The following is a 57,463-nucleotide window of genomic DNA, read 5'->3' on the forward strand; positions in this document are numbered from 1 at the left end:
AGTCAGCGAGGCCGACCGGGAGTATCTGGCCCGCTGCGTCGAATTGGCGGGCGAGGCTTTGGACCGCGGCGACGATCCGTTCGGCTCGATGCTGGTCGGCGCCGACGGCACCGTGCTCTTCGAGGACCGCAACCGGGCCGGCGAGGGCGATCCCACCCGCCATCCCGAGTTGGCCATCGCTCAGTGGGCGGTGGCCCACCTGCCGCCGGACCGACGTATCGGGTCCACCGTCTACACCTCCGGCGAGCACTGCGCCATGTGCGCGGCGGCCCACGCCAGGGTGGGATTGGGCCGGATCGTCTACGCGTCGTCGGCAGCCCAATTGACCGAGTGGCTGACCGAGCTGCACGCGCCGGCGGCGCCGGTGGCTCCGCTGCCGATCACCGCCGTCGCACCCACAGCGGTGGTCGACGGACCGGCACCGGAATTCGAAGAAGACTTGAAGGCGCTGTTTCGCGCCCGCTACCCGCGCCGCGGCGGCTCCGAGTCGGATCCGTCAAGTCGGTCCACGGTCACCGGATCCTCCGCTGCACCGAAATAGCGGTCCAGCACCGCGCGGAAGTCGCTGCACTGCTCACCGGGGCAGGCCCGGGCGAACAACGTCATGCACGAGCGCAGTTTGAGGTCATCGGGCCGCCCCAGAATCTCCTGGATCGACCGGCCGCGCACCGCATTGACCAGCCGCGTGCATTCGCGCAGCCGCGGGCCGAGCAGCTCGTGATCGAGGTAGGCGCGGGCTTCCGCGAGCGACGCGATGCCGTAGCGCTGTGCCATCGCGCTGCTGCCCAGACCGGCCAGCTGCGGAAAGATGAACCACATCCAGTGGCTGCGCTTGCGTCCGTCCCGCAGCTCGGCGACCACGGTGTCGTAGACGCTGTCCTGGGCGTCGACGAAACGCTGCAGCCTGAACGGATCGGGATGTCTCGCCATGGGTTCAACCGTGGCACAGTTCGAGGATGCAACGACGGTTTCCCCGAGTTCACGACCTCGCGCCGCTGATCCGGTTCCGCCGGCCCCGGCTGAACCGCACCGCGCAGCGGCTGGCTGCCGCGCTGACCGTCGAAGATCTGCGCCGCATCGCCGAACGACGCACCCCCAAGGCCGCGTTCGACTACACCGACGGTGCCGCCGAGGACGAGATCTCGCTGGATCGGGCGCGTCAAGCCTTCCGCGACATCGAGTTTCATCCGGCGATCCTGCGCGATGTCTCAGCCGTCGACACCGGCCGCGAGGTGCTCGGGGCGCCGGTGGCATTGCCGTTCGCGATCGCGCCCACCGGCTTTACCCGGCTGATGCACACCGCAGGCGAGCTGGCCGGCGCCCGGGCCGCCGAAGCCGCCGGCATCCCGTTCTCGCTGTCGACTTTGGGCACCGCCTCCATCGAAGAGGTCGCGGCGGCCGCCCCCGGTGTGCGCCGCTGGTTTCAGCTCTACATGTGGCGCGACCGTGACCGGTCGATGGCCCTGCTGGGCCGTGCCGCCGACGCCGGCTACGACACCCTGCTGGCGACAGTGGACTGCCCGGTCGCCGGGGCGCGGCACCGCGACACCCGCAACGGCATGACCATCCCCCCGGCGCTGACGCTGCGCACGGTGGCCGATGCGGCCGTCCACCCGGGCTGGTGGTTCGACCTGCTGACCACCGAGCCGCTGGCCTTCGCGTCGCTGGACCGGTGGTCGGGCACCGTCGCCCAATACATGGACACCATGTTCGACCCGAGCATGACCTTCGACGACCTGGCCTGGGTGCGGTCGCAGTGGCCCGGCCGCTTCGTCGTCAAGGGCATTCAGACCCTCGCCGACGCCCGCGCCGTTGTCGACCTCGGCGCCGACGGCATCGTGTTGTCCAACCACGGTGGCCGCCAGCTCGACCGGGCGCCGGTCCCCTTCCAGCTGTTGCCCGAGGTGGCGCGCGAAGTCGGGGCGGACACCGAGATCTTGCTGGACACCGGGATCATGTCCGGCGCCGACATCGTCGCCGCCGTCGCGCTGGGCGCCCGGTGCACCCTGATCGGGCGGGCCTACCTGTACGGACTGATGGCCGGCGGGCAAGCCGGGGTGCACCGCGTCATCGACATCCTCGCCGAACAGATCCGCCGCACCATGCGGCTGCTTGGTGTCCGCGAGCTGGCGGAGCTCGCACCGCAGCATGTCACCCAGCTGCAACGGTTGGTTCCGCGCGGCCGCTAGCGCCACGCTCAGAACGACGGTGCCCGCGTCACCAAGGCGGCGATCATGTCGGTGAGCACGCCCGCCTGGTCGGTGATGTGCTCGCCGCAGGCCTTGACATCGATCACCGTGTCGTCCACCGCATTGAGCACCCGCTGGCAGGTGTAGCCGTCGGGGTCCAGGGTGTAGGTCTGGGAGATCCGGGGCGCATCGCCCACCTCGTCGCCGACGGTCCAGCTGTAGGTGTTGTGGTCGGGGTAGCTCACGGTGACCCTCTGGCCCACGCAGCCCCGCCATTTCGCTACCGACTGCTCGACGAAGGCCGCAGCGCCACCGGAATTCGGGGCGAAGACCACCATGTCCTGGTCCACGAAGGGCCGGCCGTTGACCCCGGCGCGCTGCAGACCGCCCGGCTCCTCCAGCACCTTCCACGCCGCCCGCTGAGCCTGGCTGCCCTGATACACCTGATCCACACCCGGATAGAGCACACCCAGGCACTCCGGCCGCGACACGTCGATGGAACTGCCCGGCTTGAACGCCTCGAGGTCTTGCTGCACGGTCACCATGCCGGGGGTGGCCATCGCGGCCTCGACGTCGCTGTCGTCGGCCAAGACCGGTGCGGCCGGCTCCGACGGCGTCCGGGTGATCTGGGCCGCCATCGCGCCCACGGCCGCGACCCCCACCACAGCACCGGCGACCACGACCTTCGTCTTCGTCCACCGCCCGAGCCGCCAGCGGCGGGCAGCGCTAGCTTGCGCATCTGCACCAGCCGATGCCCCCGGCGACAGCCGGGTGGTCGCCGGACGGGCACCGGTTACCGCGGCGACCGGCAGCCCGACGGTGGCCGCGGTGAAGCTCGGATCGTTGGCGGCCAGGACGGCGTCGACGTCAGCACGGGTGCGCACCGTGACGTCCGGCCGGTCGCGCAGCCGGCACAGCAACTGGATGATGTCGTTGCGCACGGTCGGATCGTGGCAGTCCTCGTCTAGCCGGGAACGAAGCTCGAGCACCAACTCGGCCTGCTTGCGGTAGCTCAGTTCCGGGCCCGACAGGTCGGAGGAGAGCCGCATCAGATAGGCGAAGGGCACCATCGGCTCTTCCGGTAGCTGCGCGGGCAGCGGCACGGCACGACGCGACAGGCTGTGCAGGGCGGCGACCAGCCGGGCATCGGCACTGGCATTGCGGTGCCGGTAGTCGATGATCTGGGTCGCAGCCAGCGGTGTGACCCGCACACTGTCGACCGGGCCGATCTGCACCGGCAGCACCGGCCGGAGTAGCGCCCGCGCGTAAGCCAGCTCCGCCTGACAGGGCTTGGATCTCAGCGAGTTGTTCGACAGCGCAACGACGAACACCGTGCAGCTCCGAATGCGCTCCAGGATCGTCTGCCACCACGCTTCGCCGCCGCCCAGTTCCTCGTCCAGCCACACCTGCTGCTCACCGCGGCGCAGGACCGCAACCAGGGGATCGACCATTGCCCGATCCTGGCTGGCGTAACTGACAAACAACATGATTCCCTCTCCGGGCCCCCGTGCACTCCGAAAGCGAACCGAAAAATCTCCGTATAGCAAGACCGATGGTCGGCAACGATCCGCGGGTGTCCGGGTTAGTGTACGAGAGGATAGGTGTCTGCGCGACGGGCGTCCGGCCCGTCGGCAGGCACGGAAGGAGCAACGTCGATGAGCGGTTCCGCGGCCGAGTCGGGAGCCCCACCTGGGCTGGGCCGCGAAACACCGCCGCCTGCGACTTTTCAGCACAAGCTACTGACCGGCCTCACCGATCCGCACTGGTACTGGCTGCTGATACCGGCCGGAATCGCGGCCTTCGCACTGGGAATGTGGGGCTACGGTTCGTATGCCGGCGGCGACCATTCGATCTCTGATGCGGTCTACGGCTCAGTCAAGCTGTTCTTCCTGCACGCTGCTCCCCAACCGGAGAACCACGTCGGCCTCGCACTGGACATCGCCCGCTTCCTGGCGCCGGTCGTGGCCGGGTGGGCAGCGCTCATCGCGCTGGTCTCGGTGTTCCGTGACCGGGTACAGCAGTTGCTGATCCCGTTCAAGCAGGGGCATGTGGTGGTCTGCGGACTGGGCTATGCCGGATTCGAGTTCGTCCGCAACTTGCGCGCCGCCGGCTACCGGGTGGTCGTGATCGAATCCGACGAGGCCAATCCACGGATCAGGACCTGCCGCAACTGGGGGTTTCCGGTCGTCATCGGAGACGCGCAGCTGAGCGCGACCCTGGAATCGGCCGGCGTCCGGCGAGCCGCCCGGTTACTCGCGGTGACATCCGACAGTGTCGCCAACACCGAAATCCTTGCGCTGGCACGCCGATTGGCGGACCGGCCCGCGCGTTCCGGACGGATTTTGGGCCGCGCGGGCGGGCACGTCCTGCGCTGTCTGGCCCGTATCGACGACCCCGGTCTGTGCGTGCTGCTGCGGATCGCGGAGTTCAATCGTGGTGACGACCAGTCGGTCATCGACTTCTTCAACATCGACGCCGTGGGTGCCCGGCTATTGCTGGACAAGCACCCGGTGCAGGGCACGCGGCGCCCGCACATCGCGGTCGCCCACCTCGACGGAATCGGATCGGGTGTGGTCTTCCAGGCGGCCCGACACTGGCATGACGAACGCCCCGATGACCAGCCGCTGTTGGTGACGGTGATCGATGACCATGCCGTTGACCAGGTGGCCGCCCTGATCGCCCAACACCCGGCCCTGCAGGAGATCTGCGAATTCAACTGCTGCTCGCCCTCGATGCGCGACATCGACCAGTTGGCGCAGGAAACCGACCGGCCGATCACCCATGCCTACGTGACCGGCTACCGCGACGAGCGCAACGTGGAGGCGGCGCTGAACCTGCGCCGGGCGCTGCCCGACGCGGTTCCGGTCGTCACGACGATCTCGCGAGCCTACGGTGTGGCCGAACTGCTTGAGGAGAAGGCGGTGCTCGGCGGGGGCAGTGTCACGGTGTTCCGGACCCTGCAGGAGACCTGCACCGTGGAACTAGTCGAAGGCGGATCCCTGGAAGCCGTCGCCCACGAAATTCACCGGCGCTACTGCCTGATGCAGCCCCAGGGCACTGCCACGCCGCCACCGTGGTCGGAACTGGCGGACGCGCTGAAGGACTCTTGTCGGGCCCAGGCGCGCCACATCGGGGTGAAGCTCCGCAGCATCGGCTGTGTGATCGCGCCGCTACGCAACTGGCAGGCCAAGGACTTCCGGTTCACCGACGCCGAGGTGGACAAGTTGGGCACCATGGAGCACGACCGGTGGATGCAAGAAAAGCTCGCCGCGGGATGGACTCTGGGCGAAGAGGACCGAGCGCTCAAGAAGGACCCGCATCTGGTGCCGATGGAAGACCTGCCCTTCGAGGTCGCGGAGGTGGATCGCATTTTCGTACGGGCGATCCCCGAGATGCTGGCCGCCGTTGGTCTGGAGATCGTCGACGTCGCCCAGACGGCGCCGAGGTATCCGGCTTGCGACCTGGCCCGCTGACCGGCGGGCGCGCCGTGCGGGTTTGCCGTGCGACCGAGGCGGGTATTCCCGCGCGGTGCATAGCCACCAGGAACTGGTGCGCCGGCTGCTCCGGGGGGCGGGAAAGACTTACGCGCAGGAGGCCGGCATCCGGTTGCGCAATCAGCCGATGCCGCTGTTTCAACTGCTGACCCTGTGCATGCTCGCCAGCAAGCCCATCGATGCCGCTATCGCGGCCCGGGCCGCGCGTGAGCTGTTCAAGAGCGGTCTGCGCACCCCGCACAAGGTCCTTGAGGCCGATCGCCGCACCATGATCGAGGCGATGGGCCGCGCCCATTACCGCCGCTACGACGAGAGTTCGGCCACGCGGCTGGTCGAGATCGCCGAAGCGGTGCAGCGCGATTACCGCGGTGATCTGCGGCTGCTGGCCGAGCGAAGCGGGCGCAACGTGGAGGTAGCCGTCAAGCTGCTCAAGGGCTTCAAAGGGATCGGCGATACCGGCGCCAGCATCTTCCTCCGGGAGGTCCAAGACGTCTGGCCCTGGGCCCGGTCCACCTTCGACGACCTGGCGCTGGCTGCCGCACGCGACCTCGGGTTGCCTGGTGACGCAAAGGAACTCGGTGCGCTGTCGCGTGGCCGCAATGCTGAGCTCGCCGCCGCGCTGGTGCGCTACTCCATCGACGCCGACGTCCGCGAGCGGCTCACCGATTGACCCGACACCTGCCGGTATCGCCGGTAGGGTGGCTGATGACGTCGCGTAGAGCGGAGGATCTCGTGTCGGCATCAACCCCATTCGTGATCGTCGGCGCCGGCCTGGCCGGCGCCAAGGCCGCCGAAGCATTGCGCGACAAGGACTTCGACGGACCCATCGTGCTGCTCGGTGAGGAGCAGCAGCTTCCCTACGAGCGCCCGCCGCTGTCCAAGGAGTTCCTGGCCGGCAAGAAGACGCTCGGGGACTTCACCGTGCACCCTCAGGACTGGTACCGCGGCGACCGTGTCGATCTGCGGCTCGGTGCCCGGGTGGTGAGTTTGGATCCGGCCGGTCACACCATCGGCCTGGCCGACGGCACCAGCCTGGGCTACCAGAAGCTGCTGCTGGCGACGGGTTCGCGCTCACGACGGGTGCCGATTCCAGGCGCCGACGCCCACGGCGTGCACTATCTGCGCACGGTCGATGACGCCTCGGCACTGGATTCCGCACTGGCCGCGGGCAGCTCACTGGCGGTGGTGGGCGCCGGCTGGATCGGCATGGAGGTGGCCGCCAGTGCCCGGCAGCGCGGCGTCGACGTGACGGTGGTGGAGACCGCCGCGCTGCCGCTGCTGGCCAGCCTGGGCGCCGAGAACGGTGCCGTCTTCGCCGGCCTGCACCGCGAGCACGGCGTCGACCTGCGCCTGGGATCGGCCGTCGCGGAGATCACCACCGAAGGCGGTGCGGCCACCGGCCTGCGGCTGACCGACGGCTCGCAGATCAGCGCGGGCGCGGTGCTGGTGGCCGTCGGCGCCCAGCCGAACATCGAACTGGCCCAACAAGCCGGCCTTGCCACCGGTGACGGCGGAGTGCTGGTGGACGCGAGCCTGCGCAGCAGCGATCCCGACATCTACGCGGTCGGTGACATCGCCGCCGCACAGCATCCGTTGCTGGATACTCGGATCCGCACCGAACACTGGGCCAACGCCCTCAAGCAACCCGCGGTCGCGGTGGCGGACATGCTCGGCGAAGCGGCCGAATATGCCGAACTGCCTTACTTTTTCACCGACCAGTACGACCTCGGAATGGAATACGTCGGCCACGCGCCCGACTACGCCCGGGTGGTGTTCCGCGGCGACACCGACGCCCGTGCGTACACCAGCTTCTGGCTCGGCGGGGATAATCGGGTGCTGGCCGGGATGAACGTCAATATCTGGGAGGGCCTCGACGACATCAAGGCCCTGATCCGGACGCAGGCGCCCGTCGATCCCGACCGGCTGGCCGATCCCGAGGTGCCGCTGGGCGACCTGTCCAGCTGAGCAACAACGCCCGCGTTACCGCAGCGCCGCGGTGCCGTCCTCGCGCACGTCGACCGCGGCCCCGGCGATGTCCTCATGCACGGCTGCTGCGGCGACGTCCGGCTCGCGGATCACCGCCAGGGTCCGGCTGCCCTCGGGGGTCTGGACCGCCAGGAACACCTGCTGCGGGCGCCCGTCGCGGTCGAACGGTGCCGTCCACGATTCGACCGCACCGGTCCCCCGCCACTGCGCGGCCGCCGGTCGCGTGCGGTGAGCGTCCACCTCGGGTTGCACGTCCTCCCAGCGGAATCCGGACTCCGGCGGTTCGGTGCCGTACACCCCGAAGCTGTGCTTGGTCAGGTAGCCGCCGTTGGCGGTGATCAGGCCGCGCCGACCGGGGTTGGCGATCAGCAGTTCGGCCAGGGTGGCGATCGAATGCATCACGTAGTTGTTCCACGGCCCGCCGGCGAAGGTCAGTCCGCCGGTCACGGTCAGCGGCCGGCCGGGGTCGTCGGTGGGCAATCCGAGCTCGTTGGCGGCCACCTGCACCGCCGACGGGAAGCACGAGTACAGGTCCACATAGTCGATGTCGGCGATCGCGTCCGCGCCGGCCAGCTTGCACGCCCGCGCCCCGCCGATCCGGATCGCCGGTGAGCGGTGCAGTTCGGCCCGTTCGGCGACCGCGTAGGTGTCGTGGGCGTCGGTGCCGGCCTGCGGAAAGACCCAGCGCTCCGAGGGAACCCCCAGCTCGGTGGCGACTCGAACGGAGGTCAACACCAGCGCGGCGGCCTGGTCGACCATATTGTTGGAGTTCATCAATTTGGTGTACGGCCAGCTGATCATCCGGTTCGTCGGTCCGGTCTGCCAGATGTCTTCGGCGCCAACGGGTTCGCGGATCCAGGCGTGCGGGTTGTCGACGGCGACCGCATTGAACCGCGACCACAGTTCACCGATGCGCCGGCGATGGGCATCCACCTTCTCGCCCGTGGCGATGCGCAGCGCCTGCTCGAACAGCGGGTAGACGTAGGCGGGCCGGTCCAAGCCGATGCGCTCCTCGGCCGGACCCGACAACGGCACGTCCTCGCCTTCGCATTCGGCGATCGCGACGGTCTCGTCCTGGCGTGTCCAGCCGAGCTTGCCGCCGGCGGCCCGCAGCCGGGTCCGGGTGCGCCACATCTCACCACCGGCCAGCAGCACCACCCCGGCGCGACCGGCCTGAATGTCCAGGCAGGCCCGATTCACCAGGGACTGCGGCACATTGCCGCCGACGGGGCTGTAGCGGGTGGTGGGGTTCGCGGCCCCGATCCGCTGGGCGAGCAGCAGACCCGGGTCCCGGTAGCGCGCCGAGAACAGGTTCACCACCCGGATCGAGTCGACGGCGCGCAACACCCGCTCGGTGGCGGCTCGGCGCGCCGCCGCCGCCATCAGGTCGACCGGTTCGACGGGATCGCTGCTGTCGGGATGATTGATCTGGCCGTAGCCGATCAGCACCGGTGTCCGGGGGTCGACGGGCATGGGCGTAAGACTAACCGGCGGGTTCCTGCGGCGGTCCCAGCTTCGCCTCTCCTTCGTCGAGCCTCGCTGAACCGCCGGGTTCCTGCGGCGGTCCCAGCTTCGCCTCTCCTTCGTCGAGCCTCGCTGAACCGCCGGGTTCCTGCGGCGGTCCCAGCTTCGCCTCTCCTTCGTCGAGCCTCGCTGAACCGCCGGCGAACAGCACGCCCTCGGCGATCAGCCGCTCCGTCTGGTCGTCGTCGAGTCCGAGCACGCGTCGGCAGATCGCGCGGGTGTCCTGACCGGGTAACGGAGCCGGCCGCTGCCGGGCCGCCGGGATGTTGCGGAACGGTGCCGGGCCGGTCTCAGCGGGCAGGGGGTGCTCGATCAGCGGATGGGTCATGTCGGCGAAGACCGTGCGATGGGCCAGTTGCGCATCTTCGGCGATGTCGGGCGGGCGGTTCATCGGAGCGGCCGCCACCCCGGCCGCCTGCAGCAGCTGCCCGACGTCGGCCGGGGTGCGCCGGCCGGTATACCGACTCAGCTGCTCCACCAGCTGCGTGCGGTGCGCGGTGCGGGCCGCACCGGTACCGAACCGCGGATCGGCTGCCAACCCCTCGTCGTCGAAAGCCGCTGTGAGGCGGTGCCAGTCGTCGTCGGTGCGGATCGAGACCACGCACCATTCGTCGTCGCCGGCGCACGGGCAGACCAAGTCCACCGCGGTATCCGGTGCTACTGACGCTCCCGCGGCCCGCGCGACGTAGCAGGTGTCGAGTTGGTTGACGGCGGCCTCGGCCTGCGAGACGTGCACGTGGACACCGGCACCGGTGCGCCGGGCGGAGATCAGCGCGGCCAGCGCCCCGATCGCGGTGACCCGCGCGACCACGTGGTCGGGGAAGACGGTGGTGGCGTCGTAGAACGGATGGCGTCCCGTATCGGGTGTGCCCGCGGTGCCCGCCGGCGCTTTCCACAGCGCGGTGACGCCGGTGGTAGCGCGCACCAGCGGCCCGTAGCCCATCCGGTCGCTCCACGGTCCGGTCTCCCCGAACGCGCTGCTCTCGGCGAGCACCACCCGAGAGTTGATACCCCGCAGGGCGTCATAGGAAAACCCTAGGGCGGCAAGTGTTCCCGGTTTGAAGTTGGCGAAGACCGCGTCTGCGCCGCCGACCAGGCGGCCGAAGATCTCCTTGCCCGCCGGGCTGCGCAGATCCAATCCGAAGCCCAGGTTGTTGCGGTGCGTCCAGGCGAATGATTCGCTCATCGCCGATCCGGCGCGGGTCTGCCGCAGGCCGTCGGGGTAGGCCGCGCTCTCCACTTTGATGACCTCGGCGCCCAGGTCGCCGAAGAGCCGGCTGGTTTCGCCGCCGGCCACGATGACGCCCAGGTCGACGATCCGGATGCCGTCGAACGGCGACGAACCGATCGCGGCGGCCGCATCGGGAACCGGAACCGGCGCCGATTCGGTCAGCCAGCCGGTGTCGTTGGCACCGATCACCGGGGCCGGGGTCCGAAACCCGGCCCGGTGATCGTCGACCACGTAATAGCCGGTCGGGATCAGCGCCGGCACTCCCGGGGCCAGCTCGGCTGTGACCGCGGCCCCGGCCGCCGCGAAGTGCTCGCCGGCCAGCACCTGGGCCGGTTCGCCCACGGCGGCAATCGGCACGCCGCGGGCCTGCCCGGCCGCCACCAGCTCAGCCATATCCTGGTCGGCGAAGAGTTCGCGGACCAGCATGCTGATCTGCGGCCAGACCGCGAAGCGCTCGCCGATCACCCCGAATCGGGGATCGGCGTACTCGGCCGGCTCCCCCAGCCAGGCCCACAGGGCGCGCCACTGGCGTGGCGACATCACGCATAGCCGCACGTAGCCGTCCCGGCACGGATAGATCGGGTAGGCGTCCTGGTTGCGGGGCCGACCGCGCCAGCGGCTCGGCCCGCGGCGGGCCGCGGCGACCTGGCCTTGGGCGCCGAATATCGGGTCGAGCACCGTGACCACCGCATCGAAGCGGGCGAAGTCGATGTAATCCCCCGTGCCGCAACGCATCCTGTTGTAATAGGCGACCAGCACGGCCCAGGCGGCCTGGACCGCCGCGGTTGCCGAGGCGATCCCGTCCGGCGGCAGCACCGGCGTTCCGCTGGTGGGCCCGGACCTCGACAGCGCACCCGAAAGGCCGTAGAGCACCGCATCGGTCGCCCGCCAGTGTGAACGCGGCCCGCTCATCCCGAAGTCGGTGACTGACATCGTCACCAGATGGCCGAACCGGTCAGCGAGTTCCGCACACGAGGTGCCGAAATGCGACGTCCCGAAGTCGGCTGGGCCGCTGTCCACCACGATGTCGGCCGTCGCCGCCAGCTCGTCGAACCGGCGGCGGTCCGCCTCATCGGCGGGATCCAGGGTGAGGCTTCGCTTGTTGGCGTTGTGCAGCGCGAACGCGATGCTCACGCCGCCCAACAGCGGCGGGGCGGTACGCGCCGGACTGCCGCCCGGGGGTTCCACTTTGAGCACGTCGGCTCCCAGGTCAGCGAGCAACCTGGTGACCGCGTCAGCGTCACCACCGGCCAGATCAAGGACGCGAACCGATTCCAGCAGCACTCTGCCAGGGTATTGAATGGTTGCCGCGGTTCGGCTTCGACGCGGACAATCGCAGAGATGAGTGCAGAGACCACGACGACGGCACCGCCCACGCTCTCCGACGACGAACTGGCACGCATCGACGCCTATTGGCGTGCCGCCAATTATCTGTCGGTCGGCCAGATCTATCTGCTGGACAACCCGCTGTTGACCGAGCCGCTGGCCGCCGAGCATGTCAAGCCGCGGCTACTGGGGCACTGGGGCACCACGCCCGGGCTGAATCTGCTTTACGCCCACCTGAACCGGATCATCCGCGACCGGGACGCGAACATCATCTTCGTCACCGGCCCCGGCCACGGCGGGCCGGCGCTGGTCGCCAACGCCTACCTGGAAGGCACCTACAGTCAGGTCTACACCGGTATCGGGGAGAACACCGACGGACTGCGAAAACTATTCCGGCAGTTCTCTTTTCCCGGCGGCATACCCAGCCACGTCGCCGCCGAGACGCCGGGCTCCATCCATGAGGGCGGTGAGCTGGGCTACGCGCTGGTGCACGCGTTCGGCGCGGCCTTCGACAACCCCGAGCTGGTGGTGGCCTGCGTCATCGGCGACGGCGAGGCCGAGACCGGGCCGCTGGCGGCCAGCTGGCATTCGAACAAGTTCCTCAACCCCGCCGTTGACGGCGCGGTTCTGCCCATCCTGCATCTCAACGGCTACAAGATCGCCAATCCGACCGTGCTGGCCCGAATCCCGCAGTCGGAGTTGGAGGCGCTGCTGCGCGGGTACGGCTACCGGCCTATCACCGTCGCCGGCGACGACCCGGCCATCGTGCACCGGTTGCTCGCGGCCGCGCTCGACGATGCCTTCGACGACATCGCGGCGATCCGGCGCACCGCGCGCGCCGACGGCTCGGCCCTGCGGCCGGTGTGGCCGATGATCGTGTTGCGCACACCCAAGGGCTGGACCGGGCCGGCCGAAGTGGACGGCAAGCAGGTGGAGGGCACCTGGCGGGCGCATCAGGTCCCGCTCGCCCAGACCCGCACCAACCCCGAGCACCGCCGGCAGCTGCAGGAATGGTTGCTCAGCTACCGCCCCGCGGAGCTGTTCGATGATTCCGGTCGGCTACGGCCCGAGCTGGCGGCGCTGGCCCCGCGCGGGAATCGCCGGATGAGCGCCAATCCGCACGCCAATGGCGGGCTGCTGCTGCGCGACCTGGACCTGCCCGACTTCCGTGACTACGCCGTGCCGGTGCCGCGGCCCGCGGCCGAGACCCACGAGGCCACCCGGGTGCTGGGGGCGTTCCTGCGCGACGTCATCGACCGCAACCGCGACCGGTTCCGGTTGATGGGTCCCGACGAAACGGCTTCGAACCGCCTCTCGGCGGTGTTCGAGTCGACCGACCGGGTCTGGCTGTCGGCGACCGAGCCCGGCGATGACCACGTCGGCCCCGACGGGCGGGTTCTGGAAGTGCTGTCCGAACACCTCTGCCAAGGCTGGCTGGAGGGCTATCTGCTGACCGGCCGGCACGGCCTGTTCAACTGCTACGAGGCGTTCGTGCACATCGTCGACTCGATGTTCAACCAGCACGCCAAGTGGCTGGCCGTGAGCCGCGAGCTGCCGTGGCGACGGCCGATCGCCTCGCTGAACTACCTACTGACCTCCCACGTCTGGCGCCAGGACCACAACGGGGCATCGCACCAGGACCCGGGGTTCATCGATCTGGTGGCCAACAAACGCCCGGAGGTGGTGCGGGTCTATCTACCGCCGGACGGCAACACCCTGCTGTCGGTGGCCGATCACTGCCTGCGCAGCCGCAACTACGTCAACGTGATCGTCGCCGGCAAGCAGCCGGCCCTGGCCTATCTGAATATGGCCGACGCGGTGGCGCACTGTACCCGCGGATTGGGCATCTGGGACTGGGCCGGCACTGCCACCGGTGAACCGGACGTGGTGCTGGCCTGCGCTGGCGACGTCCCGACGTTGGAGACGCTGGCTGCCGCCGACATCCTGCGCCGGCAGTTACCCGATCTTGCTGTGCGGGTGGTCAACGTGGTCGACATCATGCGGCTGCAGCCCGCGACCGAGCATCCACATGGCTTGCCCGACAACGAATTCGATGCCCTGTTCACCCGCGACAAGCCGGTGATCTTCGCCTATCACGGCTACGCCTGGCTGATCCACCGGCTCACCTATCGGCGGACGAACCACGACCAGATGCATGTGCGCGGCTACCGCGAGCGCGGCACCACCACGACACCGTTCGACATGGTGATGCTCAACGATCTGGATCGCTTCCACCTGGTGATGGATGTCATCGATCGGGTACCGGGCCTGGCCGAGCGCAGCGCGGTGCTGCGCCAGCAGATGGTCGACGCCCGGCTGGCGGCCCGGCTCTACACCCGCGAGCACGGCGAGGACGATCCCCGCATCGCCGACTGGAGGTGGCGAACGGGCGTATCCGACGCCGACGGCGAGATAAGGTGACGCCCATGACTGCTCACCCGTCCCCGGCCCGCAAGGCGATGTCGCTGCTGGGCGGCGCCCTGGTCGCATCGGCCGCGTTCACCGGCGTCCCGTCGGCCGGCGCCACACCCGACCACACCAAGGTGCCGGTCCGCTACGACCTGAGCGGCACCGGCGTCGCCGGGTACGTCACCTACCAGACTCAGAACGGTCAGGCGCACGCCACCAACGTCTCGCTGCCCTGGTCGATTCAGCTGACCGGGTCGATGACGAACATGGCCAGCCCCGCCTCCTACTCGCTGAGCGCCCAGAGCGCCGGGCCCGGGACGCTGAATTGCACGGTCCGCGTCAACGGGAAGGTGGTCAGCCAGAACACCGCGACCGGCGACCCGGCGCGGGTGCTGTGCGAGACCCACGGGCCCCGATAACAACCGGCCGTCACCGACGAGACGACGCCATCGCCAGGCCGCGGGTAGAATCCCGTCCAATGCCTGGCCACGACTTCGCGGCGCCCGGGGGGCGGCATCCGTTGGTGTCACAACTCTCGGCGCTGCACCAGTTTCGCGCGTTCGTCGACGTCGCCGTCGTCGTGGTGGTTTTGGCGCTGGCCAATCTGGTCGCGCATTTCACGACTCCATGGGCGGCTGTCGCCACCGTCCCCGCGACCGCTGTCGGCCTGGTCGCCCTGGTCCGCTGCAACGGCCTGAGCTGGGCCGAACTCGGCCTGAGCCGCGCGCATTGGAAGTCCGGGATCGGCTATGCGCTGGCCGCGGTGCTGGTGGTGGTGTCGGTGATCGCCGTCGGCGCCCTGCTGCCCTGGACCCGGCCAATGTTCCTGAACAACCACTACGCCACCGTCTCCGGCGCCGTGGTGGCGTCGATGCTGGTCATCCCGCTGCAGACGGTCATCCCCGAGGAGTTGGCGTTCCGCGGCGTGCTGCACGGCGCCCTGCACCGGGCCTGGGGTTTCCGCGGTGTCGCCGCGGCCGGCTCGCTGCTGTTCGGGTTGTGGCATGTCGCCACCTCGCTCGGGCTCACCAGCAGCAACGTCGGTTTCACCCGGCTGTTCGGGGGCGGTTTTCTCGGCATGCTGGCCGGCGTGACGCTGGCGGTGCTGGCCACCGGTGCGGCCGGCTTCGTGTTCAGCTGGCTGCGCCGGCGCAGCGGCAGTCTCATCGCCCCGATCGCGCTGCACTGGTCGCTCAACGGGGTGGGCGCACTGGCCGCCGCACTGGTGTGGCAGCTGTCTGCATAAACCCGGCGGGGCTAGCCACGGTTTACGCCAACAACACCGCGGCACCGGCGATCCGGCCGGCTTCGAGATCCGCCAGCGCCCGGTCCGCTTCACCCAGCGCATACTCGGGCGTGGTCACGTTGATGTGGTGGGTGGCGGCGAAGTCGAGGAATTCGCGGGCGTCGGCGCGGGTATTCGATGTCACCGACCGGATCTGGCGTTCGCGGAACAGGTCGCGCTGGTAGTTCAGCGGCGGGATGTCGCTGAGGTGGATACCGGCGATCACGCAGCTGCCGCCGGCATCCAGGGCCTGGCAGGCCGGCGGCACCAACTCGCCGACCGGAGCGAACAGGATCGCCGCGTCCAGCGGCACCGGCGGCGGGTCGGTCGCCCCTTGCGCCGAGGCCGCACCCAACTCCAGCGCCAGCTCCCGGGCTCGGTGACCGCGGGTCATCACATGCACCTCGGCGCCGCCGGCGAGTGCGACCTGCGCGGTGATGTGCGCGCTGCCGCCGAAACCGTAGAGGCCGAGCCGGCCGCCGGGCGGCAGGTCGGCGCGCAGCAACGCGCGGTAGCCGATGATGCCCGCGCACAGCAGCGGCGCCGATTCGCTGTCGCTGTAGCCACCGGGCAGGTGATGGGCGAATGCCGCGGGGACGGTGGCGAATTCGGCGTACCCGCCATCGTCGTCCCAGCCGGTGTAGCGGGACTGCGGGCAGAGGTTCTCATCGCCGCGGCGGCAGAACCGGCAGGACCCACAGGTATACCGCAGCCAGGCGATTCCGACCCGGTCGCCTACGGCGAAGTCGTCATCGGCTTCGACGCCGACCTCGACGACTTCACCGACCACCTCGTGACCGGGAGTCACGCCGGGCCGGTGGACCGGTAGGTCACCCTCGACGACGTGCAGATCCGTGCGGCACACCCCGCAGGCGCGTACCGCCACAAGCAGTTCCGAGGGTTGCGGTCGGGGTACTGCGGTGCTGACGCGGCGCAATGGCGCGTCGGCGATGGGCCCGGGCCGCTGCACCCGCCAGGCATGCATCGACGCACCGGTGAGCTGCGAAGCCATACCGCCCATGGTGCGCGCCCTAGGCGGCGATGGCTACGTCCGGCGGACCAGACCGACGATCCACAGCAAGACGATCGCCCCGCCCAGGGAGACGAAGAACGTGAACCATCGGCGGCCATGTTCGACATCGACACCGAACCAGCCGAGCAGCATGCCGCCGAGGAACCCGCCGATCACCCCGATCACGATGTTGAGCAGGATGCCCGAAGCGCCACGGTTCATGATGCGGCTCGCCAGCCACCCGGCGATCCCGCCGATCACGATATAGGCGAGCCAGCTCACCGAGGTCGGTGTGGACAGTGCCGCGAGATAGCTTCCGGCCATGGGCATCAGGTTAACGAGCCGGGGCCCGAATCAGCTGGGTTCAGGCCGCCGGAGCCGGCGGCGCCGGAGCGGGCTCAGGCGCCGGCGCCGGCGCGGGCGCGGGTACCGCGCCCGGGACACCGGGAGCCGGGGCAGGCGCCGGCTCACCCGGAGCAGCCGGAGCAGCCGCCAGCGGTCGGATCGACTCCGCCAGTACCTTGGCCGCGCCGCGGTCCACCGGGTTGTTGGCGGTCCCCAGCCACACCACGAACCACCGCTCGCTCTGCGCGCCGGTGCTGCCGTCTGCCGGCGGCACGCCGATCACGCCGCTCCAGATCTGGCCGACCGGTTTGGCGGGGTCGGTGAACTTGACTTCGTAGTAGGACGCGCTGCCGGTCAGACCGCCCCCGGCCAGCGGGGTGCTCTCCTGGTTGGCGCGGGTCCCCGGGTAGGGCATGAAGAACTCGCCCATGTCCGATCCCAGCCGGGTGGCGGCCTTGGCATTGTCGGTCTCGGCGCTGGCGTAGAGCCGCTGGTCGAGCTTGCCGAGCACGATCCGGGTGTCGTTGGCCACCGGCGCCGGCTGCCCCGGCAGGATCGGCTCGCCGGTCTTCTTGCTCAGCAGCGAGGACCCGTATTCGAGGTGGCTGGTATCGGATTGCAGCCAGCCGGCCGGCAGCACGTAGCTGAAGCCGCCCGCCACGTCGTCGACCCGGCCCACCTCGGGTGCACCCGGCTCGGCGGCCGGCGCTGGCGCGTTCGCGTCGACCGGCGGGTTGTGGGCGTCAACCGGTGGGGCGTCGACGGTGGCCGGCGGAGGAGGAGGCGGTGGCGGCACCGGGTCCGCATAGGCCGGCGACGCCATCGCGAACGCCAGCGCACCGGCGGTCGCGGCGGCCCACGTCGTCGCGGCCACCGCACGGATGCCCTTGTGGGCCACGGAGGTCAGGTCCACCTGCTTCATGGCAGAAAAACTACCGCGTCCGCACCGGTACGCAAGTTAATCCACGCCGGGGTGTGTCGCGCGCAGCGTCACCTCCTGCGCCTTGACACCGAACCAGACAACCTGCCCCGGTGCGAGCCGCAGCTCGGCAGCGGCATCGGCGGTGATGTCGGCGGCCAGCCCCGGAGTCCCGTCCGGCTGGTCGGGACCCCGGACCTGGACGGCACTGCCACGGGCCTGCAGTTCGGCCACCGTCAGCTCGATCAGATTGCGCGGACTGCCGTGCGACGGTGGCTCGCGATATACCGCAACCGCTTGCGGGCTGCTGACCGCGACGGCCGGGTGTCCGGCGGCCAGGCCGTCCTCCGCGGTTCCGTGCCACCGATCCCCCCACGCGGTGCCCAGCACGCCGTCGCTGTCGATCACCCCGGCCACCAGATTGACCCCGGCGATCCGCGCGCCGAATCGGCTGCGGGGCGCGGCAAGTACCTCGGCGGTGCCGCCGATCTCGGCGACCCGGCCCGCCTCGAGCACCACTACCCGATCGGCCAGCGCGAACACGTCGAGGAGGTCGTGGGTCACCAGCACCGTGGTGCGGTGGGCGGTGGTGATGACCTCGCGCAGCACGGTGCGCACCGCGGCCGCGGCGGCCACGTCGAGCCCGGCCAGCGGCTCATCGAGCAGCAGCACCTCGGGTTCAGCGGCCAAGGCACGGGCGATGGCCACCCGCTGTGCCTGCCCGCCGGAGAGCCGACGCGGTCGACGGTCGGCCAGCTCTGCGGCGTCGACGACCCCCAGCCACGGCGCCGCCGCCGCGCGGGCGGACTGCCGGCGGCCGAAGCGACGCCGGCTGTGCGGCCCGAATGCCACGTTGGCCGCCACACTGAAGTGCGGAAACAGCAGCGGATCCTGCAGCAGCAGCCCGACCCGGCGGTCGCAGGTGGCGATGTGCACGCCGGCCTCGGTGTCGGTCAGCACCCGGTCCCCGACGCGCACCACACCCGCGTCGGGCTGCAGTAACCCCGCGATCACGTGCAGCACAGTGGATTTGCCGGCACCGTTGGGGCCGAGGACGGCCAGCACCTCACCGGGGGCAACCGTGAGCCGCACATCAAGGCCCCGCTCGGCCACCACCGCATGCACCGTCAGCCCGTCCACCATGGCGGTCACCAGACGCCGCCCAGCCGGCGAGCGCCCAGCCCGAGCACCACCACCGCGGCCACCGCCACCAACAACAGCGACATCGCCGCCGCCGCGTCGGCGTCGGTCACCCGCTGCAGATAAATCGCCAACGGCAGCGTCCGGGTGACGCCCTCGAGAGAGCCGGCGAAGGTCAGGGTCGCCCCGAACTCGCCCAGCGACCGGGCGAACGCCAGCACTGCGCCCGAGATCAGGCCCGGCGTCAGCAGCGGCAGCGTCACCCGCCACCACACGGTGCTCGGCCGGGCCCCCAGGGTGGCGGCCACCACCTCGTAGTCGGCGCCGGCGGTGCGGGCCGCACCCTCCAGCGCGATCACCAGGAACGGCAGCGACACGAAGGTCTGCGCCAGCACCACCGCGGTGGTGGTGAACGCGATGTGGATCCCGGCCGCCTCCAGGTAGCGCCCCAGCAGGCCGAGTCGGCCGAACGCGTACAGCAGTGCGATGCCGCCCACCACCGGCGGCAGCACCAGCGGCAACAGCACCACCGGCCGCAACAGCCGGACCACCCGGGCCCGGCTGCGGGCCAAGACGAGCGCCATGGGCACGCCCAGCACCACGCAGAGCGCGGTACTGGCCGCGGCGGTCTTGAGGCTGAGCAGCAGCGCCGTCATCGCGGACGGGCTGGTGATCAGCGTCCAGAAATGCGGCCAGTCGACCCGGACCGCGATCGCCACCAGGGGCAGTACCACGAACGCGGCGCCGATCGCGGCGGGCACGTAGACCCAGCCCGGCAGGTCGTTCGGCCGGTGCACCGGCTCAGGGCTTGCCGAAGCCGGCCGCGTGCAGGATCTTCTGCCCCGCCGCGCCGGTTACCAGGTCGACGAACTGTTGGGCCGGGCCCGGTTGCGCGGCCGCTTTGAGCACCCCGATCGGGTAGGTGTTGACCGCCCCGGCCGCCTCCGGGAACTCGACGGTGGCCACTTTGTCGCCGGCGTTGAGCGCATCGGTGCGGTAGACCACACCGGCGTCGGCCTGGCCGGTGGTGACCTTGTTGAGCACGTCGGTGACGTCGGATTCCTCGCTGACCGGGTTCACCCGGACCCCGGCGGCGTCTTCGACCTTGTGGGTCGCCGCCCCGCACGGAACCGGCGGTTGGCACACCACCACGGCCAGGCCGGGTCCGGCCAGATCGGCGAAGGACCGCACCGCGCGCGGGTTACCGGGGGCGGTGACGATCACCAGGGTGTTGGACGCGAACGGCACCGCCGGCCCGTCCAGCAGGCCGGCCTGGGCGACCTTGTCCATCTGTGCGGTGTTGGCCGAGGCGAACACGTCGGCAACGGCGCCCTGGGTCAGCTGGGTGGCCAGGTCCGAGGAGCCGGCGAAGTTGAACTTCACCTCCACCCCGGGGTGGTCGGTCTTGAACTGCTCGGCGATCTCGGTGAACGCCGGCCGCAGTGACGCCGCGGCGAACACGGTGATCGACGGCGTGGCGGGGCCGGAGCTACAGCCGGTCAGGCCCGTCGACCCCGCCGCCAGCATGACCGCTACCGCACCGGAGACCGCCCGGGTTCGCCACATGGCTCGCACTTTAGCGGCGATCGCAAGCGCGGCGAAGCCGGGCGCGGCGGGGTCCGGGGTCCGGGCGAGTGGCCGTTATTCACAGACCGTGGCCGGATCGTGTCTGTGCCGAGTCCCGCCTCCGGCTCGAAAACCGGCTACCGTCCAGTAACATAGCTGCGAACACGAGGAGGTCCTACCGATGGATGTGCTGGTCACCGGTGGTGATACCGAGCTGGGTCGCGCCGTTGCCGAAGGTTTCACCGAAGCCGGCCACAAAGTGACGCTGGCGGGTATGCGCGGTCCCGAACTCGAAGTCGCCGCCAAGGAACTCGACGCCAACGCCGTCGTCTGCGACAACACCGATCCCGCCAGCCTGCTGCAAGCCCGCGGCCTGTTCCCCCACCACCTGGACACCATTGTCAACGTCCCGGCACCGCGCTGGCAGGGCGGCGACCCGCGCGCCTACTCGCTGGCCGACCAGGCGGCCGCCTGGCGCAACGCCCTGGACGCCACGGTGCTCTCGGCGGTTCTGACGGTCGCGACCATCGGCGATCACCTGCGCTCGGGCGGCTCGATCGTGTCGGTGGTGCCGGACAACCCCCGCGACGGCGGTGCCGACGCGGCGGTCAAGGCCGCGCTGTCGAACTGGACCGCCGGTCAGGCCACCGCGTTCGGGACCCGCGGGATCACCGTCAACGTGGTCGCCGCCGGTGCGGGCGCGCGCCCGGGCTACGACGGGCTCACCGGTGTCCCGCCCACCGCGGCCACCGAGATCGCTCGCCTGGCGGTGTTCTTGACCACGCCGGCTGCCCGCCACATCACCGGCCAGACCCTGCACGTCAGTCATGGAGCGCTGGCGCAGTTCGGCTGAGGCCGCGCCGAGTGGTTAATCCCACAACCAGCGAATGCGGTGACCGCCAACCGGGTCGACTAGCGTATTTGTGAACGCAGTCGCCGTCGAGGAGCAACCGGATTCCCATGAGTGCCCAGCCAGAAGTCACTGCGCCAGTCACGCAGCAGAGCCGACGCCACCAGGTCGTCATCATCGGCTCCGGATTCGGTGGCTTGACCGCGGCCAAGAAACTCAAGCGGGCCGACGTCGACGTCAAGTTGATCGCCCGCACCACCCACCACCTGTTCCAGCCGCTGCTGTACCAGGTTGCGACCGGGATCCTGTCCGAAGGTGAGATCGCGCCGTCGACTCGTGTCGTGCTGCGCAAGCAGCGCAACGCCCAGGTGCTGCTCGGCGATGTCACGCGCATCGACCTGGACGGCAAGTTCGTCACCTCGGAGGTGCTTGGCCACACCTACGACACCCCGTTCGACAGCTTGATCATCGCGGCGGGCGCCGGGCAGTCCTACTTCGGCAACGACCAGTTCGCCGAGTTCGCCCCGGGCATGAAGACCATCGACGACGCCCTGGAGTTGCGCGGCCGCATCCTGAGCGCCTTCGAGCAGGCCGAGCGGTCCCGCGACGCCGCCCGGCGGGAGAAGTTGCTGACGTTCACCGTGGTCGGCGCGGGACCCACCGGGGTCGAAATGGCCGGGCAGATCGCCGAATTGGCCAATTACACCCTCAAGGGCGCATTCCGCAACATCGACTCGACCAAGGCGCGGGTGATCCTGCTCGACGCCGCTCCGGCCGTGCTGCCGCCGATGGGTGAGAAGCTGGGTCGCAAGGCCGCCGAGCGGCTGCAGAAGATGGGTGTGGAGATCCAGCTTGGCGCCATGGTCACCGATGTCGACCGCAACGGGCTGACCGTCAAGGACTCCGACGGCACCATCCGGCGGATCGAATCGCAATGCAAAGTGTGGTCCGCCGGTGTGTCGGCCAGCCCGCTGGGCCGTGACCTCGCCGAGCAGTCCGGGGTCGAGCTCGACCGCGCCGGGCGGGTCAAGGTGCTGCCCGACCTGTCGGTGCCGGGCCACCCGAACGTCTTCGTCGTCGGTGACATGGCGGCCGTCGACGGCGTCCCCGGCATGGCGCAGGGCGCCATCCAGGGCGCCAAGCACGCCGCCAACACCATCAAAGCCGAGCTCGGCGGCGCTGACCCGGCCGATCGGGAACCGTTCCAGTACCTGGACAAGGGCTCGATGGCCACCGTGTCGCGGTTCTCGGCGGTCACCAAGATCGGGCCGCTGGAGTTCAGCGGTTTCCTCGCCTGGCTGGCCTGGCTGGGCCTGCACCTGATCTACCTGGTCGGGTTCAAGAACAAGATCAGCACGCTGCTGTCGTGGAACGTGACGTTCCTGAGCACCCGCCGCGGCCAGCTCACCATCACCGAGCAGCAGGCATTCGCCCGGACCCGCCTGGAACAGCTCGAAGTGCTGGCGGCCGAGGCGCAGCGCGGCGCCGAACGCGCCGTTAGTTAGCGGCGGCCGACGAGACTCAGGCGGGCAGGTTCTGCAGCCGGACCTGGCCGCGGGCGACGACCCGCTGGCCGGAATCGGTGATCGTCACCAGCCACAGTTGCTGGCGGCGCCCGCGATGGATCGGGGTGGCCGCGGCGAACACCGTTCCCGCCGAGACCGCCCGCAAAAAGTCGGTGTTGTTGTTGACCCCGACCACGGTGCCGCCGGCGTTGCCGCCGGAGTTCAGCCAGGTGTGTGCTGAGACGCTGGCCACACTTTCGACGATCGAGCAGTACACCCCGCCGTGCACGATCCCGGCGGGCTGGCAGAGCTTGGGCCGCAACTCCAGCGTGGCGCAGGCACCGTCGGGGCTGATCTCGGTGAAGACCAGGCCGATTTCGTTGTCGAAGGGCGCGGTGTAGGAGGGCGGGAATCCGCTGGCAGCCATGCCATGGTTCTACACGACGGTTCCCGGGCCGCCGGCACGCCCCAGCAGACCCACAGCTGCCCATACGACAGCCGGTAGTAATTAAGGGTAGGCTTGCTCCGTTGCCCAGGGAGTTGATTACCACATGGCGAAGCAGACCCACTTAGGGGATTTGGAACGAGCGGTGATGGACCACCTGTGGTCCGCGCCCGAGGCTCAGACCGTGCGCCAGGTCCACGAAGCGCTGTCCGCGCGGCGAGACCTGGCCTACACCACTGTGATGACCGTCCTGCAGCGGCTGGCCAAGAAGAATCTGGTGTCGCAGATCCGCGATGACCGCGCGCACCGCTACGCACCGGTCCGGGGCCGCGATGAGCTGGTCGCCGGGCTGATGGTCGAGGCTCTCGATCAGGCCGCCGATTCCGGTGACCGCCGGGCGGCGCTGGTGCACTTCGTCGAACGCGTCGGCGTGGACGAGGCCGCGGCGCTGCGCCGGGCGCTCGACGAGCTGGAAGCCAAGCACCGCGTGGGGCTGCCCGCTGGCGGCCGACCCCCCTCCTGAGGGAGACTGACAGCGTGTCCGCGCTGGCCTTCACCCTTCTCGCGTTAGTGCTCGTGGGGCCGGTGCCCGCCCTGCTGGCACGTGCCGAATGGCCGCTGCGCGCCCCACGGGCCGCGGTGGTGCTCTGGCAGGCCATCGCGATAGCCGCGGTGCTGTCGGCCTTCAGCGCCGGCGTCGCCACCGCGAGTCGCCTGCTGATGCCCGGCCCGGACGGCCGGCCCACGGCGACGATTCTGGGCTCTATCGAGCGGCTGGGCTGGCCGTTGTGGACGTTCTACACGGTGGTTTCCGCCTTGACGCTCCTGGTGGGCCTGCGCCTGACGGTGACCGTGCTGCGGGTCGCGATCGGTACCCGGCAGCGCCGGGCGCGCCATCGCATGCTCGTCGACCTGGTCGGTGTCTCCGACACCGCTCCGGCGGCGCGCACCAGCGGCCTGCGGATTCTGCAGGTGATGCAGCCGCTGGCCTACTGCCTGCCCGGAGTGCGCAGCCGGGTGGTGCTCAGCTCTGGCACGCTGCACGCCCTCACCGACACCGAACTGGCCGCCCTGCTCTGCCATGAGCGGGCCCACCTGCGCGCCCGGCACGACCTGGTGCTGGAGGCGTTCACCGCGGTGCACACCGCCTTTCCGCGGTTCGTGCGCAGCGCCAGCGCCCTGGATGCGGTGCGGTTGCTGGTGGAACTGCTGGCCGACGACGCCGCCGTCCGGGTTGCCGGCGCCCCTCCCCTGGCCCGCGCCCTGGTGACCTGTGCGTCGGCCGCCACCCCGGCCGGTGCGCTGGCCGCCGGCGGCCCCCACACGGTGCTGCGGGTGCAGCGGCTGTCGGGTCGGGGCAACAGCCGCACGCTGGCTGCTGCCGCCTACTCCGCCGCAGCCGGGGTGCTCGCGGTACCGACAATCGCGCTCGCGGTACCGTGGCTGACCGAACTGCATCGACTGATCGCGGGCTAACCCACGCCGCCGGCGTGCCGCGCAGGGCGTCACCTACGACCGAAAGGCGAATGTATGAGCGCGTCGGAGACTGTCGGCACCGCCCAGATCGGGGTGACCGGTCTGGCCGTCATGGGATCCAACATCGCGCGAAACTTCGCCCGGCACGGCTACACCGTGGCGCTGCACAACCGGTCGGTCGCCAAAACCGATGCCCTGTTGAGCGCATACGGCTCCGAGGGCACCTTCGTGCGCAGCGAGACCATTCCGGAATTCCTTGCCGCTCTTGAGAAGCCGCGCCGGGTGCTGATCATGGTCAAGGCCGGCGAGCCCACCGACGCGGTCATCAACGAACTCGCCGACGCCATGGAGCCCGGCGACATCATCATCGACGGCGGCAACGCGCTCTACACCGACACCATTCGCCGGGAGAAGGCAATGGCGGCGCGCGGTCTGCACTTCGTCGGCGCCGGCATCTCCGGCGGGGAGGAGGGCGCTCTCAACGGGCCCTCGATCATGCCGGGCGGCCCGAAGGAGTCCTACACCTCCCTGGGCCCGTTGCTCGAGGAGATCTCCGCCCACGTCGACGGGGTGCCGTGCTGCACCCACATCGGGCCGGACGGCGCGGGCCATTTCGTGAAGATGGTGCACAACGGCATCGAGTACTCCGACATGCAGCTGATCGGCGAGGCCTACCAGTTGCTGCGCGACAGCCTGGGTCTCTCGGCGCCGCAGATCGCCGAGGTGTTCACCGAGTGGAACGCCGGTGATCTGGACAGCTATCTGGTCGAGATCACCGCCGAAGTGCTGCGCCAGGTCGACGCCAAGACCGGCAAGCCGCTGGTCGACGTCATCGTCGACGAGGCCGAGCAGAAGGGCACCGGGCGCTGGACGGTGAAATCCGCTCTGGACCTTGGGGTTCCGGTAACCGGTATCGCCGAGGCGGTGTTCGCCCGGGCGCTGTCGGGATCGGTTCCCCAGCGCCGCGCCGCGGCGGGTCTGGCCGCCGGGGCACTCGGTGAACGCCCCGGTGATGCGGCCCGGTTCACCGAGGACGTCCGCCAGGCGCTGTACGCCTCGAAGATCGTCGCCTACGCGCAGGGCTTCAACCAGATCCAGGCGGGCAGCGCCGAATACGGCTGGAATGTCACGCCCGGCGATCTGGCGACGATCTGGCGTGGCGGCTGCATCATCCGCGCGAAATTCCTCAACCGGATCAAAGAGGCATTCGACACCGATCCCGATCTGGTCAGCCTGCTTGCGGCCCCGTATTTCCGCAGCGCCGTGGAGGCGGCCATCGACTCCTGGCGGCGGGTGGTGACCACCGCGGTCAGCCTGGGCATTCCGGTTCCCGGTTTCTCCTCGGCGCTGGCCTACTACGACGGTCTGCGCACCGAGCGGCTGCCGGCCGCCCTGACCCAGGCCCAGCGCGACTACTTCGGAGCGCACACCTACGGTCGGGTGGACGCCGAGGGCAAGTTCCATACGCTGTGGAGCGCCGACCGCAGCGAAGTGCCCGCCTAATCCAGTAGCTCCAGTACGGCGTCGGTGTAAGCCTGCGGATCCTCGATCTGTGGGTAGTGCCCGAGGCCGGGCAGCTCGACGACGTCGGCGGCGGGCCGCAGCTCACGTAAGCCCTCGAGCACATTGATGGTGGCCACCGGATCGCCGAGCCCCCACACCAAACCCAACGGCTTGGGCCAGTCGCGCACCGCCCCGTGCCAGCGCTGCGCGTAACGCACCCGTTCGTCGAGGTAGGCCGAGAGCAGGTGCGCGATCCGGTGGCCGCCGTTGTGGCACAACAGTTCCCACTGCGCGGCGGCTTCTTCGGGGGACAGCGGATGCTGCGCAGAGAACAGCCGGCCGAAGCCGCGGACGAAGCTGCGCCGGTTCGTCAGCCGGGCGGCGAGGCCACCGAACGGGCCGCGCAGCAGTTTCTGGATGGGACGCAGGCTGGCCCGCTCCAAGATCACGCTGCCGTTGGACAGCACCGCGCGGCGCAGATCGAAGGGCAGGGTGCCCTCGAGATCGCGGGCCAGCAGTTCGGTCGTCACCGAGGTGCCCATGTCGTGGGCGGCCAGCACCACCGGACCGGTGGTGGCCGACGCCACCACCTGCTGGACCAGATCGGCCTGCTCCAACAGGCTGTAGCGATGCCGGCGCGGCTTGTCCGACAACCCGAAGCCGAGGAAGTCCATCGTCAGCCAGGATCGGCCGGCCAGCCGGGCGACGACCGACCGGAAATCGTAGGAGCTGGACGGAAACCCGTGCAGCAGCAGCACAGTCGGCCCCTCCCCCGCTCTTGATCGTACGAAGACCCGCCCGGCTCCGGTCGATACCCACCGGCCACCGTCCCGCCACTCGCGCACGCTGCGCGACATCGTGGTCATCCCAGATTCGGCAGTTCGTCGACGATGTCGTTGAACACCGCTTGCGGGAACCCGAGGTAGGCCTCGGCGATGTCTTGCAGGCCGGACTGCAGCGCAGCGCCGATCGCGGTGGGATCACCGGCGAGCAGCGCCTCGTGCAGGTTCCACAGCGCCGTCTGCGGTGTGGTGATCAGGTCACGCACGTCCATGATCAGCTTCGTCAGCAACCCCGGGTCCTCCGGGACGGGAATCCCGTTCCAGCTGACCAGCGTCCAGCCGTCGGTGGGGTTGCCCTCGATCGAGATGATGCCGGTGTTGGGCAGCAGCGGTGATCCGTCGTCGCCTGTGAACATGGTTTGCAGGGTCAGCGGCAGCAGCAGCGAGATGTCGGGGTTCTTGACGTTCATCGCCACCCAGGCGGCGACATCGGCTTCGTTGTCGAACCCCACCGCGGTGATCGCGCCGTTGTCGCTTACCACCGGGTTGGCCAGGGCGGCGCTGTACATCGTGTTGACGGCGTCGGTGAAGTTCGCGTTCATCATCACGCCGTTGGGGTCTTCGACCGAGCCCGGTATCGGTACCAGGATCAGCCCGAGCAGCGACCACAGCAGCGGCGTCAGCTGGTAGAGGAATCCGGACAGGCTGGCGATGGGTTGCCCGGCGTAGATGCCGCTGTCGATCTCGTTGAGCCCGGACAGGATCTGCGGCGTCATGTGCTCGAGTGCGGCAAACGGCGCCGCGGTGTCCATGTCCCGGATGGCCTGCCCGGAGAAGATACCGGCGACCTGGTCACCGAGCTCCCTGTGGAGCTGGTCGGCCACATCCTGCGCCTGCTGCACACCGAGATCGCTGAGCGGCGGCCCCGGATGATCCGGCGACGGGGTGATGACGTCGTTGAACGGCGGCATCCGCTGCCCGTGTCGCACGATGTCGATCACGATGTCCTGGGCATCCTCGCCGGTGAGCGCTATGCCGGCGATGATGGTCCCGGCGACACCGGGCTGCGCCGGTGCGGCGATGACGCCCGCGCCGATGACGGCGACACCGGCGGCCACCGGCCAGATCGACCTTATCGGCATGACCATCACCTCCTAACCGAGACTTCCGAAGGCATCGACGATGTCGTTGAAGACCGCGCCCGGGAATTGGGTCAGCGCCGAGCCGATCTGCTCGATACCGGTCTGGATCGCGTTCATGATCGTCGTCTGGTCACCGCCCAGGATGGCTTCGAAGATGTTCCAGATCGCCGTCTGCGAGGGCAGGACGAGATCGCGTCCGTCGACGAACAGGGCGCTCAGCAGATCCGGATCCTGCGGAATCTCCTGGCCGTCCCAGCTGAGCAGCGTCCAGCCGTCGGTGGGGTTGCCCGCGATCTGCACGATGCCGGTGTTGGGCAGCAGCACGGTGGAAAGCCCGTTGGCGACGGTGTGCGACTCCCGGATGAGGTCCAAGAAGAACGGCAGATCGGGGTTCTTGACGTTCATCATCACCCACGCGAAGATCGACGCCTCGCTGTTGAATGCCACGTCGGTGATCTGGCCGTTGTCGCTGACGATCGGGTTGGCGACCGCGTGGTCGTACATCGCGTTGATGGCATCGGTGAAGCGGGCATTGAACATCAGTCCGTTGCCGTCTTCTGAACCCGGCCCGGGCACCAGGGCCAATCCCAGCGGCGCGCCGAGTGCCCACGCGCCGACGGTCAGGAAGGCCAGCCGGCCCCCGAGGCTTTCGATCGGGTCGAGGGCGTATATGCCGCTGTCGACTTCGTTGAGCCCCGGCAGTATCTGCACGTTGTCCGCCATGTGCTCCAGGGCGGCGAACGGAGCCGAGGTCTGCATCTCGCGCAGGCCCTGCCCGGCGAAGATCCCGGCGACCGGGCCCAGTTCGTCGAACAGCTTCTGTCCGACGTCTTGCGCCTGTTGCAGGCCCAGATCGCTGAGCGGGGCTCCGGGGAAGGCCGGCGACGGGGTGAGCAGGTTCTCGTACGGCGAGATCATCTGCGCGTGCCGGACGACATCGATGACGACATCCGGTGCGGCACCGCCGGTGAGCTGAATATCGGGTGGCGCCGCGGTCGCCGGCGCCGGCAGCGGAGTAACCGGGGCGACGGCGATGCCGCCGGCCAGGACGGCACCGGCGGCCAGCGACAGGAGCTGATGTGCGTGCATGGTTCGGACCTCTGTTGTGGGGAAAGTGGTGTCCAGCCGGTCGGCGAAGTCGCCGCTGGAAAATTCCGCAGTTTGGCTATTTCTCAGCATCGCTGCGCCCTGGGTAAATTGCTGACAGCTAACTTTGTTCGGTGCGACATCCGCTGGATCGCCCGGGATTATTCCGCGATTGGGCCGGTGCGATTACCGCGGGTGCCGGCGCGACCCGCAGGCCCGAAATTCGGCCCCGGCGGCGACAGCGTGGGCCACTGTCGTGATGCCGCGAGGTTTCGATCCCTGCCGAGCTACTCGTACAACGGCCCCGCCCAGCTATTTCCCTTGCACGGCAATCTAAACGGTGCGCAACAAAGTCCGCCCGCTACGATCCGCGGTTGCGCCACTGGCGGTGCAGTTTGCGCTGCAGATAGCCTTCGACGCTGCACCCCCGCCACGCCGACGGAGCACCGATCCCACACGGACGGCAGGCGTGGTGTTCGGGCCGGGTGGGCCGTGGGGCGCGAGAGACTCTGATCGGGGCCCGAAGGGCCCCACCTCGCCAGCCGTAGCTAACTGTCATCTCTGTTCCCCTAAACGACGTCATGAGTTTACCCGACTATGCGACTGTGAGGAAGATCAATTTTTCGTCGGGTTCGCCCCGCCCGAAATCGAGTGGTGCACACCGATGCGCTGGCGGTACCGTGGCTGACCGGGCCGAAAAGATGTCACCCGGTGGCCGCCGCGGCAACCCGTGGCATCCGGTGTTTGCCCGAACCCCGGCTCTCAGACCCTGTGGAGGCGAACAGATGGGCTCCTCGGAACCCAACGGCCCAAAGGCGGGCACCCGATGAGATTCGCACGCGGGTATGACCCCGGCTATGACCTGACCTACGACGACGTGTTCATCGTCCCGAACCGCTCGGCCGTCGACTCACGCCTCGACGTCGACCTGTCCACCCGCGACGGCTCCGGTGCCACCATCCCGGTGGTGGTGGCCAACATGACCGCGGTGGCGGGCCGGCGCATGGCTGAGACGGTGGCCCGGCGCGGTGGCATCGTGGTGCTGCCGCAAGACCTGCCGATCGATGCCGTGGGCCAGACGGTGGCGTTCGTGAAAAGCCGCGACCTGGTGGCCGACACTCCGGTGGTGCTCTCCCCCGACGACTCGGTGTCGGCCGCGATGGCGCTGATCTCCAAACGGGCCCACGGCGCCGCGGTGGTGGCGGTCGACGGCCGCCCCACCGGCCTGGTGACCCGGGCGTGCTGCGAGGGCGTGGACCGCTTCAGCCGGGTTCGCGACGTCGCGATGTCCGACCTGCTCAGCGTTCCGATCGGCACCGAGCCGCGCAAGGTATTCGACCTGCTGGAGCACGCTCCGGTCGACGTCGCGGTGCTGACCAACGCCGACGGCACCCTGGCCGGCGTACTGACCCGCACCGGGGCGATCCGGGCCGGCATCTACACCCCGGCCACCGACGCGGCCGGCCGGCTGCGGATCGCCGCCGCGGTCGGCATCACCGGCGAGGTGACAGCCCGCGCGGCGGCGCTGCTGTCGGCCGGGGTGGATGTGCTCGTCATCGACACCGCGCACGGGCACCAGGAAAAGGCGCTGCAGGCCATCCGCTCGGTGGCCGCCCTCAAGCCGGGCGTCCCGCTGGTGGCCGGCAATGTCGTGTCGGCCGACGGCACCCGGGATCTGATCGCCGCCGGGGCGGACATCGTCAAGGTCGGCGTCGGCCCCGGCGCGATGTGCACCACCCGGATGATGACCGGGGTGGGCCGCCCGCAGTTCTCGGCCGTACTGGAATGCGCGGCGGCAGCCCACGAACTCGGCGCCCACGTCTGGGCCGACGGCGGGGTGCGCCACCCGCGCGACGTGGCACTGGCCCTGGCCGCGGGCGCATCGAACGTGATGATCGGCTCCTGGTTCGCCGGCACCTACGAATCCCCCGGCGACTTGATGTTCGACCACGACGACAAGCCGTACAAGGAAAGCTACGGAATGGCGTCCAAACGCGCCGTGGCCGCCCGCACCGCTACCGACAGTGCATTCGACCGGGCCCGCAAATCGCTGTTCGAGGAGGGCATTTCCACGTCGCGGATGGCGCTGGATCCCGATCGCGGCGGGGTCGAGGATTTGTTGGACCACATCACCGCCGGCCTGCGCAGCACCTGCACCTACGTCGGTGCGGCCGACCTGGCCGAGTTGCATGAGCGCGCGGTGCTGGGGGTGCAGTCGGCCGCCGGCTTCGCCGAAGGCCATCCGCTACCGTTCGGCTGGTGAGACCCGTGGCGGCACCTGCACCCATGGTGGCGAGTGCTGCCCCGGTGGCGAGCAGTACCGACTCATGACGGTCGCGCTCACCCTGGGCAGCCTGCTGGCGTTCCTGGTCCTCACTTTGGGAACGGCGGTGTTCGTCGCCGCCGAGTTCTCCCTGACCACGCTGGAACGCAGCGCGGTGGAGGCCAACGCCCGCCGTGGCGGCCGGCGCGACCTCTACATCCAAGACGCCCACCGCACACTGTCGTTCCAGCTGTCCGGCGCCCAGCTGGGCATCTCGATCACCACGCTGGCCACCGGCTACCTCGCCGAGCCGGTGCTGGCCCGGTGGCTGCGGCCCGCGCTTGCCGCCCTGGGCCTGCCCGAGGCGAGCGCCGCCGGGGTGGCGCTGGCGCTGGCCCTGGTGATCGCCACCTCGCTGTCGATGGTCTTCGGCGAGCTGGTGCCCAAGAACCTGGCCGTAGCGCGTCCGCTGCCGGTCGCCCGCGCAGTGGCTGGGCCGCAACTGCTGTTCTCGCGGCTGTTCGCGGCCGCGATCAAGCTGACCAACGGGACGGCAAACCTCATCCTGCACCGGCTGGGCATCCAACCCGCCGACCGGCTGGCATCGGCCCGCTCGCCGCGGGAGCTGGCCTCGCTGGTGCGCAATTCCGCACGCAGCGGTGCGCTCGACCCCAGTACGGCCGCCCTGGTGGGCGGCTCACTGCGGTTCGGCGCCCTGACCGCCGCCGAATTGATGACGCCGCGTTCGAAGATCGTGAGCCTGCAGGCCGGCGACACCGTCGCGGATCTGGCCGCGGCCGCCATCGAGACCGGTTTCTCCCGCTTCCCGGTGGTCGACGGCGACCTCGACGCCACCGTCGGCATCGTGCACGTCAAGCAGGTCTTCGCGGTTCCCGCCGCGCAGCGGGCGACCACCCCCATCACGGCCGTCGCCCAACCGGTGGCGGTGGTGCCGTCCACCCTCGACGGCGACGCGGTGATGGAACAGGTCCGGGCCAACGGCCAGCAGGCGGCGCTGGTCGTCGACGAGTACGGCGGCACCGCGGGGATGCTCACGGTGGAGGATCTGATCGAGGAGATCGTCGGCGACGTCCGCGACGAACACGACGATGCCACGCCCGACGTGGTGGTGGCCGGCGGCGGCTGGCAGGTGTCGGGCCTGCTGCGCATCGACGAGGTGGCCGCCGCTACCGGGTACCGGGCCCCCGAAGGCTCCTACGAGACCATCGGCGGGCTGGTGCTGCAAGAACTCGGGCACATTCCGGCCGCCGGCGAGACCGTCGAACTGACCGCATTCGATCCCGACGAGCTGTCGGCGCACCCGCCGCGCTGGCTGGCCCGGGTAGTCCGGATGGACGGCCGGCGCATCGACCTGCTGGCGCTGACCCAGCTGGGGGCCGGCAATGGCTGACCTGTTCAACGTGGTGTTGACCGTGCTGCTGATCGCGGCGAACGGGTTCTTCGTCGGCGCGGAGTTCTCGCTGATCTCGGCGCGTCGAGACCGGCTCGAGGCGCTGGCCGAACAGGGCCGGCGCAGTGCGGTCACCGTGATCCGCGCCGGCGAACAGCTCCCGCTGATGCTGGCCGGCTTCCAGCTGGGTGTCACGGTGTGCTCGATTCTGCTCGGCCGGATCGGGGAACCCGCCGTGGCCGACCTGCTCGAGCAGCCGTTCCGGCTGGTCGGCATCCCGGACCCGCTGCTGCATACCGTGGCGTTCGTCGTCGCGCTGTCGGTCGTGGTCACGCTGCACGTGCTGTTCGGGGAGATGGTCCCGAAGAACATCACCCTGGCGGGCCCGGAGACGGCGGCGATGCTGCTGATCCCGCCGTACCTGATCTATATGGCCGCCGCCCGGCCGTTCATCGCGTTCTACCACCGGTGCGGCCACGCCGTTTTGCGCGCCCTGCGGGTGCAGCCCAAGGATGAGCTGGAGATCACGGTCTCCACCGTCGAACTGAGCGAGATGATCGCCGAATCGGTCTCGGCGGGGCTGCTCGACCTCGAGGAGTACACCCGGTTGACCCGGGCCCTGCAGATCCGCACCCGCACCGTCGCCGATGTGGCGCTTCCGGTCGGTGACATCCGCGCCGTTCCGGCCGCGGCCGCCGGCCGGGGCCCCACCGTGGCAGCGGTCGAACAGGCCCTCGCCCAGACCGGGTACTCCCGGTTTCCCGTGGTCGACCAGGGCGAATTCGTCGGCTACCTGCACATCAAGGATGTCCTGCCGCTCAGCGAGAGCACGGCGGGTCCGAGCTCCGAACGTCCCGAGGCCGACGCGATCGTCGACCTCGGCGTGGTGCGACCGTTGCTCCGGCTTCCCGCGTCGCTGCCGGTGGCCGACGCGTTGACCCGGCTGCGGCGCACCAACAGCCACCTGGCGCTGGCGGTCGACACCGAGGGCGCCGTGGTGGCGATGGTGGCCCTCGAGGACCTGGTCCAGGACGTCGTCGGCACCGTCCGCGACGGAACGCATCGTGTTTGACCTGGTCGAGGAGTCGACGCTGGACACCGCGCAGTGGCAGGCGCGGGCGACGGCCTACCGACTGCGCCTGGAGCGCTTCCTGAGCCCTGCGCAGCGCCGGATCGCCGCCGGCGATCCGGTTCCCAAGTTCCTGTTCAGCTACTACAGCTTGCGCCCGCGACAGTTACGCACCTGGAACCCCGGATTCGGGGTCGCGCTGGCCGGGGCCGCAGCATTGCGCGACTACCAGGGCCGCCGAGGATACGTCGTGGCCGGTGACACGGTCGCGGTCGCCGAGGACTTCGTGCGCGAGAAGGCCGACACCGTGACGTTCGTCGCACGGCTGTTACGGGCCACTGCCGCGCGTCCAGCCCAGCTGAACTGTTTCGGCCTGCACGAGTGGGCGATGCTCTACCGGAGCGACACGGTCCGGCACGGCCATGTTCCGCTGCGGCTTCCCGCGGCCGACGTGGATCGAGTGGTTGAGGCAACACCGCTGCGCTGCACGCACTTTGACGCCTTCCGGTTCTTCACCCCGGCGGCGGCGCCCCGTAACGCCGGCACACCGAGCCGGGCCGGCCAAACCGCTTGGGAGCAGCCGGGTTGCCTCCACGCCAACATGGACTTGTACAAGTGGTGCTACAAGCTGGGGCCCCTGATCGATTCCGAGTTGCTGCTGGACTGCTTGCAGTTGGCCGCGGCGGCGCGCGAGATCGACATGCGCGCGAGCCCCTACGACCTGAGCAGCTATGGCTATCAGCCGATCTGCATCGAAAACCCCGCCGGCCGTGCTGAATACGTCCGTTGCCAGACTGGGATCGCACAGCGCGCCGCGCCGCTGCGTTCCGCCCTGCTCAAGCGGTGTGACCTGCTGTTGGCGGTCAAGGGATGCGGCTAGCGTGTTGTCGGCCGGTAAGGTGGTGGATTGGCTATGAGGGAGGAAATCATGACGGACCGGGTGTCGGTGGGCGAGTTGCGGGTGGCTCGCGTGCTCTACGACTTCATCACCGACGAGGCGCTGCCGGGCACCGGCGTCGACCCGGACAGTTTCTGGGCGGGCGTGGACAAGGTCGTCACCGATCTGACGCCGAAAAACGCCGAACTGCTGGCGCGTCGTGACGAACTGCAGGCGCAGATCGACAAGTGGCACCGGCACCGGGTGATCGAACCCTTGGACACCGAGGCCTACCGGGACTTCCTCACCGAGATCGGCTACCTATTGCCCGAACCGGAGGAGTTCACCATCACCACGGCGGGCGTCGACGACGAGATCGCCCGCCAGGCCGGTCCGCAGTTGGTGGTGCCGGTGCTCAACGCCCGGTTCGCGCTCAACGCCGCGAACGCCCGGTGGGGGTCGTTGTACGACGCGCTGTACGGAACCGACGTGATCAGCGAGGACGACGGTGCCGAGAAAGGCACCTCGTATAACAAGGTGCGCGGCGACAAAGTCATCGCCTACGCCCGCAAGTTCCTCGACGAGTCCGTCCCGCTGGCCAACGGCGGGTGGACCGAGGTCAAAAGTTTCGCAGTGAAAGACGGCCAGCTGGCGGTCGCCCTCACCGACGGCCTGGAGACCACGGTCGCCGCGCCGGGAGAATTCGTCGGCTACACCGGGGACGCGCAGGCGCCGTCGTCGGTGCTGCTGGCCCACCACGGACTGCACATCGAGGTCGTGATCGACCCGTCGTCGCCGATCGGGGCCACCGATGCCGCGGGCATCAAAGACGTGGTGCTGGAGTCGGCGGTCACCACGATCATGGACTTCGAGGACTCGGTGGCCGCGGTCGACGCCGACGACAAGGTGCTGGGCTACCGCAACTGGCTGGGCCTCAACCGCGGGGATCTGGCCGAGCAGGTCACCAAGGACGGCAAGACCTTCACCCGCACGCTGGCCGCCGACCGGGAGTTCACCGGCCCGGACGGGGCGACCGTGACGCTGCCCGGCCGCAGCCTGATGTTCGTCCGCAATGTGGGCCACCTGATGACCAACGACGCCATCGTCGCCGGCGACGAGGGCGCCGAGGTGTTCGAGGGCATCCAGGACGCGCTGTTCACCGGGCTGATCGCCATGCACGGGTTGTCCGCCTCTGAGGACAACGGGCCGCTGATCAACAGCCGCACCGGGTCGATCTACATCGTCAAGCCGAAGATGCACGGGCCCGACGAGGTGGCCTTCACCGCCGAGTTGTTCAGCCGGGTCGAAGACGTCCTGGGGCTGCCGCAGGCGACGCTCAAGATCGGCATCATGGACGAGGAGCGCCGTACCACCGTCAACCTGCGGGCCTGCATCAAGGCCGCGGCCGATCGGGTGGTGTTCATCAACACCGGCTTCCTGGACCGCACCGGCGACGAGATCCACACCTCGATGGAGGCCGGGCCGATGGTCCGCAAGGCCACCATGAAATCTCAGCCGTGGATCCTGGCCTACGAGGACAACAACGTCGACGCGGGTCTGGCGACCGGTTTCACCGGTCACGCCCAGATCGGCAAGGGCATGTGGGCGATGACCGACCTGATGGCCGACATGGTCGAGCAGAAGATCGGTCACCCGCGCGCCGGCGCCAGCACCGCGTGGGTGCCGTCGCCGACCGCCGCCACCTTGCACGCGATGCACTACCACCAGGTGGACGTCTTCGAGGTGCAGCAGGAGTTGGCCGGAAAGCGCCGCGCCACCATCGATCAGCTGTTGACCATCCCGCTGTCGGAGGGCCTGGCCTGGGCGCCCGACGAGATTCGCGAGGAGGTCGACAACAACTGCCAGTCGATCCTCGGCTACGTGGTGCGCTGGATCTCGCAAGGCGTGGGCTGCTCGAAAGTCCCCGACATCCACGACGTGGCGCTGATGGAAGACCGTGCGACGCTGCGGATCTCGTCGCAGCTGCTGGCGAACTGGCTGCGGCACGGGGTGATCACCGAAGACGACGTGCAGTCCAGTCTGGAACGGATGGCCCCGGCCGTGGACCGACAGAACGCGGGCGACCCCAACTACCTGCCGATGGCCCCGGATTTCGACGACAGCGTCGCGTTCGCGGCTGCGCGGGAGTTGATCCTGTCCGGAACCAGTCAGCCCAACGGCTACACCGAGCCGATCCTGCACCGGCGTCGCCGGGAGTTCAAAGCCCGAGTCGGCATCTGACCCCTGGGCGGATCTTCAGTGGAATTGACCGTGGCCGGAGCGCTGACCAGGCGGAGAGGACGCACCCACCGTGGGTAGGCACAGTTTCCCCGGCCCGGACGATTTCGAGGAAGACCCACTCGCGCGCGGCGAGGCCGACTACGGCCACCACGACACCGCGCCGCCCGATCCGTTCGGCTTCGGCGACCCGGACGACGACGAGTACGTCGACGACTATCACGACGCGTTCTACGAGGAGTCGTTCGGCAGCGACGCGGGCTACGACGCCGACCCGGCGCAGTACCTGCGGCGAGGCGGTCACGACGACGAAGAAACGCGTTACCGCACCGGGCCTTTCGGCGCGATTCGTGCCCGGTCCGGGGAAGCGTCGTCAGTCGCGCGGGACGAGCCGGGTGGCGGCCACCGCCACCTGGAACGGTGGCGCCGGCACCGCAACGACGCCGGGCGCCGTGGTGTCAGCGTCGGTGTGATCGCCGCACTGGTGACGGTCATCGTCGTGGTGGCCGCGGTGATCCTGTGGCGGTTCTTCGGCAACTCGCTGTCGCATCGCTCCGCGATCGCCGCCGGCAGCTGCGTCGAGGGCGACCTGACGGTCGCCGTGGTGGCAGACCCCTCGATCGCCGACCACCTGCAGGGCTTGGCCGAGAAGTTCAACAAGACCGCCAAGCCGGTAGGCGATCGCTGCGTGTCAGTGCAGGTCAAACCGGCGGACTCGGACGCCGTCGTCAGTGGATTCATCGGCGACTGGCCGGCACAGCTGGGTCAGCGCCCGGCACTGTGGATTCCGGGCAGCTCGGTGTCGGCGGCGCGCCTGCAAGCGTCCGCGGGCGCGGAGACCGTCAGCGACAGTCGTTCCCTGGTCACCTCGCCGGTGCTGCTGGCGATGCGGCCCGAACTCAAGCCCGCTCTGCAGAAGCAGGGCTGGGCGAGCCTGCCGGAGCTGCAGACCGAACCCGACGGCCTGGGCCGGCTCGGGCTTCCCGGCTGGGGGCAGCTGCGGCTGGCCCTGCCGATCGGCGGCAACGGCGATGCCGCTTTCCTGGCCGGCGAGGCGGTGGCCGCCGGTGCCGCCCCGAAAGGCGCCCCCGCCACCGACGGGACCGGCGCGGTCCACCGGCTGGCCGGCGCGCAGCCTCACCTGGCCGACAGCTCGCTGGCCGAGGCGATGAACGTATTGCTGCGCCAAGGCGATCCGGCGACCGCCCCGGTACACGCGGTGGTGACCACCGAGCAGCAACTGTTCACCCGGGGGCAGTCTTTGTCGGATCCGGCGAGCACGCTCGGCTTCTGGTTGCCGCCCGGCCCGGTGCCGGTCGCCGACTATCCCACCGTCTTGCTCGCCGGGTCGTGGCTGTCACAGGAACAGGTCAGCGCCGCCAGTGAGTTCGCCCGCTTCGCCCGCAAACCGGATCAGCTCGCGGAGCTGGCCAAAGCCGGATTCCGGGTGGAAGGCGTGAACCCGCCGAGCAGTGATGTCACCGACTTCCCGGCGGTGTCGGACACCTTGGCGGTAGGCGACGACGCGATGCGGGCCACCTTGGCCAATGCGCTCACCACCTTGCCGGGCAGCGCGGCGGTGACGATCATGCTCGATGAGTCCATGACCACCGACGAGGGCGGAAAGACCCGGCTGGCCCATGTGATCGCCGCCCTGGATCAACGGATCCGGGCGCTCCCGCCGCAATCCGCCGTCGGCCTGTGGACCTTCGACGGCGTGGAGGGCCGCAACGTGGTCACCGCCGGCCCCCTGGACGAACCGGTGAACGGCGGGACCCGGGCCGAGACCCTGGTCGAGCAGCTCGATGGCCTGAGCTCGACGTCCGGCGGCGCGGTGTCGTTCACCACCCTGCGGCTGGTCTACAACCAGGCGCTGGCCAATTACCGTGCCGGGCAGAGCAACTCGGTGCTGGTCATCACCGCGGGCCCGCATACCGACCGGACGCTCGACGGTCCAGGACTGCAGGAATTCATCCGGACGAACACCGACCCCGAGCGCCCGGTCGCCGTCAACGTCATCGACTTCGGCGCTGACGCCGACCGGGCCACGTGGCAGTCGGTGGCTCAGCTGTCCGGCGGCACCTACCAGAACCTGCGGGGGGCGAACTCCCCCGAACTGGCCGGCGCGCTGAACACGCTGCTGGGTTGACGCCGCTAGGCGCCCAGCAAGTCGAGGATCTGCTGCGGGATGACGTCCACCAGCTGGGTGATCATCCCACCGAATGAGCCGACGCTGATGTTGGCCAGATCCAGGTCGCCCAGACCCAGGTCGTTGAGCAGGTCAGCCAAATTCAGATCCGACAGGTCGCCGACCAGGCTGCCGAGGTTCAGCGGCAGGTTGTCGAGCCCGAGACCGCCGACCAGATCACCCAGGTCCAGCCCGTTGAGCAGCCCGGTGATGTCGAGGCCACCGAGTCCCAGGCCGCCGAGCAGGCCGCTGAGCGTCAGGTCCCCGGTCGCGGGGGCGAAGCCCAGGCCTTCCAGTATTCCGCCGATGGTCAGATCCCCGGTCGGCAGCGCGACGCCCAGCGCCCCCAACAGGGAGCTGACGGTTTCGCTGATGCTCTGGCCGCCGAGCAGGTCGCCGAAGGTGACGCTGTTGAGGGCGTCGATGAGGTTCTGCGGGGTGAGCAGCACGGTGTTGAGCAGCTGGTCCAGCAGCGGACCCAGGAGCGGGACGCTTTGGATCAAGGTTCCGATCACCGAGTTCAGCACACCGGTGATGCCGGTCAGGACGCCGCCGGGCAACCCGCTCAGTAGGTCACCCAGCGAGGAGTCGACCAGGCTGCCGAAGCCCAGATCGGTGAGCAACTGCCCCAGGCCGAGGTTGATCTCCGGGTTGATCCCGAACACGTTCAGCACGCTGTCCAAGCTCAGGTCGTTCAGGTTGACGTCGGTGTCGAGCCCCAGGCCGCTCAAGATGCCGGTCAGGCTCAGGCTGCCCAGCCCGAGGTCGCCCAGGCCGAGGAAGCCCAGCAGCCCGCCCAGGTTGGTGATGTTGCTGCCGAGCTTGAGCAGGTCGCCCAGGCCGTCGTCGCTGATCCCGAGGGCATCGAGCAGGCTGCCCAGCGTCAGGGTGCCCAGGCCCAGCTGATTCAGCAGGTCGTCTACGTTGAGGTTGCTCAAGTCCAGGTTGCCCAACCCCAAGGCGTCGAGCAGCTTGGCCAGGTTGAGGTCGACCTCGAAGTTCTGCTCGGGCGCCAGGATGCCGTTGAGCACCGGGATGTTGATGATGCCGCCGAGCAGGCTGACGTTCTGCGCGCCGTTGAGGTAGGCGTCGGCGATGGTGGCCGGCGCGCTGAACAGCCCGGAGAAGTTCCCGTTGGCCATCTCGGCCGCGGCGTTGCTGATCGCCTGGGAGGCCAGCGCCTGCGCGCCCATGCTGGCGATCGCCAGTTCCAGCCCGGGCGGCAGCTGCACCGAGACCGACGCCGGCAGCTCCGAGATATCGGTGGTGACCGTCGGGGTGATGCTGGTGAACGCCGCGAGCACCCCGAACGGGTCGGTGAACAGCTTGCCGAAGACGGCGGTGATCGCCGACCAGTCGGCATTGTCGCTGATGTTGGTCAGGTTCGCCGTGGTGTGGGTGAACAGATCCGACCAGGCGTCGGTCAACTGCACGGCATGGAACTCAGCTCCGGCGCCCGGCAAGACCGGCGCGACCGGCGACACCGGCGCGACCGCGATGATTCCGGCGCCCGCAACGGCGATGCCGGCGGTGAGGTAAGGGCGAAGCGCAAGTTGCTGCATGGTGTCTCCTAAGTGTGATCCCCGTCACCGACAAAGTGAGACCAGCTTAAACTATATTTTGGCTGTAGATGAGATTTTGCTGATTTTTGCCTCGGATACCGGTCCGGACTCTGGTGGCTCCCTACCCTAGGCCGGCGCCGAACAGCCGGTCCTGTCCTGGAGCCGCCGGCGCCGCGCGGGTCGGCCGATCCAGTGCTATTACATACCGTGCACACGCGGTGGCGAAGCGAAACACAACAAGTGGCCTTGTTGCTCTCATGCCGTCCCCTCGAAGCAGCAGCAGCGGTGGCGGGCCCGCGGGCTCAGGCGAAGGCTTCCACCGGTGGGCACGAGCAGACCAGGTTGCGGTCGCCGAAGGCGCCGTCGATCCGGCGCACCGGCGGCCACACCTTGGGGCGGAAGTCGCGACCGAGCGGATAGGCGGCGTGCTCCCGGGTGTAGGGGTGCTCCCACTTATCGACCATCAGGCACTCGGCGGTATGCGGGGCGCCCCGCAGCGGGTTGTCGTCGGCCGTCCACTCACCGGCGCCGACCCGGTCGATTTCGCCGCGGATGGCGATCATCGCCTCGCAGAACGCATCCACCTCGGCCAGGCTCTCGCTCTCGGTGGGCTCCACCATCAGGGTGCCCGCGACCGGGAAGCTCATGGTGGGGGCATGGAACCCGTAGTCCGCCAAGCGTTTTGCGACATCGTCGACCGTCACGCCGGTGGCCTTGGTGATCGCGCGCAGATCCAGGATGCATTCGTGGGCGACCATGCCGTTCTCCCCGGTGTAGAGCACCGGGAAGTGCTCGTCGAGGCGGCGGGCGATGTAGTTCGCCGACGCGATCGCGGTCAGCGACGCCGCCCGCAGGCCCGCCGCCCCCATCATGCGGATGTAGGCCCAGGTGATCGGCAGGATGGAAGCCGACCCGTAGGGGGCCGCCGATACCGGTGGGCCGCCGGGCAATTCGGGGGCCAGCGGGTGTCCGGGCAGGAACTCGGTCAGGTGCGACCGTACCGCCACCGGCCCGACGCCGGGCCCGCCGCCACCGTGGGGGATGCAGAACGTCTTGTGCAGGTTCAGGTGGCTGACGTCGCCGCCGAAGCGCCCCGGCCGGGCCAGCCCGACCAGCGCGTTGAGGTTGGCGCCGTCGACGTAGACCTGTCCGCCGGCGTCGTGCACGGCCGCGCAGATCTCGGCGATGTCGTGCTCGTAGACCCCGTGGGTGGACGGGTAGGTGATCATCAGCGTCGACAGCGTCGCGGCGTGCTCGTCGACCTTGGCCCGCAGGTCATCGAGGTCGACATCGCCGTTCTCCCGGCAAGCCACCACGACGACTCGCATCCCGGCCAGCGCCGCCGACGCGGCGTTGGTGCCGTGCGCGCTGGACGGGATCAGGCAGACGTCACGGTGGGACTCGCCGCGGCTGGCGTGAAAGGCGTGGATCGCCAGCAGGCCGGCGTATTCGCCCTGCGAGCCGGCGTTGGGCTGCAGCGACACCGCGTCGTACCCGGTGATCCCGGCCAGCCAGCGCTCCAACTGGGCGATGAGCCGGCGCAGCCCAGCGGCGTCTTCGGCCGGCGCGAACGGGTGCTGGCGCGCGAATTCGGGCCAGGTGATCGGCTCCATCTCCGCCGCGGCGTTGAGCTTCATGGTGCAGGAGCCCAGCGGAATCATGCTGCGGTCCAGCGCGATGTCCTTGTCCGAGAGCGCACGCAGGTAGCGCATCATCGCGGTTTCGGTGCGGTAGCGCGAAAAGGCCGGGTGGGTAAGGAATTCCGAGGTCCGGGTGCTGATGCCGCAGGACACCGGCTCGGCGGGGTCAACCCCGAAGGCCTGCAGCACCGCGGTCACATCAGCGTCGGTGGTGGCCTCGTCGCAGGACACCGAGACATGGTCGGCGTCGACACGCCACAGGTTGATGCCGGCGGCCCTGGCCGCGGCGATGATCTCGTCGGCACGGCCCGGCACCCGGGCCAGCACGGTGTCGAAGTAGCGCTCGTGCACCAGCGCGTCACCGAGGGCGGCGCCGATCTTCGCCGCGTGGCCGTGCACCCGACGCGCAATCGCGGTCAGGCCCTCGGCGCCGTGATAGGCGGCGTACATCGCGGCCATCACCGCCAACAGCACCTGCGCGGTACAGATATTCGACGTCGCCTTGTCGCGGCGGATGTGCTGCTCCCGGGTCTGCAGCGCCAGCCGGTAGGCCGGTGACCCATCGGCATCCACCGATACCCCGACCAGCCGGCCCGGCAGCTGGCGGGCGTGTTTGGCGTGCACCGCCAGATAGCCGGCGTGGGGCCCGCCGAAGCCCATCGGCACCCCGAAGCGCTGGGCGCTGCCGAACGCCACATCGGCGCCGATCTCGCCGGGCGGGGTGATCAGCGTGCAGGCCAGCAGATCGGCGCCGACCGCCACCATCGCACCCCGCTCGTGGGCGGCCTCGATCACCTCCGACCAATCGGTGACCCGGCCGGACGCGCCCGGCAACTGGGTGATCACCCCGAAGAAGTCGCCCTCGGGCAGCCCGTCCCGCAGGTCGGCGGTGACGATCTCGATGCCCAGCGGCTCGGCCCGGGTGGCCAGCACCGCCGCGGTCTGGGTGAACAGGTCGGCGTCGACCACCAGCCGGTTGGTCTTCGCGCGCACCGTGCGGTGCATCAGGGTCATCGCCTCGGCGGCGGCGGTGCCCTCATCGAGCATCGAGGCGTTGGCGATCTCGCACCCGGTCAGGTCCGCGACCATGGTCTGGAAGTTCAGCAGGGCCTCCAACCGGCCCTGGCTGATCTCTGGCTGGTACGGGGTGTAGGCGGTGTACCAGGCCGGATTCTGCATGATGTTGCGCAGCAACACCGGCGGGGTGAGCGTGTCGTAGTAGCCCTGGCCGATCATCGACACCGCGACCGTGCTGGCGTCGGCCAGCTCTCGCAACTCGGCCAGGGCCTGGGTCTCGGTGGCCGCGGCCGGCAAGACCTCCAGGCCCGGCGCGACGCCGTCGGGCCGCAGCGCGTCCAGGATGCCGGCCGGCAGCGCCTTGGCGGCCAGCTCGTCGAGCGAGTCCACGCCGATGGTGGCGAGCATGGTGGCGATGGCGGCAGGGTCGGGGCCGATGTGCCGGTCCTGAAAGTTCGGGAAACGGGCTTCGGTGTGTTCGCTCACGAGTGAGTCTCCTGGCATGGGGAGTGGGCTATGACGAATCGATCTGGCCCTCCCCCTCTGTCTTCACCCGTACGCCAGGCGCCTGAGAGCTTCGGCCGATGCCGCCGCGCCGGGCGCGGTTGCTGGCCTTTCCCCATCGGCGGGTGGGCCGTCACCCACCACTTTCCAGAGGCATCGGAATCCCGGGCGGTCCATGGGCCTGAGAGGTTGTCGGAGAGGTGTTGCTCCTTCGGCGTCTGCGGCTGGCTGCCCCAGAACTCTCCCGCGTCGAGTGCGATGCGCTACCAGCTTACCCGGCGGGCAGCCGCGGAATCGCCGCCCTAACCGGTCTTGCGGTCGCGGAACTTGCGGCGGCTGGCCAGTTCGTCTTCCGGTGCGGCGATCGACTCGCCCCCATCGGCACGCTCACCGGGAAACTCGGAGATGACCCCGGTCAGTTCCCGCATGGCACCCGACACCGCGATGCCGAACACGCCCTGTCCGCCCTGCAGCAGGTCGACGACTTCCTCGGCCGAGGTGCACTCGTAGACGGTGGTGCCATCGGAGAACAGGGTGATATTGGCCAGGTCCCGGACCCCGCGCTCCCGCAGGTGATCGACCGCGACCCGGATGTTGTGCAGCGAGATACCGGTGTCGAGCAGGCGCTTGACGATCTTGAGCACCAGGATGTCTTTGAACGAGTACAGCCGCTGGCTGCCCGAACCGGCGGCACCCCGAATCGAGGGCACCACCAGCGAGGTCCGGGCCCAGTAGTCCAGCTGGCGGTAGGTGATGCCGGCGATCTGGCAGGCGCTGGGGCCGCGGTAGCCGACCAGTTCGTCGGGGACGGAGTCATCGGGGAACAGGCCGGCCTGTACCGGTTCGGCGGAAGCGGTCACGGCACCCTCGCCGCCGTCCGAGGCCGATGGGGTCTGACCCGTGAAGTCCAGCTGATCTTGCCCCGGTTGCTCGCCCACGATGCTTCCTCTCGCCGATCGCGCTCGTTGCCACTGGCTGGCCGGTAGCCGCGTTTGCTCTTGCCCGAGTTGCTGGTGAGCATACGCTGTCCGACGAGCCGCCGCGCCGTTGTTCCCGCCGTTGACCAAGTATGGAGGCCGCGTTTTCCGCGCCACGCTTTGCCGATGGGCGTGTCGTCGGGCCGCTCACAGATGAAACGGATCTGTGACTGGGCTGAGGCCGCCGCGCCGGGTCAGGTTGCTTTGAAATCGTCGGGCGACACGCTATCGAGAAACTCCTTGAACTTCTCCACCTCGTCTTCGCGCACCGCGCCGGAGGCCTCATCGTCACTCTCGTCGGGAATCAGCAGGCCCGCCTCGGCCAGCACCGCCTCCTCGACGTAGATCGGCACTCCCACCCGCAGCGCGATCGCCACCGAATCCGACGGCCGTGCCGAGACCGTGATGTCGCGGTCGAAGATCAGGTCGGCATAGAAGGTGCCTTCCTGCAGATCGACGATCCGGACCTCCTTGAGCGAATGTCCGAGCGCGGCGATCAGGTCGCGGATCAAGTCGTGGGTCAGGGGCCGGGCCGGCTCCACACCCTGCTGTTCCAGTGCGATGGCGGCGGCTTCGGCCTGCCCGATCCAGATCGGGAGGTATCGATCGCCATCGGCTTCGCGCAGCAACAGCACGGGCTGATTCTGTGGCTGCTCGACGCGAATGCCGACCACGCGTACTTCACCCATCTCCAGTCAGCCCTCCGCATTTGCTTGTGTCTCACGTGGCTGTGTGCCAGCCCGACTCGCTGCGAAACCCCCGGTCGGACAACCGCATGTCGCACAACAAGCCGCCGAGGCGAAGTCTAGTCCTCAGCCGTGCAGAACGTCGTGTACCGCCGACTTGAGCAGCGCGGTGTGCAGTGCGATCGCCAGCGCGGCGACCTCACGCGCCAGGTCGTCGGCGCGGTCACGGGCACCGGCTTTGCCGCCCTTGACCAGCGGTCCGGCGATCTGGGCGATCAGGTCGGACTGCCGGTCGGCGGCTGAGCGGAACGGCCGCAGGTGCCGTGGCTCGACGCCGTAGTCGGCCAGCCCCCGGGCGCACTGCGCGATGACGACCGCGTGCTCGTCGAACAATCCGCCCGGCCCGGGGGTGATGACGCCGGACCTGACCAGCGCCGTCAACAAGGCATCATCTGCGCCCGAGCGTTCCAGCAGATCCTCGCGGCTCAGCCGGACTCGCCGCGGCGGCGTGGGCAGCACCGCGCCGTTGTGGGCGCCGTCGCCGACGGCCGGCACCAACCGCGGGACGGGATAGGGCGACTCGGTCAGCGGCAGCGCCCCGTCCGGCTCGGCGTCCAGCCGCGCCTTGATCACCTTCAGCGGCAGGTAGTGGTCGCGTTGCGCGGTCAGCACGTACCGCAACCGGGCGCAGTCATAAGCACTGAACCGGCGATAGCCCGACGCCGCGCGCTGCGGCGTTACCAACCCCTCGGTCTCCAGGAATCGGATCTTGGAGATCGTGACATCCGGAAATTCGGGCCGAAGCAGATCTAATACCGCTCCGATCGACATCCCGGCCAGTTCAGGGCTGTCAGGCGCGCTCAACTCAGCTCCCCGGCCCGGCCTCGGTCTCACCCGTCTTGGGGCCGGTCAAAAACACCAGCCGGAACTTGCCGACCTGGACTTCGTCGCCGTTGACCAGGACCGCCGAATCCACCGGCTCCCGGTTGACGTAGGTGCCGTTGAGGCTGCCGACGTCGACGACCTGAAATTCGTTGCCCTCCAGCCGGAATTCGGCATGACGGCGGCTGACCGTGACGTCGTCGAGGAAGATGTCGCTGTCGGGATGACGTCCTGCGGCGGTGACCGGCTGGTCGAGCAGGAAACGCGACCCCGCGTTGGGGCCCCGCTTGACGACCAGCAGCGCCGACCCCGCCGGCAGCCCCTCGACGCCCGAGGTCAGGCTCTCCCCGCCCGCCTGCGCGGGTGCGTCGAGTTCGCTCAGGAAGTCGGCGCGGAAGACCGATGTGGTTTCCACGGTGACCTCGTCGCCCGCCTGGTCCTGCCCATTTGCTGGGTCCTTCTCCGTCACCCGCTGCTCCTCACTGGCCACTGTCGTGCTACCTGGTCGCACCCGCCGGACTTCCATGGCACCGGACCCACATTCGTTGGTTCGACCGTACCGCGCAGCGGTCGATAATGTGCCCCGCACCGCGGGATCGTGTCGCGGAATGCCCGGCGCGTCCCGGCAGGGAGGCTAGCAAGGTTCATTCGGCCAGCGTCGAGCGGTACGCGTCGGGGGTCAGCAGTCCCGACAGGGTCTGATCCAGCGCGTCGGAGTCACCGCTTGCGACCTGAAGATCCAGCAGCCAGCCGGCGCCGTACGGGTCGGAGTTCACCAGCTGCGGACTGGCGTCCAGATCGGCGTTGACGGCAACCACTTTCGCCGAAATCGGACCGTAGAGATCCGAAACGGACTTGGTCGACTCCACCTCGCCGAAGCTCTCGCCCGCGGTCACCTCGGTGCCCACGCCGGGCAGTTGCACGAAAACCACGTCACCCAGTGCCGCCTGCGCAAAGTCGGTGATGCCCACCCGGACGGTGTCCTGCCCGGTGCGCCGAACCCACTCGTGCTCAGCGGTGTAATACAGATCGGATGGAACGAGGCTTTCCGAGCTCACGGTGATCGTGCTCCTTGCGCTGTCGGGTTCACTTGACTGGCTGAGCGTATTGGCGTGGTTTCGGTTGCCGCAACACGGTCACCTCCACGTGGTCGGCCTGGTGCACGCCCACGGCGCCACCGAGCCGCTTGACGCTGTCGACCGCCCCGCCGGGAATGTTCATCGCCGCCGCCAGAGTGGGTGGATCGCCTATCGCCACAACGGAATACGGTGGCGCCAAGGCTGTCCCGTCGAATTCCAGCGCCCCTGGCCTACCGGCGACCCAGGAGTCCACACCGATCCGCACCGCCTTCGTGCCGTCGCGGACCTCCATCGCTTCGGCGCCGGCGGCCCGCAACTCGTTGATCACGTCGAGCATCGTCTCCGGTGCGACGCCCCGCGCCGGATCCTCGACGGTGATGACCACACCGGGCCCGACGGCGCCGACGGTGCCGATCATGATCGCCAACGCGGAGAGCCGGGCCTGGGCGTTCTGGATGGCGGCCTGGTCGCTGCTGCCGGACTCCTGCAGCGCGTTGAGCGTCTGCTGCAGCTCCGCGATCTCGGTGCCCAGCGCAGCCTCGCGCTGGCGCAGCGAATCGAGCAGCACCAGCAGATCTGCCGGCCGAGCCGTTTCCAGGGCGTCGGTGGAGTCGTTCTGGCGGACCTGGGTGACGATCGCGACCCCCAGCAGCAGGCACAGCAGCATCGCCAGCACCCCGAACAGCGGCCCGGAGCGGCCCTTTCTCAGCCCCAGGGGGCCGCGCTGGGATGGCGCACGATCGTGCGTCTCGGGCAGCTCGTGGCGCCCGTGCGGCACCGGATCGGTACCCACCGCGTCAGGCTCCGAACAGTCGTCGACGCAGCGCTGCTGCGTTGCCGAAGATACGGATGCCCAGCACCACGATGATCGCGGTGGACAACTGGGTGCCGACCCCCAACTGGTCACCGAGGTAGACGATCAGCGCGGCGACCAGCACATTGAACACGAACGACACGACGAACACCTTCGCGTCGAAGATCCGCTCCAGGTAGGCACGCAGACCGCCGAACACGGCGTCCAACGCCGCCACCACGGCGATCGGCAGGTAGGGCGCAACCACCTCCGGAACGCTGGGATGAAAAACCAGTCCCAGCACGATGCCGGCGATCAGCGCGGCGATCCCGATCATCGAGTACTCACTCCGGCCTCCCGAGCTTCGGCGCCGACGGCGCCACGGCTTGCAGCGCAAGCTTGCGTCACGACTCCCCCATCTGTTTGGCGAACCGCACATCTCGCACCGAACCCGCCGGCAAGGTCAGGTCGGCACCGGACCGGCCGTCGACGCGCACCACCACCCCGTAGGACACCTCCAGCAGCCGCAGCCGGTACAACCCGGGGGTCCGGTCGAAGGCCTCACGCAGCTCACGCGGCGGCCCGATGGCGCGTACCGAGTAGGGACTGCTGATCGGCTTGTTGTCGACCAGAATCGCGCCGCCGGCCTGCCGGATCGTCACGTTCGGGCCGATGCGCACATCACCGATCGCGATCGCCTCGGCGCCGCTGGCCCACAGCGAGTTCACGACGAGCTGCAGGTCGCGGTCCAAGATGATCTGCTGGCTGCCCGACACCCGCTGCTTGGAGGCATCGGAGAGATTTCGCCCGGCGCCCGGGTCGGTCACCGTGACGGTCAGGCCCGGGCCGGTCACCCGGGTGCTGGCGGCAGCCAGGCTGAGCGCGTCGAGGCCGGCCAGCACCCGCTGGCCCTCGGCGTCGTCGGCCAGCCGGTGCCTGCGCAACTCGTCGACCCCGTTGGTCAACGTGTCACGTTTGTCGGCGAGCCGACCGGTCACGGCTTCGGCCGAGCGCACGTTGGCGGCCAGCACCTGCTGGGCGTCGTGCACCCCGGGCGCCAGCGACTTGGCCTGGGCGAATGCGACGGCGAACACCGTCGCCACCAGCAGCGCCGCCACCGCCTCCCACGCCCATCCCGCAATCCGCTGCCGCCTGGCGGTGCCCTGCCCGCCCCGGTCGCGTTCGGCCGCCGCAGCGGCGTAGCCGGGGTCGAGGTGCTCGGACAGCAGCGAGCGCAGCAGCGAGGGCACCGCGAATCGCTGCGGCCGGCCGGCCTCGTGGGCTCCCCAGCTTCCCCGGCCTTCATAGCCGCTGAGCGCGAAGAACGGTTCAGACATCTGCTGCTCGGGAGGGGAGTTTCGGCATGGTGCGGGCCACCAGCGCCACTTGGATCAGGTACAGCACGAACGCCCACAGGTACATGCCCAGCCCCCAGATCAAAAAGGCCCAGCCGACCGCCGCCACCACCCGGCTGGCCAGCGCGTCCCACTGTCCGAGCAGGATCAGCGGAAACGCCGACATCAGCGCAAAGGTGCCGGCTTTGCCGACATAGGTCACCGGCAACGCGGTCAACCCCCGGCTGCGTAACACCGGCAGCACCGCCGCCAGCAGCAGGTCGCGGGCCAGCAGGGTGCCGATGATCCACCACGGCACCAGGCCGCGCAGCCCGAAGGCGACCGGGACCGCCACCATGTAGAGCCGGTCGATCGCCGGGTCAAGCAGGGCACCCAGCGACGACGACTGATCCAGCAGCCGGGCCAGCTTGCCGTCGGCCCAGTCCGAGGCGCCGCTGAGCATCAGGGTCGCCACGGCCGGCCCGTCGGCCCGGGCGACCAGCAGCAGATACAGGAACACCCCAATCAGTGCGAGTCGGGCCAGGCTGATGACGTTGGGCACCGTCAGCACCCGGTCTTGGACTCGATCCGAGCCGGACCCGGCAGGCATCCCGGCCCCCTAGCGGAAGATCCCGGGCAGGCTCAGCGCGTCCATGGTGTCGTCGCTCAGCGGGTTGTCCCGGACCATGTAGGTCCACGTCGAGGTGGGCCGCGCCAGCTTGGACAGGTCGATGCCTGGCTCGGTCTCGATCTGTTCGGAGGTCTCGAAGGTCTGCTGTGCCGCCTCGATGGCGTCGGCGGCCAGCGAGGCGAACGCATCCAGCGCCATCCGGTGGAATTCGTCGAGCGGATTCTGCCGCCCCAGGGCCCGCAGGTGGATGCTCTCCCGGATGTCGGCCAGGAACGCCAGGTGATCGGCCCAGCCGCGGTCGAGGTGGTAGAGCATGATCAGCCGGCAGATCTTCTCCAGCTTTGCATCCGGGTCCTGATCGTCCTGGCCGAATTTCTCGCGCAGCTCGGCGTAGCGCTGCGGGGCCAGCTCGGCGAGTTCCTCGCGGGCCGCCGGGGTGGACAGCAACGTGTTGCGCCGCTCGACGATGATGGCGCGCTGCTGGGCGATCAGCTGGTTGTAGCGCCAGGTGTTGGCATGGATGTCGAGCAGCTTGCCTTCGGCGATGCGCTGGGCGTGGTCGAGCATCCCGGAGGCCTTGGGGCTCAGGATCCGCCCGTCCTCGTCGGTGTCGGTCGGCAGCTTGTTGGCTTCCAGGTTGGTGGCGGCGACCTCGTCCTCCCAGCTGGAGAAGAACACCGACGAGCCGGGGTCGCCCTGGCGGCCGGCCCGGCCGCGCAGCTGGTTGTCCAGGCGCTGGGTGTGTTGCCGGCCGGTGCCGATCACGTGCAGGCCGCCCAGTTCGACGATCCGGTCGTGGTCGGCCTCTTCCGAGCCGCCGAGCCGGATGTCGGTGCCACGTCCGGCCATCTGGGTGGAGACGGTGACCGCCCCGAGCTTGCCGGCCTCGGCGATGACGGTGGCCTCCTCGGCGTCGTTCTTGGCGTTGAGCACCACCGCCGGAACCCCGCGTTTGCGCAGCCGCGCGTGGAGCTCCTCGGACTCGGCGACATCGTGGGTTCCGACCAGCACCGGCTGCCCGGTGGCGTGTACCTCGACGATGTGTTCGACGATGGCGTCGTTCTTGGCCGCGGCGGTGATATAGACCCGGTCGGCTTCGTCCTCGCGGATGTTGGGCATGTTCGGCGGGATCGGCGAGACCCCCAGTTGATAGAACTGGCGTAGCTGTTCACCGGCCGCCAGCGCCGTTCCGGTCATGCCGCACACCGTGGGATACCGGTTGACCAGTGCCTGCACCGTGATGGTGTCGAGCACCTCGCCGGTCTCGGTGGTCTCGATGCCCTCTTTGGCCTCCACTGCGGCCTGCAGGCCGTCCGGCCAGCGCTGCAGGGCGGCGATCCGGCCGCGGGAGGCATTGATCAACTGCACCTTGCCGTCGCGGACGATGTAGTGCACGTCGCGCTGCAGCAGCACGTGGGCGTGCAGGGCCACGTTGACCTCGGTCAACGTGGACACGACGTGCTCCTCGGCATACAGGTCGATACCGCCCAGGGCCTTTTCGACCTTGCGGGCGCCGACCTCGGTGAGGTGGATGTTGCGCCGGTCCTCATCGGAGTCGTAGTCCACGCCGGGGGTCAGCCGGCCGACCAGCTCGACGATCTCCATCCGGGGGGTCTCGCGGTGCGTGGTGCCGGCCAGCACCAACGGCACCAGCGCCTCGTCGACCAGCACCGAGTCCGCCTCGTCAATCAGCGCCACGTCGGGATTGGGCGACACCAGGTCCTCGACGTCGGTGACCAGCTGGTCACGCAGCACGTCGAAGCCGATCTCGTTGACCGACGCGTAGGTGACGTCGCACCGGTAGGCCGCGCGGCGGTCGGCCGCGCTGGAGTCAGCGGTGATCCAGCCGACCGTCACGCCCATCGCGGTCAGCAGCGGCCCCATCCATTCGGCGTCGCGGCGGGCCAGGTAGTCGTTGATGGTGACGACGTGCACATGCCGGCCGCCGATGGCGTAACCGGCGGCGGCGATCGCACCCGAGAGCGTCTTGCCCTCGCCGGTGGCCATCTCGACCACATCGCCGGCCAGCATCCGCAGCGCGCCCTGCAGCTGCACATCGAACGGACGCAGCCCGATGCTGCGTTCGGCGGCTTCCCGGGCGATCGCCAGGAATTGCGGGATGTCCGAGGCGTCGGCCAGATCCTTGAGTTTGAGCAGCTGCGCGGCCTGGCGCAGCTGGTCGTCGTCGAGCCCGGCGGCCTTCTTGGCGTAGTCGGCGGCCGCGGCGACCTCGGCCATCGAACGGCTCTGGTTCTTCTCGGTGCTGGCGCCCAGCAGTTTCCAGAATTTTCCGCTCAGCCGGCCCGACTTGGCGCGCGTGGTCGCGGAGACCGTTTTCGACGTGTTAGCCACAGCACAACCGTACCGGGCTGGTTCGGCGGTGCTCATCTGACGCCGCGCCGCGCTACGCGGTAGGTTTCGCACGGGATTTCCGATCTACCGGCCGGCAGTTCCGGCGGCAAGGAGACGTGGCAGTGGACTCGAAGGTGTTCAAGCCATCCATCGACTGGGCGCACGCACTGCCTGACTCGCTGCTGTGGATTGCGATGGCGTGGACGATCAGCGCCGTCTGTGTGGTGGCCGTGGTGGCGCTGCTGCGGGTGAGCACCCGCTGGGGCCGGCAGTTCTGGGCGATCACCGGCGACTACTTCAGCGGGCGCGACAGCATCCGGGTCTGGCTGATGCTGGGCGTGCTGCTGCTGTCGGTGATCACCGCGGTCCGGCTCAACGTGCTCTTCAGCTTCCAGGGCAACGACATGTTCTCCTCGCTGCAGACCGCCTTCCAGGGCGCCGCCGGTGGCGACGACACGGTGAAACAGTCGGGTGTGCACGGGTTCTGGGTATCGATCGGCATCTTCTGCCTGATGGCGGTGCTGCATGTGGCCCGGGTGATGCTCGACATCTACCTGACCCAGCACTTCATGGTGAACTGGCGCATCTGGCTCACCGAGCGGCTCACCGGCGACTGGCTGGACGGCCGGGCCTACTACCGCGCGCACTTCGTCAAGACCCCGCTGGACCCGTCGGTCGGCGAGGCCATCGAAGGCGCGATCGACAACCCCGACCAGCGCATCCAACAAGACATCGACATCTTCACCGCCGGCAACGGCGCCAACCCGAACGCGCCGGCCAACGGCACCGGCAGCACGCTGCTGTTCGGCGCGGTCCAGGCGATGGTGTCGGTGGTGTCGTTCACCGCGATCCTGTGGAACCTGTCCGGCACGCTGACCGTCCTCGGGTTCGACATCCCGCGCGCGATGTTCTTGATCGTGCTGGTCTATGTCACGGTCGCCACCGTCGTCGCGTTCTGGATCGGCCGGCCGCTGATCCTGCTGAGTTTCCGCAACGAGCTCACCAACGCCGCGTTCCGCTACGCGCTGGTGCGGGTGCGCGATGCCGCCGAATCCGTCGCGTTCTACCGGGGCGAGCTCGCCGAGCGGATCCAGCTGCGGCAGCGGTTCAACGGGATCATCGACAACTACCTGAAGTTCGTGAACCGGACCATCGGCTTCAACGGATGGAACCTGTCGGTGAGCCAGGCGATCGTGCCGCTGCCCTGGGTGATTCAGGCGCCGCGGCTGTTCTCCGGGCAGATCATGTTCGGCGGGGTGCAGCAGACGGCGGCCGCGTTCGGCAACATCCACGACGGCCTGTCATTCTTCCGCAACGCCTACGACAACTTCGCCGGCTACCGGGCCGCGATCATCCGTCTGCACGGGCTGGTCGAGGCCGACAAGCAGGCCCGCGAGCTGCCCGAGCTGTTGGTCATGCCCAGCCCGGACGGCACCGTGGCGATCGAGGGCGTCGAGGTGCGCAACCCCGACGGCGACCCGCTGATCGAGGCGCTCGACCTGCACCTCGACCGGGGCGATGCGCTGATGATCGCCGGGCCGTCGGGCAGCGGCAAGACCACGCTGCTGCGCAGCCTGGCCCAGTTGTGGCCCTACGCTTCGGGCACCCTGCGGCGCCCGGATGCGGCCAACGCGACGATGTTCATCTCCCAGCTGCCCTACATCCCGCTGGGCGATCTGCGCGCGGTGGTGGCCTATCCGCTCTCGGCCGGTGAGGTCTCCGACACCGAGATCGGCGAGGCACTGGTCAAGGTGGCGCTGCCGAATCTGGTCGAGCGGCTCGACGACGTCGAGGACTGGGCCAAGGTGCTCTCCCCCGGCGAGCAGCAGCGGGTGGCGTTCGCCCGGCTGCTGTTGACCCGGCCCAAGGCCGCGTTCCTCGACGAGTCGACGTCGGCACTCGACGAAGGCCTGGAGTTGATGCTGTACCGGTTGCTGCGCGCCGAGCTGCCCGACACCATCCTGGTCAGCGTCAGCCACCGCCACACCGTCCGCCAGCACCACAAGCACGTGCTGGAACTGCTCGGACAAGGCCGCTGGGACCTGTCCGCGGTCTGATCCCCGCCTCCCCCCTTCGCCGAACGTGAAGCCATCTCCACGTTCGGTGCCGAGCGTGAAGCCACCTTCACGCTCGGCGGGGAAAGGTTGGGGGGTGCTTCGGCTAGCGAGTTGCCGCGTGCGCTCCGGCGCGGCGGCCGAAGAACGAACCCTCCCCCAACTGGGTGCCACTGGCATAACCCTTGCCGTCCTGGGCGATGTTGGCCGCACAGGCGCCGGCGGCGTAGAGCCCCGGCACCGCGCTGCCGTCGTCGCGCAGCACCTGGCCGTCGACCGACGTCGCCAGCCCCCCGATGGTGAATCCGGCGTACATCGCCTTGCCCAGCGACAGGTCGAAGGCGCCCCACGGTCCGGTGTCCTGCGGGGCCAGGAACGGCGGCTGCTTGTGGAAGTCCGGGTCCTCGCCGCGCGCCGCATAACTGTTGTAGCGGTCCAGGGTCGCCACCAGGTTTCCTTCCGGAATGCCCAGCGCGGCTTCCATTTCCGCCACCGTCTCCCAGCCGTCGACCAGCGGCACCAAGGGCACCTGCGGCTTGCGCATGTGGGCTTCGTCGACGATCAGGAAGGCCGCACTGTCGGGCTGGTCCATGACGAACCCCGATGTGCGTGAGTGGTAGGAGTCCTCGGCGACAAAGCGCTTGCCCTCTTTGTTGACGATGATCCCGGTGAGCAGAATCGAGGGCGGGTAGACCGGCGCAGTGATGAATATCTGGTCCATGTGCTTGGTGGCGCCGCCCACCGACATCCCCATCCGGATGCCCAGGCCGTCGTCGTAGGTGTTGCCCAGCACGAACGGCTTCTCCGCCAGCTTGGGCGTGTACTGCGCGACCATCTCCGGGTTCATCACGAAGCCGCCGGCGGCGATCACCACCGACTTCGCTTTGATGACACCGCTTTCGGTGAAGTGCTTCCAGGTGACCCCCACGACGGCGCCGGAGGCGTCGGTGACCAGACCGGTGGCACCGGTTTCGTAGCGGATCACCACCCCCAGGCTGTCGGCCCGCTTGAGCAACAGGTCGATGGCCATCTTGGCGCCCTGAGTGTCGCCCGGCACCGGAACCTTGTGCCCTCGCGGCGCCGGAACAGCCTCGTTCAGAAACGGCCACACCTTCTCGTTGCCGGTGAACATCAGTCCCTCGGTGTTGGGCTGGATCACCGCCTTCTCCGGGTAATAGCTGCGCTCGAACGCAATTCCGAGTTCTTCGAGCCAGTTGAAGTGCTCGACGCTGCCGTCGCAGTAGGCCCGGATCTTGTCGTGCTCGGGGTCGCGCGACACCGCGACGAGGTACTTGTACATCTCGTCCGGTGAGTCCGGGTGCCCAGTGGCCTGCTGCACCGCGGTGCCGCCGCCGAGGTAGAAGTGCCCGCCCGCCATCGCGGTGGTGCCGCCGGCCTCGGCGGCACGCTCCAACACCAGCACCCGGGCCCCGGCCGCCGCCGCGCTGACCGCCGCACAGCCGCCGCCGATGCCGAAGCCGATCACCACCACGTCGACGTCATCGGACCACGATGTCACCGTGTCGGCGCTGATGGCCTCGGGTATCTCGGTGCTCATTGGCGCCACTCCCTTTCGTCTCCGGTGCAGCTCACCGCTGCTCCCGTTTGATGTAGTCAAAGAAGGCTCGGATCTCGGGCGGGATATGCGCGATCTCCACAAACGGCACACCGGCGTCAGGAGCCGACACATAGGCGAAGCGCATACCGCCGGGCATCACCCCCTGGGAGACGATATCGGCGCCGTGGGCGGCCGCGTCGTCGACCATCGCAGCGAAGCCGTCGGCGTCATCGGCCTCCACACAGATGTGGTGCAGTCCGGGCCCGCTGTCGGCGAGGAAGTCGTGATAGATGCTGTGCCCGCTTACCGGCGCGATCAGCTCCAGCTGCATGTCACCGAGATAGCTCAGCGCGATGTCGGCGACAAAATCCGCCGGCTCGCCGCGGTAGCTGCAGGTGTCCGGGGCGAAGTGCACACCCGGCATGCGGACCCACTTCCGCACCCCCAACAGTGCGCTCAGCATCGATTCGGTAGCGGCCAGATCTCTGGTGACCCAAGCGATCTGGACGGGCGGTCGGGCAGACGCTCTCATGTCGGCGGGGCCGGTACGCCGACGTCTTCGCGGACTTGCTGGGAGATGGCCGACCACGACACGGCGGCCGGGTACTCACCCCACACGCTGTTGAACAGGCCGACGATCCGGGCCAGCCCGGGGCCGCGGACCACATACACCGGGCCGCCGGAGTCACCCTGTTGACTGCGAACACCGTGGCCCATGGTGAACCAGCCGTTGTTGACCCGCTCGACAGTTCCGCAGGTCTCTCCGGTGACGATGCCGAAGTGGCAGACCGGCTCGCCGGGGGCCACCCCGTCGTCCGGGCCGGCCTCAAGCCGCAGACCACCGGGAAGAATGTCATTGGTGTCGACACCGTCGGACAACACGATCGCCTCGTAGTCGGCGATCACCTGGTCGGTGTTGACGGTGGCACCGTTGGGCGTGTTGTCGCGGAAGGTCGCCAAGGAGCCGATGACGTTTCCGGCCCGGTCGGTGACGGGCCCGCTGCCCCGGCAGTGACCGGCGGTGAAGGCAACCCGCATGATCGGGTCGACATAGCCGAGCGTGCAGACATGGGTGTCCTGGTGGATCTCCATGCCGGGAAACACCAGCACCGGATCGGCTCGAGCCGTGCCGA

The 57,463-nt window shown here is 69.2% G+C and carries 48 protein-coding genes, 2 pseudogenes and 1 riboswitch (1 of these 51 cut by a window edge); of the genes and pseudogenes, 20 read left to right on the plus strand and 30 right to left on the minus strand.

What is annotated here, in order from left to right; genetic code table 11:
* On the plus strand, positions 1-541 hold a 541-nt coding region (locus AC5Y4Q_RS19835; RefSeq protein ID WP_499960089.1), incomplete at its 5' end, for a deaminase.
* Here AC5Y4Q_RS19835 and AC5Y4Q_RS19840 read toward each other — a convergent pair.
* Complete coding sequence (locus AC5Y4Q_RS19840) at positions 463-930, minus strand: DUF1810 domain-containing protein (protein ID WP_064920569.1); 468 nt, start codon at positions 928-930, stop codon at positions 463-465. The genes AC5Y4Q_RS19835 and AC5Y4Q_RS19840 overlap by 79 nt on opposite strands.
* 26 nt (positions 931-956) lie before the next feature.
* On the opposite strand from AC5Y4Q_RS19840, the gene AC5Y4Q_RS19845 reads away from it, so the two are divergent.
* Entirely contained in the window at positions 957-2,189 is a 1,233-nt protein-coding gene (locus AC5Y4Q_RS19845; RefSeq protein ID WP_064920568.1) for an alpha-hydroxy acid oxidase, read from the plus strand.
* An 8-nt stretch (positions 2,190-2,197) separates the two neighbouring features.
* On the opposite strand, the gene AC5Y4Q_RS19850 is transcribed toward AC5Y4Q_RS19845, so the two are convergent.
* Positions 2,198-3,676 carry a sensor domain-containing protein gene (locus tag AC5Y4Q_RS19850; RefSeq protein ID WP_499960090.1) on the minus strand — a complete coding sequence of 493 codons (1,479 nt, stop codon included), beginning with the start codon at positions 3,674-3,676 and terminating at the stop codon, positions 2,198-2,200.
* Positions 3,677-3,844: 168 nt separating this feature from the next.
* On the opposite strand from AC5Y4Q_RS19850, the gene AC5Y4Q_RS19855 reads away from it, so the two are divergent.
* The 3 genes from AC5Y4Q_RS19855 to AC5Y4Q_RS19865 all read left to right on the plus strand — a co-directional run bounded on the left by AC5Y4Q_RS19855 (position 3,845) and on the right by AC5Y4Q_RS19865 (position 7,648).
* On the plus strand, positions 3,845-5,662 hold the full coding sequence (locus AC5Y4Q_RS19855) for an NAD-binding protein (protein ID WP_499960091.1): 1,818 nt from the start codon (positions 3,845-3,847) through the stop codon (positions 5,660-5,662).
* 55 nt (positions 5,663-5,717) lie between these two features.
* Positions 5,718-6,353 carry an HhH-GDP family DNA glycosylase gene (locus tag AC5Y4Q_RS19860; protein WP_499960092.1) on the plus strand — a complete coding sequence of 212 codons (636 nt, stop codon included), beginning with the start codon at positions 5,718-5,720 and terminating at the stop codon, positions 6,351-6,353.
* 62 nt (positions 6,354-6,415) lie between these two features.
* Positions 6,416-7,648 carry an NAD(P)/FAD-dependent oxidoreductase gene (locus tag AC5Y4Q_RS19865; protein WP_499960093.1) on the plus strand — a complete coding sequence of 411 codons (1,233 nt, stop codon included), beginning with the start codon at positions 6,416-6,418 and terminating at the stop codon, positions 7,646-7,648.
* 15 nt (positions 7,649-7,663) lie between these two features.
* On the opposite strand, the gene AC5Y4Q_RS19870 is transcribed toward AC5Y4Q_RS19865, so the two are convergent.
* Together AC5Y4Q_RS19870 and AC5Y4Q_RS19875 are read right to left on the minus strand one after the other, a co-directional pair.
* Positions 7,664-9,142, minus strand: coding sequence for an acetyl-CoA acetyltransferase (locus AC5Y4Q_RS19870; RefSeq protein WP_064920563.1), 1,479 nt, complete (start codon positions 9,140-9,142; stop codon positions 7,664-7,666).
* Between the two features lie 193 nt (positions 9,143-9,335).
* Positions 9,336-11,726 (minus strand): annotated as a pseudogene (locus AC5Y4Q_RS19875) (CoA transferase); the annotation flags it as partial.
* A gap of 39 nt (positions 11,727-11,765) precedes the next feature.
* Between AC5Y4Q_RS19875 and AC5Y4Q_RS19880 the strand changes: the two are divergent.
* From AC5Y4Q_RS19880 to AC5Y4Q_RS19890, 3 genes are read left to right on the plus strand one after another with little or no spacing between them, the layout of a single operon-like run.
* Positions 11,766-14,171: a phosphoketolase family protein gene (locus AC5Y4Q_RS19880; RefSeq protein WP_064920562.1), complete on the plus strand. Its 2,406-nt coding sequence runs from the start codon at positions 11,766-11,768 to the stop codon at positions 14,169-14,171.
* Between the two features lie 5 nt (positions 14,172-14,176).
* Entirely contained in the window at positions 14,177-14,578 is a 402-nt protein-coding gene (locus AC5Y4Q_RS19885; protein ID WP_065019513.1) for an MmpS family transport accessory protein, read from the plus strand.
* Between the two features lie 59 nt (positions 14,579-14,637).
* On the plus strand, positions 14,638-15,405 hold the full coding sequence (locus tag AC5Y4Q_RS19890; protein WP_064920560.1) for a CPBP family intramembrane glutamic endopeptidase: 768 nt from the start codon (positions 14,638-14,640) through the stop codon (positions 15,403-15,405).
* A gap of 22 nt (positions 15,406-15,427) precedes the next feature.
* Here the strand turns inward: AC5Y4Q_RS19890 and AC5Y4Q_RS19895 are convergent, their stop codons facing one another.
* From AC5Y4Q_RS19895 to modA, 7 genes and pseudogenes are all read right to left on the minus strand, one after another.
* Positions 15,428-16,456, minus strand: coding sequence for a zinc-binding alcohol dehydrogenase family protein (locus AC5Y4Q_RS19895; protein ID WP_499960094.1), 1,029 nt, complete (start codon positions 16,454-16,456; stop codon positions 15,428-15,430).
* A 33-nt stretch (positions 16,457-16,489) separates the two neighbouring features.
* Entirely contained in the window at positions 16,490-16,786 is a 297-nt protein-coding gene (locus AC5Y4Q_RS19900) for a GlsB/YeaQ/YmgE family stress response membrane protein (RefSeq protein WP_064920558.1), read from the minus strand.
* A 34-nt stretch (positions 16,787-16,820) separates the two neighbouring features.
* Positions 16,821-17,723 (minus strand): alanine and proline-rich secreted protein Apa, encoded by a 903-nt coding sequence (locus tag AC5Y4Q_RS19905; RefSeq protein ID WP_499960095.1) that lies wholly within the window; start codon positions 17,721-17,723, stop codon positions 16,821-16,823.
* Between the two features lie 36 nt (positions 17,724-17,759).
* Positions 17,760-18,392, minus strand: coding sequence for a TOBE domain-containing protein (locus AC5Y4Q_RS19910; RefSeq protein WP_499960113.1), 633 nt, complete (start codon positions 18,390-18,392; stop codon positions 17,760-17,762).
* Positions 18,378-18,806: pseudogene (locus AC5Y4Q_RS19915) on the minus strand (ATP-binding cassette domain-containing protein); the annotation flags it as partial. The gene AC5Y4Q_RS19910 and the pseudogene AC5Y4Q_RS19915, both read right to left, overlap by 15 nt.
* A 62-nt stretch (positions 18,807-18,868) precedes the next feature.
* Entirely contained in the window at positions 18,869-19,657 is a 789-nt protein-coding gene (locus tag AC5Y4Q_RS19920) for an ABC transporter permease (protein ID WP_065019511.1), read from the minus strand.
* Positions 19,658-19,661: 4 nt separating this feature from the next.
* Positions 19,662-20,426 (minus strand): molybdate ABC transporter substrate-binding protein, encoded by a 765-nt coding sequence (gene modA / locus AC5Y4Q_RS19925; protein WP_499960096.1) that lies wholly within the window; start codon positions 20,424-20,426, stop codon positions 19,662-19,664.
* 181 nt (positions 20,427-20,607) lie between these two features.
* Here modA and AC5Y4Q_RS19930 point away from each other — a divergent pair, with 181 nt between their 5' ends.
* Positions 20,608-21,279, plus strand: a complete 672-nt coding sequence (locus AC5Y4Q_RS19930) for an SDR family oxidoreductase (RefSeq protein WP_064920554.1) — start codon at positions 20,608-20,610, stop codon at positions 21,277-21,279.
* 107 nt (positions 21,280-21,386) lie between these two features.
* Complete coding sequence (locus AC5Y4Q_RS19935) at positions 21,387-22,781, plus strand: NAD(P)/FAD-dependent oxidoreductase (RefSeq protein WP_064920553.1); 1,395 nt, start codon at positions 21,387-21,389, stop codon at positions 22,779-22,781.
* A gap of 16 nt (positions 22,782-22,797) precedes the next feature.
* Here the strand turns inward: AC5Y4Q_RS19935 and AC5Y4Q_RS19940 are convergent, their stop codons facing one another.
* The gene (locus tag AC5Y4Q_RS19940) at positions 22,798-23,208 is read right to left on the minus strand and encodes a PaaI family thioesterase (protein WP_064920552.1); all 411 of its coding nucleotides are present in this window, start codon (positions 23,206-23,208) and stop codon (positions 22,798-22,800) included.
* A gap of 124 nt (positions 23,209-23,332) precedes the next feature.
* Between AC5Y4Q_RS19940 and AC5Y4Q_RS19945 the strand changes: the two genes are divergently transcribed.
* Genes AC5Y4Q_RS19945 through gnd form a run of 3 tightly spaced genes read left to right on the plus strand, consistent with a single transcriptional unit; the run spans position 23,333 to position 26,205 of the window.
* The gene (locus tag AC5Y4Q_RS19945; protein WP_064920551.1) at positions 23,333-23,749 is read left to right on the plus strand and encodes a BlaI/MecI/CopY family transcriptional regulator; all 417 of its coding nucleotides are present in this window, start codon (positions 23,333-23,335) and stop codon (positions 23,747-23,749) included.
* Between the two features lie 14 nt (positions 23,750-23,763).
* Positions 23,764-24,702: a M56 family metallopeptidase gene (locus AC5Y4Q_RS19950; RefSeq protein ID WP_065019508.1), complete on the plus strand. Its 939-nt coding sequence runs from the start codon at positions 23,764-23,766 to the stop codon at positions 24,700-24,702.
* A 54-nt stretch (positions 24,703-24,756) separates the two neighbouring features.
* On the plus strand, positions 24,757-26,205 hold the full coding sequence (gene gnd, locus AC5Y4Q_RS19955; RefSeq protein WP_064919977.1) for an NADP-dependent phosphogluconate dehydrogenase: 1,449 nt from the start codon (positions 24,757-24,759) through the stop codon (positions 26,203-26,205).
* On the opposite strand, the gene AC5Y4Q_RS19960 is transcribed toward gnd, so the two are convergent.
* The 3 genes from AC5Y4Q_RS19960 to AC5Y4Q_RS19970 are packed head-to-tail and all read right to left on the minus strand — an operon-like array spanning position 26,202 to position 29,218.
* The gene (locus tag AC5Y4Q_RS19960; RefSeq protein ID WP_499960097.1) at positions 26,202-27,062 is read right to left on the minus strand and encodes an alpha/beta fold hydrolase; all 861 of its coding nucleotides are present in this window, start codon (positions 27,060-27,062) and stop codon (positions 26,202-26,204) included. The genes gnd and AC5Y4Q_RS19960 overlap by 4 nt on opposite strands.
* A gap of 5 nt (positions 27,063-27,067) precedes the next feature.
* Complete coding sequence (locus tag AC5Y4Q_RS19965) at positions 27,068-28,129, minus strand: histidine phosphatase family protein (RefSeq protein ID WP_499960098.1); 1,062 nt, start codon at positions 28,127-28,129, stop codon at positions 27,068-27,070.
* 12 nt (positions 28,130-28,141) lie between these two features.
* Positions 28,142-29,218, minus strand: a complete 1,077-nt coding sequence (locus AC5Y4Q_RS19970) for a phosphoglycerate mutase family protein (protein ID WP_499960099.1) — start codon at positions 29,216-29,218, stop codon at positions 28,142-28,144.
* Between the two features lie 823 nt (positions 29,219-30,041).
* On the opposite strand from AC5Y4Q_RS19970, the gene AC5Y4Q_RS19975 reads away from it, so the two are divergent.
* The 6 genes from AC5Y4Q_RS19975 to AC5Y4Q_RS20000 all read left to right on the plus strand — a co-directional run bounded on the left by AC5Y4Q_RS19975 (position 30,042) and on the right by AC5Y4Q_RS20000 (position 39,222).
* Positions 30,042-31,478 (plus strand): GuaB1 family IMP dehydrogenase-related protein, encoded by a 1,437-nt coding sequence (locus AC5Y4Q_RS19975; protein WP_064919974.1) that lies wholly within the window; start codon positions 30,042-30,044, stop codon positions 31,476-31,478.
* A 64-nt stretch (positions 31,479-31,542) separates the two neighbouring features.
* The gene (locus AC5Y4Q_RS19980) at positions 31,543-32,889 is read left to right on the plus strand and encodes a hemolysin family protein (RefSeq protein ID WP_499960100.1); all 1,347 of its coding nucleotides are present in this window, start codon (positions 31,543-31,545) and stop codon (positions 32,887-32,889) included.
* Complete coding sequence (locus AC5Y4Q_RS19985) at positions 32,882-33,961, plus strand: hemolysin family protein (RefSeq protein WP_499960101.1); 1,080 nt, start codon at positions 32,882-32,884, stop codon at positions 33,959-33,961. The genes AC5Y4Q_RS19980 and AC5Y4Q_RS19985 overlap by 8 nt, the downstream gene beginning before the upstream one ends.
* Positions 33,954-34,838 (plus strand): 3-methyladenine DNA glycosylase, encoded by an 885-nt coding sequence (locus AC5Y4Q_RS19990; RefSeq protein WP_499960102.1) that lies wholly within the window; start codon positions 33,954-33,956, stop codon positions 34,836-34,838. The genes AC5Y4Q_RS19985 and AC5Y4Q_RS19990 overlap by 8 nt, the downstream gene beginning before the upstream one ends.
* Before the next feature lie 48 nt (positions 34,839-34,886).
* Complete coding sequence (locus AC5Y4Q_RS19995; RefSeq protein ID WP_064919970.1) at positions 34,887-37,076, plus strand: malate synthase G; 2,190 nt, start codon at positions 34,887-34,889, stop codon at positions 37,074-37,076.
* Between the two features lie 70 nt (positions 37,077-37,146).
* Entirely contained in the window at positions 37,147-39,222 is a 2,076-nt protein-coding gene (locus tag AC5Y4Q_RS20000) for a substrate-binding domain-containing protein (RefSeq protein ID WP_064919969.1), read from the plus strand.
* 5 nt (positions 39,223-39,227) lie between these two features.
* Here AC5Y4Q_RS20000 and AC5Y4Q_RS20005 read toward each other — a convergent pair whose 3' ends face one another.
* From AC5Y4Q_RS20005 to secA2, 12 genes are all read right to left on the minus strand, one after another.
* Entirely contained in the window at positions 39,228-40,823 is a 1,596-nt protein-coding gene (locus AC5Y4Q_RS20005; RefSeq protein WP_064919968.1) for a hypothetical protein, read from the minus strand.
* A 302-nt stretch (positions 40,824-41,125) separates the two neighbouring features.
* The gene (gene gcvP / locus AC5Y4Q_RS20010; RefSeq protein ID WP_499960103.1) at positions 41,126-43,966 is read right to left on the minus strand and encodes an aminomethyl-transferring glycine dehydrogenase; all 2,841 of its coding nucleotides are present in this window, start codon (positions 43,964-43,966) and stop codon (positions 41,126-41,128) included.
* Between the two features lie 177 nt (positions 43,967-44,143).
* A riboswitch (glycine riboswitch) is annotated at positions 44,144-44,241 on the minus strand.
* Between the two features lie 45 nt (positions 44,242-44,286).
* The gene (locus tag AC5Y4Q_RS20015) at positions 44,287-44,922 is read right to left on the minus strand and encodes a MerR family transcriptional regulator (protein ID WP_064919966.1); all 636 of its coding nucleotides are present in this window, start codon (positions 44,920-44,922) and stop codon (positions 44,287-44,289) included.
* Between the two features lie 233 nt (positions 44,923-45,155).
* Positions 45,156-45,650 carry a bifunctional nuclease family protein gene (locus tag AC5Y4Q_RS20020; protein ID WP_125224419.1) on the minus strand — a complete coding sequence of 165 codons (495 nt, stop codon included), beginning with the start codon at positions 45,648-45,650 and terminating at the stop codon, positions 45,156-45,158.
* A 123-nt stretch (positions 45,651-45,773) separates the two neighbouring features.
* Positions 45,774-46,511, minus strand: a complete 738-nt coding sequence (ftsR, locus tag AC5Y4Q_RS20025; protein ID WP_125224418.1) for a transcriptional regulator FtsR — start codon at positions 46,509-46,511, stop codon at positions 45,774-45,776.
* Between the two features lies 1 nt (position 46,512).
* Complete coding sequence (garA, locus tag AC5Y4Q_RS20030) at positions 46,513-46,998, minus strand: glycogen accumulation regulator GarA (RefSeq protein WP_064919981.1); 486 nt, start codon at positions 46,996-46,998, stop codon at positions 46,513-46,515.
* 175 nt (positions 46,999-47,173) lie between these two features.
* Complete coding sequence (gene gcvH / locus AC5Y4Q_RS20035; protein ID WP_125224417.1) at positions 47,174-47,587, minus strand: glycine cleavage system protein GcvH; 414 nt, start codon at positions 47,585-47,587, stop codon at positions 47,174-47,176.
* Positions 47,588-47,615: 28 nt separating this feature from the next.
* A complete protein-coding gene (locus AC5Y4Q_RS20040) occupies positions 47,616-48,401 on the minus strand; it encodes a DUF881 domain-containing protein (RefSeq protein WP_109535548.1) in 786 nt (261 codons plus the stop codon).
* Positions 48,402-48,405: 4 nt separating this feature from the next.
* Positions 48,406-48,738: a small basic family protein gene (locus AC5Y4Q_RS20045; RefSeq protein WP_064919962.1), complete on the minus strand. Its 333-nt coding sequence runs from the start codon at positions 48,736-48,738 to the stop codon at positions 48,406-48,408.
* Between the two features lie 67 nt (positions 48,739-48,805).
* The gene (locus AC5Y4Q_RS20050) at positions 48,806-49,738 is read right to left on the minus strand and encodes a DUF881 domain-containing protein (protein ID WP_499960104.1); all 933 of its coding nucleotides are present in this window, start codon (positions 49,736-49,738) and stop codon (positions 48,806-48,808) included.
* A complete protein-coding gene (locus AC5Y4Q_RS20055; RefSeq protein ID WP_499960105.1) occupies positions 49,731-50,345 on the minus strand; it encodes a CDP-alcohol phosphatidyltransferase family protein in 615 nt (204 codons plus the stop codon). The genes AC5Y4Q_RS20050 and AC5Y4Q_RS20055 overlap by 8 nt, the downstream gene beginning before the upstream one ends.
* A gap of 9 nt (positions 50,346-50,354) precedes the next feature.
* Complete coding sequence (gene secA2, locus AC5Y4Q_RS20060) at positions 50,355-52,718, minus strand: accessory Sec system translocase SecA2 (protein ID WP_499960106.1); 2,364 nt, start codon at positions 52,716-52,718, stop codon at positions 50,355-50,357.
* 122 nt (positions 52,719-52,840) lie between these two features.
* On the opposite strand from secA2, the gene AC5Y4Q_RS20065 reads away from it, so the two are divergent.
* On the plus strand, positions 52,841-54,775 hold the full coding sequence (locus tag AC5Y4Q_RS20065) for an ABC transporter ATP-binding protein/permease (protein WP_499960114.1): 1,935 nt from the start codon (positions 52,841-52,843) through the stop codon (positions 54,773-54,775).
* Positions 54,776-54,878: 103 nt separating this feature from the next.
* On the opposite strand, the gene AC5Y4Q_RS20070 is transcribed toward AC5Y4Q_RS20065, so the two are convergent.
* The 3 genes in view from AC5Y4Q_RS20070 to AC5Y4Q_RS20080 are tightly spaced (at most 31 nt apart) and all read right to left on the minus strand, a layout consistent with a single transcriptional unit that may run on beyond the window.
* Positions 54,879-56,330 carry an FAD-binding protein gene (locus tag AC5Y4Q_RS20070; protein ID WP_125224414.1) on the minus strand — a complete coding sequence of 484 codons (1,452 nt, stop codon included), beginning with the start codon at positions 56,328-56,330 and terminating at the stop codon, positions 54,879-54,881.
* A gap of 31 nt (positions 56,331-56,361) precedes the next feature.
* Entirely contained in the window at positions 56,362-56,862 is a 501-nt protein-coding gene (locus AC5Y4Q_RS20075; protein WP_125224413.1) for a VOC family protein, read from the minus strand.
* A protein-coding gene (locus tag AC5Y4Q_RS20080) for an Rv1815 family serine proteinase (protein WP_064919955.1) crosses the window boundary here: on the minus strand, positions 56,859-57,463 show its 3' portion. 49 nt of this gene lie beyond the right edge of the window; the window shows 605 of its 654 coding nt (coding positions 50-654); its start codon lies beyond the right edge, outside the window; the stop codon is at positions 56,859-56,861. Before AC5Y4Q_RS20080 ends, AC5Y4Q_RS20075 begins: the two co-directional genes overlap by 4 nt.

The sequence above is a fragment of the Mycobacterium sp. NGS16 genome, from assembly GCF_059813225.1.

Excerpts from the sequence above, each read along its gene's own strand:
- AC5Y4Q_RS19855 (WP_499960091.1), top strand. The coding sequence starts at position 3,845 with ATGAGCGGTTCCGCGGCCGAGTCGGGAGCCCCACCTGGGCTGGGCCGC.
- AC5Y4Q_RS19965 (WP_499960098.1), bottom strand. The coding sequence starts at position 28,129 with ATGCCGATAAGGTCGATCTGGCCGGTGGCCGCCGGTGTCGCCGTCATC.
- AC5Y4Q_RS20005 (WP_064919968.1), bottom strand. The coding sequence starts at position 40,823 with ATGCAGCAACTTGCGCTTCGCCCTTACCTCACCGCCGGCATCGCCGTT.
- AC5Y4Q_RS19840 (WP_064920569.1), bottom strand. The coding sequence starts at position 930 with ATGGCGAGACATCCCGATCCGTTCAGGCTGCAGCGTTTCGTCGACGCC.
- AC5Y4Q_RS19935 (WP_064920553.1), top strand. The coding sequence starts at position 21,387 with ATGAGTGCCCAGCCAGAAGTCACTGCGCCAGTCACGCAGCAGAGCCGA.
- AC5Y4Q_RS19970 (WP_499960099.1), bottom strand. The coding sequence starts at position 29,218 with ATGCACGCACATCAGCTCCTGTCGCTGGCCGCCGGTGCCGTCCTGGCC.
- modA (WP_499960096.1), bottom strand. The coding sequence starts at position 20,426 with ATGTGGCGAACCCGGGCGGTCTCCGGTGCGGTAGCGGTCATGCTGGCG.
- gnd (WP_064919977.1), top strand. The coding sequence starts at position 24,757 with ATGAGCGCGTCGGAGACTGTCGGCACCGCCCAGATCGGGGTGACCGGT.
- AC5Y4Q_RS19870 (WP_064920563.1), bottom strand. The coding sequence starts at position 9,142 with ATGCCCGTCGACCCCCGGACACCGGTGCTGATCGGCTACGGCCAGATC.
- AC5Y4Q_RS20020 (WP_125224419.1), bottom strand. The coding sequence starts at position 45,650 with ATGGGTGAAGTACGCGTGGTCGGCATTCGCGTCGAGCAGCCACAGAAT.
- AC5Y4Q_RS19960 (WP_499960097.1), bottom strand. The coding sequence starts at position 27,062 with ATGTCGCGCAGCGTGCGCGAGTGGCGGGACGGTGGCCGGTGGGTATCG.
- AC5Y4Q_RS19975 (WP_064919974.1), top strand. The coding sequence starts at position 30,042 with ATGAGATTCGCACGCGGGTATGACCCCGGCTATGACCTGACCTACGAC.
- AC5Y4Q_RS19890 (WP_064920560.1), top strand. The coding sequence starts at position 14,638 with ATGCCTGGCCACGACTTCGCGGCGCCCGGGGGGCGGCATCCGTTGGTG.
- AC5Y4Q_RS19905 (WP_499960095.1), bottom strand. The coding sequence starts at position 17,723 with ATGAAGCAGGTGGACCTGACCTCCGTGGCCCACAAGGGCATCCGTGCG.
- AC5Y4Q_RS20070 (WP_125224414.1), bottom strand. The coding sequence starts at position 56,330 with ATGAGCACCGAGATACCCGAGGCCATCAGCGCCGACACGGTGACATCG.
- AC5Y4Q_RS19945 (WP_064920551.1), top strand. The coding sequence starts at position 23,333 with ATGGCGAAGCAGACCCACTTAGGGGATTTGGAACGAGCGGTGATGGAC.
- AC5Y4Q_RS20055 (WP_499960105.1), bottom strand. The coding sequence starts at position 50,345 with ATGCCTGCCGGGTCCGGCTCGGATCGAGTCCAAGACCGGGTGCTGACG.
- AC5Y4Q_RS19885 (WP_065019513.1), top strand. The coding sequence starts at position 14,177 with ATGACTGCTCACCCGTCCCCGGCCCGCAAGGCGATGTCGCTGCTGGGC.
- AC5Y4Q_RS19845 (WP_064920568.1), top strand. The coding sequence starts at position 957 with ATGCAACGACGGTTTCCCCGAGTTCACGACCTCGCGCCGCTGATCCGG.
- AC5Y4Q_RS19850 (WP_499960090.1), bottom strand. The coding sequence starts at position 3,676 with ATGTTGTTTGTCAGTTACGCCAGCCAGGATCGGGCAATGGTCGATCCC.
- AC5Y4Q_RS19930 (WP_064920554.1), top strand. The coding sequence starts at position 20,608 with ATGGATGTGCTGGTCACCGGTGGTGATACCGAGCTGGGTCGCGCCGTT.
- AC5Y4Q_RS20075 (WP_125224413.1), bottom strand. The coding sequence starts at position 56,862 with ATGAGAGCGTCTGCCCGACCGCCCGTCCAGATCGCTTGGGTCACCAGA.
- AC5Y4Q_RS20050 (WP_499960104.1), bottom strand. The coding sequence starts at position 49,738 with ATGTCTGAACCGTTCTTCGCGCTCAGCGGCTATGAAGGCCGGGGAAGC.
- AC5Y4Q_RS19880 (WP_064920562.1), top strand. The coding sequence starts at position 11,766 with ATGAGTGCAGAGACCACGACGACGGCACCGCCCACGCTCTCCGACGAC.
- AC5Y4Q_RS20045 (WP_064919962.1), bottom strand. The coding sequence starts at position 48,738 with ATGATCGGGATCGCCGCGCTGATCGCCGGCATCGTGCTGGGACTGGTT.
- AC5Y4Q_RS19995 (WP_064919970.1), top strand. The coding sequence starts at position 34,887 with ATGACGGACCGGGTGTCGGTGGGCGAGTTGCGGGTGGCTCGCGTGCTC.
- AC5Y4Q_RS19900 (WP_064920558.1), bottom strand. The coding sequence starts at position 16,786 with ATGCCCATGGCCGGAAGCTATCTCGCGGCACTGTCCACACCGACCTCG.
- AC5Y4Q_RS19895 (WP_499960094.1), bottom strand. The coding sequence starts at position 16,456 with ATGGCTTCGCAGCTCACCGGTGCGTCGATGCATGCCTGGCGGGTGCAG.
- AC5Y4Q_RS19940 (WP_064920552.1), bottom strand. The coding sequence starts at position 23,208 with ATGGCTGCCAGCGGATTCCCGCCCTCCTACACCGCGCCCTTCGACAAC.
- AC5Y4Q_RS19980 (WP_499960100.1), top strand. The coding sequence starts at position 31,543 with ATGACGGTCGCGCTCACCCTGGGCAGCCTGCTGGCGTTCCTGGTCCTC.
- AC5Y4Q_RS19985 (WP_499960101.1), top strand. The coding sequence starts at position 32,882 with ATGGCTGACCTGTTCAACGTGGTGTTGACCGTGCTGCTGATCGCGGCG.